We start from the raw sequence: 56101 nt of genomic DNA on the forward strand, positions 1-56101 counted from the left end.
GGCTGCGCCGGGCCCATCCGATCCCGGCGCAGCCCCTACGGCAGGGAACTCACACCGTGCGTACCGGCGTGGACTCATGGCGTGCGGTCTCGGTGGGCGGAACCGGTCTTCTGCCCGCCGGCAAGTCCTTGCCAGGTTGCGGATGCCTCGCCGGGTGAGCGGGGCACGGACTCGGCACTGTCGCCCTCTTCATCGTTCGGAGCACCGCGTGACCATCAGCCTGCACGGCTCAGCGACCGTCCTTTTCCAGGGGGACAGCATCACCGACGCGGGCCGCCTGTCGGACCCGGGTAACCCCCTGGGCAACGGCTACGCGCGGATGGCTGCCGAGCGCGTCCGTACCGCGCGGGGCGACAACGGCATCACCTTCCTCAACCGGGGGATCAGCGGAAACCGTGCGGCCGACCTGCGCGCCCGGTGGCGCGAGGACGCTGTCGACCTCGCGCCGGACGTGGTGTCCGTCATGATCGGCGTGAACGACACCTGGCGCCGCTACGACGCCGGTGACGTCACCTCGCTGCAGTCGTACGAGGACGACTACCGCGCCGTCCTCACGCAGATCCGGGACGCACGGGACACGCAACTGATCCTGATCGAGCCCTTCCTCGTCCCGGTGACGGACGAGCAGTGGGCGTGGCGCGAGGACCTCGATCCCCGGATCCGCACGGTCCGCCGACTGGCGGAGGAGTTCGACGCGGCGCTTCTGGCGGCGGACGGCTTGCTCAACCAGGCCGCCCGAACGGCCGGCGGGGCCGAGCACATCGCTGACGACGGCGTCCACCCGACACCGTTCGGGCACACGCTGCTCGCGGAGGCATGGACGGCGCTGGCCGGACTGTAGGGCCGCGCTCAAGGACCTTCCCCACGAGCGGATGACGAACCCGCGAGCGGGCGACGAACTCGCGGCCGGGCGTCGAGCCCGTATCGGGACCACGAAGCCCGCGGCCGGGCGTCGAGCCCGTATCCGGGCGACGATTCCTCAGGCGACGGGAATCCTGGCCCACACCGTCTTGCCCGACGCCGTGGGCCGGGACCAGCCCCAGGAACTGCTCAGCGCGTTGATGATGCGAAGCCCTCGGCCACGCTCCAGGGACTCGTCTGCCTGGCGCAACACGGGAACATCGGGGCTGGGGTCGTTCACCGCGCAGACCAGTGTGCCGTCCTGCCGAGCCAGGCCCAGCCACGCCGTGGCCCGGCCCGCGGGCCGGGCGCCGAGCGACAGCGCGTGACAGACCGCGTTGCTCACCAGCTCGCCCGCCACCAGCCCGACTTCGTCGGCACAGGACCGCAGGCCCCACCGCTCCAGTGAGTCGCGGACGAACGCCCGCGCCTGCTGGAGGCTTTCGGCATCGGCGGCCAGGCTGTGCGTCGTGAACCCGGGCGCACCGACGCCGAGATCACGCGCCCAGTCCTCGTGCGGGGATCCGCAGTTTTCGGCCAGATGAGGAGGGTGGGCCGCCGCTCCGTGACGGGGTGCGTTCTCCGCGTGCATGAGCGCTGATCACCCTCCGGTGAAGGCCGGTTCGTAGTGCCGTGGGGCCGGACGACCACTAGTATCCTCGCCGTCCGTGCTTCCGTGCAATTGCACCCGGAATTGCACCCCCGGGTGTGAGCAGGGGACATCTGTTCACCCGGTGCGGGCCCTGGCGGCGTGCCAGGAACTACTGGCGTAAAGGAATGAACCGCATGCAGCACATCGACAACGGCGTCCCGGCCGGCTCCCTCACCGGCGTGACGTGGACGAAGAGCCATCACAGCAACCCCAGCGGAAACTGCGTCGAGATGGCGCTGCTCCCCGGCGGAGACGTGGCCGTACGCAACTCCAGGCACCCCGACGGACCTGCCCTCGTGTACACCGAGAGTGAAGTGCGCGCCTTCCTCGCGGGAGTCAGGGACGGCGACTTCGACGGCATGGTCGGCTGAAAGCACCGGGCTGCCCGCACCGGTCCGCCCCCTGTCCGGGCTCCTGATGGCACACTGGCGACCAGACGCCCGCCATCAGGAGCCCGCATGCCCGGCATCGAACCGGTTCAGCCGTTACGGAAGCCGACGCTCGCCCCGGCCGCCGGATCAAGTCCCACGGCCCTGCGCCTGGTTCTGGGCGCGCAGCTCCGGCGGATGCGCGGCGAGGCCGGCATCACGCCCGATGTCGCCGCCGCCTGGATCCGCTGCTCCACCGCGAAGATCAGCCGGATGGAGACCGGCCACTCGCCGTGCAAGGAACGCGACGCCGCCGATCTGCTCAAGCTCTACGGCGTCACCGACCCCGACAGGACGGCCGAGTTCGTCGACCTGGTGCGCCGGGCCGGAGAGCGCGGCTGGTGGCGGAACTACGCGGATGTGCTGCCGGACTGGTTCGAGCCCCTCGTGGGCCTCGAAGAGGCCGCGGCGTCCATCAGGACCTACGAGGAGCACTACATGCCCGGGCTGCTCCAGACCGCCGACTACGCCTACGCGGTCGTACGCTCCGGACACCACCTGGAGCCGGAGGAGACCACTCGGCGACGGGTCGAACTACGGCTGAGAAGGCAGGAGCTGCTCCGCCGCCCGGACGCTCCCAAGCTGTGGGTGCTCCTGGACGAGGCGGTACTGCTGCGGCCGACCGGCGGCGCGCGGGTGATGCGTGATCAGCTCACCCACCTCCTGGCCATGACAGAGCTGCCCCACGTGATCGTCCAGATCGCGCCCTTCGACGTGACCGCCCACACGTCCCCGGGCAACGGCATCACGTACCTGCGGTTCGCGATGGCCGGGCTCCCCGATGTCGCCTACATCGAGCACCTGACCAACGCAACGTCCGTGAACAAGCAGGAGAGCACGGACGAGTACCGGTGGATCCTGGACTCGCTCAGCGCCCAGTCCCCGAGCCCGGTGGAGAGCAGACACCTGCTGAGACAGGCGCTCGAGCGCTACTCCTGACCGGGGCGGGGACCGGTGCGCCGATCAGATCACCACTTGCGGCCGACGCCGCCGTACTCGATCCATTCCTGGGTCGCCTGCTTCGGTGCCAGATCCGAGTCGGGCCGCCAGGTCGACACCTCCACGAGGCCGGGCTCCAGCACCTCCAGGCCCTCCAGGAAAACGCCCACGTCCTCCTGGCGGCGCACCCGGCCCCACTGGTTGCCGGTGCTCTTCGCCATGAAGTCCGTGACGAAGTCGCGGGTGACGGCGTCCTCGCTGACCAACTGGCACACCACCAGGAAGCTGCCCGGGGCGAGGTGGTCCGCGACCCTGCGCACCAGGCCCGCGGGGTCGTCCTCGTCGGGGATGCAGTGCAGTACGGACACGAACAGCGCGGCCACCGGCTCGTCGAAGTCGATCAGCCTGGCCACCTCGGGGTGTCCGAGGATGCCGTCGGTGTCACGCATGTCGGCCTGGATGACCGCGGTCCTGTCGTTCTCCTCGAGTATCGCCTTGCCGTGCGCCAGGACGATGGGGTCGTTGTCTATGTAGACGACCCGGGCGGCCGGATCCACGAGCTGGGCGACCTGATGGACGTTGTCCTGGGTCGGCAGGCCGGATCCGTGGTCGATGAACTGGCGGATCCCGTACTCGGACGCCAGGTGGTGCACGACCCGCCGCAGGAAGCGACGGTTGTTCACCGCGAGGATCTTGGTGCTCGGGACATGCTCCAGCAACTGCTCGCACGCGATGCGGTCCGCGGGGTAGTTGTCCTTGCCCCCCAGGTAGTAGTCGTACATCCGTGCGACGCTCGGCACGTTCACATCGATGTTCTTCGGAATGGAAGTGTCCCCGTTGCTCATCCAGCCCCTCGCCAGTTCCAGGAGAAGTAGTTCGTATCCGTGAGGGGTCATGCTAGGGATCTCGCCGTGGGGCTGACAGCCCTCGGGGGAGTGAGGCGGGGGCGTACGGCGGTGAACCGGCCAGACACGGTCGATGCCCGGCACTCGCACCTCGCATATTCCAAGCCCCGGACCGGCCGGACCCGGGCTGCTCCAGGTGGCAGGAAGCCAAGTCGCCCTGGTGGAAGACTATTTGTCGTACTGCCGTCGTGCACCGTCCATGGATCGGAGCCGTGCACGGGGTGTCGTTCCAATGCGGCCGGAAAACGCCGTCCCCGGGCTGACGTTCGCCACCGGATGCTACTGATACGGCCGTTTCCCGCGCGGGACGATCGCGGCTCGAGCCCGGCGGTCTATCGTGGACGCCATGTCCGCCCCTGAGCTGATCCGTATCGTTTCCCGCGACTCGCCCATGGCCCTAGCCCAGGTGGAACGCGTCCGGGCCGAACTGGCGTCCCTCCACCCCACCACCGTCACCGAGGTCGTTCCCGTCAGGACGACGGGCGACAAGTGGATGGGCGACCTCGCACAGGTGGACGGGAAAGGGGCCTTCACCAAGGAGGTCGACGCCGCTCTGCTCGCGGGCGAGGCGGACCTCGCCGTGCACTGCGTCAAGGACATTCCGGCCGACCGGCCGCTGCCCGCGGGCACGACCTTCGCGGCCTTCCTCGAACGGGACGACATCCGCGACGCACTCGTCCACCCGGGCGGGCTCACCCTCGACCAGCTCCCGGACGGCACGAGGATCGGCACCTCCTCCGTGCGCCGGGTGGCCCAACTCGCGGCCTCCCACCCACATCTGGACTGCGTACCCTTCCGGGGCAACGCCAACCGGCGCCTCGCCAAGCTCGCCGCCGGCGAGGCCGACGCACTGCTCCTGGCCGTCTCGGGCCTCCACCGCATCGGGCGCGCCGACGTGATCAGCGACGTCCTGTCACCGGAGACCATGTGCCCCCCGATCGGCGCGGGGGTCCTCGCCCTGCAGTGCCGCGAGGACGACACCGCCACGATCGACGCCGTCGGCGCCCTCAACCACCCCGACACCTACCGGGAGACGACGGCGGAGCGCATGCTCCTCCACGTCCTCCAGGGGCACTGCAACTCTCCGATCGCCGGCTTCGCGACGACCCACCGCAACGGCGATCTCTCCCTGCGCGCCTGCGTGTTCAGCCCCGACGGCAAGACCGTGCTCAACGCCCACGAATGGGCGGGCCCGCTCGACCCCGCCACCCTCGGCACCTCCGTGGCCGTGACCCTGCTCCGCCAGGGAGCGCGCGAGCTGATCGACAGCATCGCGCACTGAGGCACTCCGGAGAACCGAGACCGTCAGTTCCGTTCCCTCCGCCGTACAACCCTTCTGCCGCACCCGGGGTCGAACAGGGTGTGGCAGAAGGGACGGACTCCTTCCGGCCGTCCCCGGCAACGCCGGTGGCACGTGAGCGACCGATCGACGAACAGCCCCGCACGTGCGGCCCGGCGGAACCCCATGTCCGCCGGACCGCACTCCGGTTCAGAGTCCGAGCAGCACCGGCAGCGTCGCGGAACTCTTCGAGAACAGGGACGGCACCGCGACGAGGCCATCCGGATCGACGGCCAGGGACAGTCCCGGGAACCGCTCGAACGGCGCGGGCGGGGTCAGCGCCTCCTCCAGCCGCGTCAGAGGTGCGCCGCGGCAGAAGTGGGGGCCGTCGCCGAACGCCAGATGCCCGCGCTGCTCCTCCACCATGTTCGCCCAGGTACGCGCGGGGGTGGTCTCCTGCCCCGCCGAGAGCATGGGCAGCAGAGTGCCGACCAGCACCTGCTCGGGCCGCAGGTCGGAGCGGAGGACGGTGCCCGTCAGCTCCTGCGGCCTCGGACGCTCCTCGGCCGGAGCACCGAACAGCTCGCAGATGACCCGCATGGGCACCGGGTGCGCGAAATGCCGCCGGAGTCGACGCTGCCGTCGGCACCCGCGTGCGAAGGCAGGTCGCCCAGCAGCTACCTCACGATCTGCTGGAAACGCGGTCGTCGAGCGGCTCGCGCAGGCGCCGGTGCTCGGGGCCGTCCGCCCCGATGACTTCGGCCCGCCGGCCCATCATCAGCAGTCGCCCCGGGCGTCAGGCACCGTCCGAGAAGCCCTCTGTCGCCCCGCTCACACAGGGTCCTCGCGCGGCGGACCGGTGAGCTTGCGTGCTGCGATCTTCGAAACCTGGGCCTGCATCTGCCGCGTGACGAGCTCGGGGTCTACCACCGGTCCCGTCACCACGGCGAGATGCGCGCCGTCGGCACTACGCATGAACAGGAAACCGCCGTCGAACTCCACCATATGCTGATGCACCGCACCGCCGGCCTCGCCGAACTCCCGACCGAGACCCCGGCCGAGCGACTGAAGACTCGAACAGCTCGCCGAAAGCCGGTCGGCGGAGTCTCGGTCCATGCCCTCCGAGTTGGCCAGCAACAGACCGTCGGAACTGAAGACGATCGCCAGCCGTACACCGGGCACTGCGGCGACCTCGGAGATCATCCAACCGCGCCGCTCCGGGTTCTCCACGTGGTTCATGCTCAGATCTGTCCTTTCGGGGACTCGGGGGCGGGGGAGGGGGCGTGCGGGGGGTCGTACGAAGGTGTGTTCTGGGGGCGCGGAACCGGTCGAACAAGGATCGGCGGCGGCCACGGGCTCCGCCGAGGTGGGGGACGAGCCCTGGAAAACCTTCGAGTCGGCGATGAGCCGATGTCCGATGGACGCGAAGCGCAGGACATCAAGAGAGGTGCGGAGAGGGAAGGGCCGCGTCAACGGCGTTACGGGTATACGCGGACCCGGGCGGCCCGCCGGCATCGCCCGGGGGCATCATCGTCTTCATGGGAGGAACCACTCCAGCACCAGAGGTTGTTCGAAGATCGTATCTCCCATTCACCTAAGCGGAAGCAGATCGCCGTGTGAACCCCCTTTGCCTAATTGCCAATTGCGGGCGCACATACCACAGGTCACCACCCATGCGGGTCCGGACGAGTGATGTGGCGAAAGAGGGGGAGGTGCGGTGAAAGGGAATCTGCCGACAGCTCGCCAGGCGGAGCACTGGCTGCGGCTCGCCAGGGTGAACTGTCCCGAATTGCCTGACGGGCTCGTCGTGGTGGCTGTATCCGATGACGTGTGAGGTATGTGGCTGGGGCGGGCTGACCGCCGCGGGACGGCTGCGCCGGGAGACGGTGCGGATACAGGCGGCCGAGGCTGTTCGAGCAGGAGGTCAAGCCGACGGAGGTGGCCCGGCGCCTGCGGGCGAGTGGGAAGTCGGCTCACCAGTGGCGCCAGTTGCGGCGCGACGGAGGGTTCGAGGCGCTCGCGTCACGCGGCCCGGGTGGGTCGTGGTGCCGCCTGTCCCCGCGCTGCCTGGAGAAGCTCGCCGTGTACCTGGACCAGGGCCCGGCCGCGCACGGCTGGGTGGAGGACCAGGTGTGGACCGCGTCGCGGGTGGCCACGCTGATCGGGCGGAAGTTCCACGTTTCCTACAGCGTCTCGGGCGCCACCAGGTTGATGCACCGGCTCGGTTTCAGCCCGCAGGTCCCCGCGCAGGGTGGCAGAGCGCGACGAGCAGGCCGTCACCGCGTGGAAGGAGGTGACCTGGTTCGGAGGTAAAAAGAGTCCGGGCGGCCTGCGGGGGCTACGTCTGCTTCCGAGGACGTGGCGGGCTTCACTCGCGACCGCCCAAAGGCCGCACCTCGGGGAGGTCGAGGCCGCACGCCGGTCGTGACAGTCAGCGGGCGCCGCTCGGGGCGCCCGTCCGTGGCGGGACTGATCGCCATGCGGCCGGGCTCGCGCACCCGGCTGTGCCACCGTCCGCTCACCCACCCCGCAGGCAAGGGTCAGCGCCGCAGCATGGGTGAGCGCGACTTCATCGCCCTGGTCGACGGCGTCCACCACCTCGTCAAGGCACCGATCGTGCTGGTGCGGGACCGCCTGAACACCCACGTCTCCCACGCCATGCGCGAGTTGGCCGCCGAATGCACCTGGCTGACGGTCTTCCTCCTCCCCGCCTACTCACCCGACCTGAACCCGGTCGAATGGGTCTGGGTGCACGTCAAGCGCAGCCTCGCCAACCTTGGCGTGGTCGCCCTCGACCGGCTCGAAGTCCTCGTCCGCAACCGGCTCAAGCGCCCGCAGAACCGGCCCGACCCCCTCGCCGGCACCGGGCTGACCCTCGACACCCCAACGTCACCCTGACGAGCCGAAGTCAGTAGAGGTCTTCAGAGCGGGCGGGCAGCCTGTCGGGGGTGAAGAAGACCAGCCGGGCCAGCTTCTCGGGCTGGGAGAACTCGGGATCGGTGGTCGCGGGCAGCAGGATCTCGTGGTGGAGGGTGAAGCCCGTCCGCTGCAGGCGGGCGAGGACCTTGGCGTTGCGAGCGTCCGGCTCACCCACGATGCGGCTGTGGCCTATGAGCGCGTGCGTGAGGAGTTCGGGGAACAGCGCGCGGGTGAAGCCCGCTTCTGCGGCGCCGGGGGTGGGGCCGAGGAGCAGGTGGATGCCGACGTCCCCGGGTTCGACGGGGTAGCACGCGCTGATGCGGTCGTCGGCCGGCTCGTAGGTGTGGAACAGCGCCACCGGGGTGTCGTCACGGTAGGCCAGGTACGCCTGATGGGTGGGCAGGGCGTCAAGGTGACGGTAGATGCCCAGGACCTGGGCGCGGCTCAGTTCGCCCATGCCCCAGAAACTCGCCCGGGGCTCCGTGACCCACGCGTGGACCAGATCCACGTCCTCCACGGGATCCACCGGATGCAGACGGACCGTCCCAAAACCGTCGACTGCCCGTTCGTAGACCCAACCAGTCCGTAACACATCATCAGAAAGCATTTCTTCACATTATCGAAGGCTGGTGATTGCTGAGCAGGAATCGGCAGGAACCGAAAAGCCACCGCGTTCATCCTGCATGCCTCGGCACCTGAACTCAACGTGGTCGGAGGGCCAGTGGGTCTACCTCAAGCGCAGCCTCGCGAACCTCGCCGTGGTCCGGCTCACCGAGCTTGCTCGCAATCGCCCCGGCCCCACCCGCATCACCTTGAAGCGCCGACGTCGTAGCGCCTACCGATGGTGGCCTTGACGGGGACCAACACCAGCCAGGACCACATGGCCGCGACAGGTGAGACGAAGGCGATCGGCACCGTCACCCCGAAGACGAGAACGGTCGCGCTCAGATCCGCGACGACGTTCCGTCCGGCGCGCCCGGCGAGTGGATGGTCCGCGTGGAACTGCTCCCGGATCGACAGGAACAGAGCGAGCTGGAGTATGTCGACCACAGCGATCGTCAGTGCGTAGAAGGCCACCGCGAGAGGGCGGGAGGCGTATTCGGACAGCATCGCGGTGGGGAAGGGGACGAGGGCGATCACACCCAGCCCGGCGAGCGTGAGCCGCTCCGACAGCGCGTCCATCCGCTTGATCATGTGCAGGATCCGCCGGTGGTCCCGCCAGAAACCGGCCAGAATCGTGAAGCTCAGCGCATAGGCGCCGAGCTTCGGCAGCCAGTCGCCCACCGCCCCGCGGAAACCGTCGGTGTCCAGCCCGGTCGGCACGTGGATGTCGAGCACCAGCAGCGTCATGGCGATGGCGAAGATTCCGTCGGACAGCGCGATCAGCCGCTCGGGGCTCTTCTCTTCCGTTCTGCCTCTGCTCACACGACACAGGGTGATCGGGCGGGCGTGCCCGGGCTCTGATTGGGCCGACCGGTGGCAAGCCCCGTCACGACGGCTGAGAGCTCACCCGTGCGGACCAGCCGTCCGTCATTCGCCATGGTCGGGACCACGGCGTGCGGGCGTCGTGCTCCTGGCTGTTCCGGATACTCCGACAGGCTGCCGATCGGTCGCGGGACCCGGATCCTGGGAGTCAGTGTGCCTGCGCGGGAACATCCCCGCTACTTCCGAGGAGATTCCATGGCCCGGTTCGAGGCTACGGTCGAGATCGACCGCCCTGTCGCCGAGGTCTTCGCGTTTCTCGCGGACGGTGAGAACGACAGGAAGTTCAGCCCGCGCGTGCAGGACGTCTCCAAGTCCCCGCCCGGGCCGACGGCTGTGGGGACCGTGTTCCGCAGCACGGTGAAGGACGCCGGGATGACGACCCGGAAAGAGTTCCGGATCAGCGACCTCGTCACCCCGACACGGATCCGCTGGAACGAACTCTCCAGCAACCTCGTGACGGCCCGCGAGGGCGGCTACGACCTGGAACCGCTGGCGGCCGACCGGACCAGGGTGCGGATCTTCAACGACCTGGAGGGCCACCGCCTGGGCAAGCTCCTGGTCGGCCTCGCCGTCGCGGCCGCACGGAAGGACGCCCCCGCGTTCGGCCTGCGCATCAAGGCGGCGGTGGAAGTTTTCTGAGGGCAGAGCGCGGACAGGAGCCTCCCGGCCGCGGTTCCCGGGCCGCAACGGTTCCGTCGCGCTCGCCGTGACAGAGCGAGCGGGTCGTCAACTTGCGGCAGCCCCATCGCCCTTCAGGGCACAGTTCGTAAGAAGCGACCGGAAACCGCGGTTCGGCAGTGCGTGCAAATACCGTTGTTGGTACATCTTGCCCAACGCATATCGCTCGAACCCGGCCTGTCACACCGCACCCGGCAGGCCCGCAGATGGGGTGGACACCGCACATGAGCTACGGAGACGCGCTGCGCGACGAGGTCGCAGCCTCAGGGACGACTCCCCTGATCGGCATCTACGACATGTACTCGGCATCCGTCGCGGCCAGGCACTACGACGGCTTCTTCGTCTCGGGATTCGGGTTCTCGGCCTCCTACTACGGCCTCCCGGACATCGGGTTCATCGCCTGGCCGGACATGGTGGATTTCGTCGGCCGGCTGCGCGGGGCCTTCCCGCACCACCACCTCCTCGTCGACATCGACGACGGGTACGCCGATCCGGAAGTCGCCTGCCACGTCGTGCGGCGGCTGGAGCGGATCGGGGCGTCCGGCGTCATCCTGGAGGACCAGAAACGCCCCCGCAGATGCGGCCACGCGGACGGCAAGCAGCTGCTGCCGCTCGCCGAGTACCTGGACAAACTGAACCTCGTCCTGGACAGCCGGAGCGACCTGCTCGTGATCGCGCGCACGGACGCCACCGAGGAGGCCGACATCCTGCGCAGGGCGAAGGCCCTGGCGGCGACCGACGCGGATGTCGTGCTCGTCGACGGCGTACGCAGCGTCGAGTGGATCCGACGGGTCAGGGAAGCCGTCGGCGACAAACCACTGCTGTTCAACCAGATCGCCGGCGGGAAGTCGCCCCGGCTGTCCCTCGCCGAACTGGACGTACTCGGTGTGGACATGGCCATCTACAGCACGCCCTGCCTCTTCGCCGCCCACCAGGCGATGGACACCGCCCTCGCCGACCTCAAGTCCGCCGACGGCCGCCTGCCGGCCACGGACGAGGAGGGTGCTGTCGGCGTCAGCCAGGCCACGGAACTGCTGGCGAAGAACATCAGCCGTCACCACCGCCCCGCAGCCGAGGGCGTCCTCCTGGGGGCGGGGGCGATCAGACCTCGCCGAGGTCCGAGCTGAGCCAGCGCTGCGGCCGCATATGGATGACGACCTGCTCGCCGTGGTCCTTCCAGGCGAAGTCGACGTAGCCGTCGACCTTCTCCGGCGGAAGGTAGCGCCCCGCGATCTCGACCAGCTGCTCGCGGGTGGCAGGCGTCGTCGCGACGACGGGGCCCTCGACGGAGACGTACCGGATGGTCGGCGTCACACGGTCGACCATCAGGCAGAACCGGCCCGCACCGGCGATCAGGGTCCCCTTGCGGGAGTCGCGCCCCGTCATGATCCAGATGTCGCCGCCCGGCTCATACTGATACCAGATCGGCACGGTGAGCGGGGCCCTGCCGGACTCCGCCGCGTCCACGGACAGCGCGGCGATGTGCGGCTCGGCCAGAAACCGCTCACGCTCTTCACGGGTCAAAGCCACGGACTGCTCCTTCGTGGGCTCGGTGTCGTGGGTACTGGTCCCGCATTATGCAGCGCGTCGGCAGCAGTCCTGCCCGACGTGTCCGGAAACCGTGCCGGAGAAGAACCCGGCGGGCGCAGGCCCGGCAGTCTTCCGCCGCCCGGACCAGGGGGCGCGGGTCATCGGCGCAGCGCGGCGGTGAAACCGCGCCCGTACGCGTGACGGGTCGTGACGTCCAGCCGGATACCGCCGGGGACACGCCGGGCGCTGACGCCGTCGTCGGCGGATACCAGCCGCAGTGCGCGGCCGTGGACGGTGACCGAGACCGTGCGCCGCTTCGTCGTCGGGTCGGACACCGCGATCGCGTACGTCCCGTCGAGGGCACGGCGGAGCAGCACCGAGGCCGGACCGTCGACGGAGAAGAACTCCGTGCGGTGCGTGCCCGGCGCGAAGGTGTTGGCGGCGACCAGACCCAGGCCGCTGTGCGCGACGGCCTGCAGGCGGACTGTGTTCGCGAGCACGGAGAGCGGGCGGCCGTGGGCGTAGGACGCCAACTGCCGCTCCGAGGCGTTCGGGACGAGGGCATGGGCCATGGCGGCCGGCCCCGCCCCGGCGGTCTGCTCGTAGGAGAGGGTGAGGACCTGCTTGGTCACCGGCGTGTCCGCGTTGGACAGGCGGACCAGGCGCCGACTCCTGGTGACGGTGTCGAGCGCGACGACCGGCGCCGGTCCCGACAGGAAGACGTACCCCACCGCGCTCCCGCGTCCGGTTTCCGCGTACCGGAGCCAGGCCGACGGACCGGTCGCGGCACCCTCCTGCCAGGACGTTCCGTCGCGGCGGGCGCCGGTGAGGGACACGGGGGACGTGGGAGCCGCGACGCGGCTGTCGACCGTGGTGGTCACCGCGCGCCCTCCCTGACCGGTCACGCCCGCCGCGAGAACGACGATCTCGTCGTCGAACATGAACCACGACCTGGTGGAACGGGCACCCTGGTAGGCGACGAAGTCGTCGGGGAGCCGGCCCGCCTGCCACGCGGTGTAGCCGGCGTCGTCGGACTGGACGAAACCGGCCACGCCGTAGGCGCCGAGCCGGGCTCCGCCGGAGAACGCGTTGCCGCCCCGGGGAAAGTACACATAGGTGTTCTGCGCGTCGGAGGACGAGGTGAAGCCGCGCCCCGGGTTGTCGTACCAGAGGGCGCCGTAGAGCTCCGGGACGGTGCGGCGCGTCTCCACGGGCGCGGTGACGCCCGCCAGGCGGTACGGGGAGACGGCGGTGAAGTAGTCGACGCCGAACGACTGCCGCTGGTCCTCCCCGGACAGGTAGAGGTAGTGCGCGCCGTCACCCTGGAACCACGGCATCAGGTTCTCGCCGCTCATGTACTCGTACTTGCTGATCCGCTCCGAGCTGCGGGCCAGGGCGAAGGCGTAGCCGGGCCGCCGGTGGACCGTTCTGTCCATCGCGTTGAACGCCGAGTGGCACGCGGCGGGGGCGAGATCCCTCGCGGGAACGGGAGAGTTCAGGATGTCGGTGTACCGCACGACGCTGACGGGGGAGACGAACGAGGCCGCGTCAGGGGCAGCCTTCGAGGTCTGGCTGACATGTTTGACATAGCCCTCCAGCGCCGTGGTGTCGCTGCCGGTGGTGTACGCGGTGAGGTCGACGACGGCCTCCACGACGGCGGCGACGTCCGCGTACCCCGTGCCGGTGCGCGAGACCGCGCGGCCCTTGACGATCTCCATCATCCAGCCCTCGAAGATCAGCGGGGCGAAGCCGTCGGCCACCCAGCCCAGCACCACCCGGACGAGGCTTTCGCTGGGCACGTAGCCGGTGCCGTCGAGGATCTTCAGGGTCTGGACGACACGGGTCAGCAGGCCCTTGCCGTAGGAGCCGGTGTAGGCGACGCAGGCGTGCTGGACGAACGAACCGTCCGCGTAGAACCCGTCGGTGACGCCGTGCCGCAGGGCATAGGGGTCGATCGTCGCCAGGACGGTCAGCTGGTCGGCGACGGCCTTCCGGACGCGGGCGTCGTCGCCGAGAACGGCACCCTGGAGTATCCGGTTCGTCGTGATGTCGGCGAGATTGGCGCCGGTGTGGAAACGCGAGTCGAGATCCACGTCACCGTCCTCGCCGTTGCGGAGGTACGCGTCCATGGACTCCACATAGGCCGCCGCCAGGGTGGGGCGGTACGCCGCGAGCACGTCCCCCAGGAGTACGAACGTCCTGGTCACATAGGCGGGGATGCCGATCTCCCAGTGGAACCAGTTTCCGTAGTAGCCCTGCGCCGGGTCGCCGAAGTACATGTCGTGGAGACGGACGAGGCCGTCGGCGACCCGGCGTCGGACCCTCTCGTTTTCGTACAGTGGATCACCCGTTCCCGGGAGGCGGGTGGCGAGGGCGATCTCGTACAGATACTGGAACGACGTGCCCAGATTGACATCGCTGGTGCCGAGCGGGAGACCCTCGAACAGCTCACCCTGCCCGGCGCTGTCCATCGCGGCGAGCCGGGCGTGCGCCGTCGTCAGCACGGAGGCGATCCGGGGGCCGGTCTCCGGCCGGGCATTGCTCTCGATGGTGCCCGCGAACATGGCGACGGTGTTACGGAGCAGGGTGGCGTGGTCCGGGACCACCCTCCGGCCGTCCCGGCCGGCCGCGCGGACCCGCAAGGCCTGGGCGGCGGTCAGCAGTGCCGCCGCCGGGATCACGGAGAGCACGGAACGACGTGAGAGCCCCATCTGAACGCTCCAAAGTCCGGCCCGGAAAGCGTTTGCTCCCAGCCAAGCAACGGGGTCCCACCGGTGTCAACGGGCCGGACGCGGGTTCGCCGGAGGAACGGCGCCGGTGGCCGAGGGCGCACATGGAGGCGCACGCTGGGGGCATGGCCGGAAACCCGCCGATCGTCGTGCACCGGATCTCCGCCTCCGGAGGCAGGCGCGTCACCGTGCGCGGGCGCATCATGGGGCTCGCGCAGTCGGACGACGAAGTCCTGGAGCTCGTCGGCCGCGCCGGGCTCGACGGAACCGCGGACCTCCTGGCCGATCCGACCATGGTGGAGTGGGCCGGCGGGCGTCCTCACCAGTACCGGCGGGCCGAACTCCTGCCGTGACGAAGGCCCGTCCGGCAGGTGACCCGTCCCGGCCGGAGCCGGGGACCGGGCCTTCCGCGGGACGAGGGACCGGCCGTTGTCAGTGCCCTCCGTTACGGTCGACCCCATGACTTCAGCGACGACTCCAGCAACGACGCCGGCCGACGGCCACCACGTCATCCAGGTCCGTGGTGCGCGTGAGAACAACCTCGCCGACGTGTCGCTGGACATCCCGAAGCGCAGGCTCACGGTGTTCACCGGCGTTTCCGGATCAGGGAAGTCCTCGCTCGTCTTCGGCACCATCGCGGCCGAGTCCCAGCGGCTGATCAACGAGACGTACACCGCGTTCGTCCAGTCGTTCATGCCGAGCCTGGGCCGGCCCGACGTGGACGCGCTGCACAATCTGAGCGCCGCGATCGTCGTGGACCAGGAGCGGATGGGCGCCAACTCCCGCTCCACCGTAGGCACCGCCACCGACGCGTACACCATGCTGCGGATCGTCTTCTCACGCCTCGGCACACCGCACATCGGCACGTCCGGAGCCTTCAGCTTCAACCTCCCGGAAGGCATGTGCCCGCGGTGCGAAGGCGCCGGCCAGGTGTCGGACATCGACCTCGACCAGCTGGTCGACCGCGAGAAGTCGCTGAACGAGGGCGCCATCACCGTCCCCAACTTCGCGGTGGACTCCTGGTACTGGCAGATCATGGCCCGTTCCGGCTTCTACGACCCGGACAAGAAGCTCAAGGACTTCACCGACCGCGAGTGGGACGATTTCCTCCACAAGCCGCAGGTCAAGGTGAAGGTGGACAGCAACAACTTCACCTACGAAGGGCTCGTCCTGAAGGTCCAGCGGACCATGCTCACCAAGGACCGCGACGCCATGCAGTCCCACATCCGGGCCTTCGTCGACCGGGCCGTGATCTTCCGTGAGTGTCCCGACTGCGAGGGGGCCCGGCTCACCGCCGCAGCGCTGTCCTCGAAGATAGACGGGGTGAACATCGCGGAGTGCTCCGCGATGCAGATCAGCGACCTCGCCACGTTCGTGCGCCGGATCGACGACCCCGGCGTGGCACCCCTGCTGGCCGGGCTGCGGGACCTGCTGGACTCGCTCGTGGAGATCGGCCTCGGCTACCTCAGCCTGGACCGGCCCGCCGGCACACTCTCCGGCGGCGAGGCGCAACGCGTGAAGATGGTGCGCCACCTCGGTTCCAGCCTGACGGACGTCACGTACGTCTTCGACGAGCCGACCATCGGGCTCCACCCCCACGACATCCAGCGGATGAACGACCTGTTGTTGCTGCTGCGCGACAAGGGGAACACCGTGCTCGTCGTCGAGCACAAGCCCGAAGTCATCGCCATCGCGGACCACGTCGTCGACCTCGGCCCGGGCGCGGGCACGGACGGCGGCCGGATCTGCTTCAGCGGTGATGTGCCCGGACTGCGCGCCTCCGGCACTCTGACCGGGCGGCATCTCGAACACCGGGCACAGCTGCGGGAGAAGGTGCGTGAGCCGCGTGGTCACCTGTCGATCAAGGGCGCCGACCTGCACAACCTCAAGGACGTCAGCGTCGAGATCCCGCTCGGGGTCCTGACCGTGGTGACGGGCGTCGCCGGGTCGGGCAAGAGCTCCCTCATCCACGGCAGCCTGCCCGCACGCGACGGTGTCGTCGTCGCCGACCAGACACCCATCCGCGGCTCCCGGCGCTCCAACCCGGCGACGTACACCGGCCTGCTCAATCCCATCCGTACGGCCTTCGCCAAGGCCAACGGCGTCAAGGCGGCACTCTTCAGCGCCAACTCGGAGGGCGCCTGCCCCAAATGCAACGGCCTCGGTCTCGTCTACACCGACCTCGCCATGATGGCTGGCGTGGCATCCGTGTGCGAGGAGTGCGGCGGGAAGCGTTTCACACCCGAGGTACTCACCTACACCCTGAACGGCAAGAACATCAGCGAGGTGCTGGGGATGTCGGTGGCCGAGGCCCACGACTTCTTCCGCTCCGGCCAGGCACACACCATCCTCGGACGACTGCATGACGTCGGCCTCGGCTACCTCCGGCTCGGGCAGCCCCTCAACACCCTCTCCGGCGGCGAGCGGCAGCGCCTCAAGCTCGCCATCCACATGGCGGAGAAGGCCGCGACCTACGTGCTCGACGAGCCGACCACGGGTCTGCACATGGCCGATGTGGACCAGCTCCTCGCCCTCGTCGACCGGTTGGTGGACGCCGGCAACACCGTGATCGTCATCGAGCACCACCAGGCCGTGATGGCCCACGCGGACTGGCTCGTCGACCTCGGTCCGGGGGCCGGACACGACGGCGGCCGCGTGGTCTTCGAGGGGACGCCCGCGGACCTGGTCGCCGGAGGGGACACCCTGACCGCACGCCATCTGCGGGAGTACGTCGGGGTCTGAGACGGGCGGGAGGGCGAGAGGGCGGCCGGGGTGCGGGAATGTCGGAGGAATCGATGGGACGGACACGTGAACGTTCGTGATGCCGCTCGCCGACCGCCCGGCATTCCCACCCTCCGCGACCGCTGCCGGGCGACGGCGACTGCGGAGGCGATTCTCGAGCCGGCCCCCCGTACCCCCGCCACGGCTTCGACGCGCAACGGTCCGGGACACAGGAACCGGCCCGGACGGACAACGGGGGAGGGGACCAGCGTTCCGACGGATTCTCGACGGGGGACGGCACGTATGTCCGCGGATCCGGCCGAACATCTCCCACGACCACCGGCATGATCGTGGACGGGTCCCGGGACAGCAACGCGGCCGTCGGGCACCCGCGGCACACCTCGCGGACCACGGCCGACGCTCCCCGGTCCCATGAGCGCTAACCGCGCCGACCGGCTCCGCCGGCTCGCCGCCGCCCTGCCCGCGCGGATCGAGGCCGAGTACTCCGCCTCCACCCACGGCTGGACGTTCGTGTGGACCGACGGGCCGACAGTCACGTTCGTTCGGCGAGCAGCCCAGGAAGCGGAACCGGACCTCGCCGAAGGGCTCCGGTACGTGCGCCGGTACGCGGAGGAGACCGTCGCGCTCGGAGCCGTCCGGCTGACGGTCGCCACCTCCGCCGCGGAGGCCCACCACCGCCCCGTGACCAGTCCCGCAGCCGTCGAGGAGTTCTGGCGGGATGTCAGCCTGCCGATCCCCTCGACGGACCGTGAGCGCCGACTGGTGTACGCGGTGATCTACGAGGTCCGCGACGGCCACCACCGCAACAGGGCGGAAACCCACGACATCTGCGACATGATCGGCAGGTACGGCCTGGCGCCGCTCCTACGGCGGGCGGGTGGCGAACTGACCCCCATCGAGACCTTGACCGACCACTACGCTTCGACGCACGCCCACCCGGCCTGGCGGTACAGACTCGCCCCGATGACGGCGGCGGCGGCCTTCGACGCGGTCCGCGACGACCCGCAGGCGAGCCAGGAACTCATCGCCGCGGCACTCACCCTGCTCCCCGAACTGCCCGGCACCTCAGCAGCCGAACTGCGAGCACGCCTCCTCGGCTGACGCGCACCGCGTCCTGTGTACGGGGGCGGTCCATCGCCCCCGTACACGCTCCGGCACGAGGTCTGGCCGTGCGGTCGGCCGCAGCGGCGTACGGGCGGGACCGACACAAAGGGCCGGGCTCAGCCGCCCGCCTGGCTGCTGTCGCGGAAGCCGCCCCACCCGTGCCAACGGTCGATCTCGATCCAGGCGCTCACCCGGTCACGGTCACGCTGGGAGTACGGCTGCCCGAGGTAGTGCCGGGACAACCTGTCGATGTCGGCCAGACCGGTGTCGTCGCGCAGTTCGACGATGCGCCCGATGAGGGTCACATGGGTGTACCAGTCAGCCTCGTCGATCACGGTCAGGGTGACCCGTGGGTCGTTGCGCACATGGTCGAGTCGTCTGCGGCCCTCGTCCATGTTGACCAGCACCCGGCCGTCGTCCCAGAGGTACCAGGTCGCCGTGGACACCGGCTGTCCGTCGGCACGCAACGTGGCGATGACAGCCGGATTCGGCTTCCTCAGCATGGCGACCGCGGCGTCGGGGAGCGGCGGCTCGGACATGTTCTCTCCTCTTCGTCGGACCGCCCTGACCCACCCGCGGCGGTGTACCGCACGGCGTGATCAGGAACGCGCGCTCCTACGCTGCCACACATCGGGAGCGACATCCCGCACCGCCTCCCGTCGGCACGCGTCGACGACCCGCAAGGCATCTCATCAGAGCCATGCAGGGTGTGCGCCCCTGCCCGTCCAGCGGCGCACGGGCACGGGCAGGGGATCAGCCCGCGCTCGCCTTGCGCGCGGTCACCAGCGCGAAGCTGAGGAACTCCCCGCCGTCCGCGGTGAGCATGTCGATCACGGGCTGGTTCGCAGCCCGGCCGTCCGGCCGGAACTCGGCGCCCGCCCGTGCCCACAGCAGCCAGTCCCGCCAGGCATCCGGCTGCAGCCGCGCGGACGTGACCGTCACGAGCTCGGTGATCTCCCACTGGAAGCGCCACCATTCGGCCGTGTGCCAGGCGATCGCCTCCCATCCGACCACGTCCTTCACATGACGTGGGATCGCGCCCAGCTCACGGACCTCACGCGTCATCGCGGGCGTCGCCATGCCCAACTGGCCGCCCGGACGCAGGAACCCGGCGAGGTAGGGCAGATAGCCGTCCGCCGTACCGAAGTACTCGAAGGCGTCGACACTCACGACGGCGTCGAAGCTCTCCTGATCGAAAGGCAGCACATGCGCCTCCGCGTGTACGGCCTCCACCCGGTCGCCGACACCGGCCGCGGCGAAGACGGCCGCAGCCTCGTCCGCGCCGATCCACCAGTCCGCGGCCACCACCTGGACGCCGTACTCGCGCGCCAGGAACACCGACGTCGCACCCTTGCCGGAACCGAGATCGAGAACCCGCATACCCGGGCGCAGATCAAGGTCCTCGGCAAGGTTCTCCAGCAGCCACAAGGGGTGCGGCCCCATGTCCAGCCCGAGCAGCCAGGCAGGGTCGTAGCGGGACGAGCGCGGATAGCGGTCCGGGCGCAGCAGATCATCGAAGACGGTCACGAGCCGCAACCCAAGCGGATCACGGACGTTCGGACAACCGGATATCGCCGGGCGCGTGAGTTCCCTTCCCTACGGAGTGGGGGAGCCCCGCAGAAACGCGGCGAGCCCCTCCAACAGCCGCTCGACGTCGCTCCCGTCGGAGTACGGCGACAGCCCCACACGCAGTCCGCCGGCATCACCCAGCCCGAGGTGGCGTGAGGCCTCGATCGCGTAGAAGGACCCCGCCGGCGCGTGCACCCCCAGTCCCGCCAGGCAGCGGTAGGCGTCCGCCGCGTCCAGCCCGTCGAAGGTCAGGAGCAGCGTGGGCGTGCGGTCGGCCGCCCGCGAGTGGACCGTGACGCCGGGCATCGACGCGAGTGCCTGCTCCAGGGGAGCGCTCACCGCTGTCTCGTGTTCCTCGATCGCGGCGAGCGAGGACCGCAGGCGTGCGCGCCGGCCGCCTGAGGAACCGCCCGCGAGACCGGCGAGAAAGTCGACGGCGGCACGGGTGGCGGCCAGGGACTCGTAAGGCAGCGTACCCAGTTCGAAGCGCTCGGGGACCGTGTCCGAGGACGGCAGCAGCTTGTCGGGGCGCAGCCCCTCCAGCAGGTCCGGCGCGGCGGCCAGGACACCGTGGTGAGGGCCGAAGAACTTGTAGGGCGAACAGACGAAGAAGTCGGCACCGAGCTCGGCCACGTCCACGAAGCTGTGCGCGGTGTAGTGCACACCGTCGACGTACAGCAGCGCACCCGCTCCGTGGACGAGACGGGAGATCGCGGCGATGTCGGGGCGCGTACCGATCAGGTTGGACGCCGCCGTCACCGCGACCAGCCGGGTCCGCCCGTTCAGCAGGTCACCTATGGCGGAGGGCGGCAGCTCACCCGTCAGCGGGTCGAAGTCGGCCCACCGGATCACGGCACCGGCCGACCGGGCGGCCTGCAGCCAGGGGCGGATGTTGGAATCGTGGTCCAGCCGGCTGACGACGACCTCGTCACCGGGTTCCCACGACTTCGCCAGCACGCGGGCGACGTCGTACGTGAGCTGCGTCGCGCTGCGCCCGTGCACGATGCCCGACGGGTCCGCACCCAACAGATCCGCCATGGCCTGCCGGAATCCTCCGACGATCGCCTCGGCGTTGACCTCGCCGGGCAGACCCGTCCCACGGATCGACAGGGGCCGGCTCAACGCGTCGGCGAAGGCCTCGATCACGGGGGTCGGAGTCTGCGTCCCCCCGGGACCGTCGAAGTGCGCGGTACCGGCTCGCAGGGCGGGAAACAGGGCGCGCAGGGCACCGACGTCATACGTCACGGAGGCTCCTCACAATGGAGAGCCGGTTCCGTGCCGGAGCGTTCGCGGAACACACACGGCCGGCCCGGCCCTTGGGACGACAAGAACGAGTCGCGGTTCGGGACGATCATCGCAGGGCGCCTCGACGCCCGGTGAGCGCGCTCCCCTCGAAGGCGACACCCCCGCCGCGAACCGGCCGGCCCCCAGCCACCCGCTCTTCCACCCGGACGACCCCGTACGGCGGCGGCATGCCGGGCACGCCGAACCGGTCCCGGCGGCGCCCGGGGGTTAGCGTCGGCCCATGGACGGTGATCGCCAAGGCTGGCGCCAGTGTTTCCTCAGCGGTGCGGTGTTCCTGGTGTGCATGGCAGGCACCACGCTGCCCACACCTCTGTACGGCCTCTACCAGGAGAAGTTCGGATTCTCCGAGCTGACGGTGACCGTCGTGTACGCCGTCTACGCCTTCGGGGTCATCGGCGTGCTCCTCCTGATGGGCAACGTCTCGGACGCCGTCGGCAGGCGGCCCGTGCTGCTGTGGGGCCTGGGATCCGCCGCCGCGAGTGCCGTCTGCTTCCTGTGCGCCACCGGCCTGCCCTGGCTGTTCGCGGGGCGGCTGCTGTCGGGCCTTTCCGCCGGCCTGTTCACGGGGGCCGCGACGGCGTACGTGATGGAGTCGGCGCCGCGCGGCGGCACCTCCAGGGCCACGTTCGTGGCGACGGCCGCCAACATGGGCGGGCTCGGCTGCGGGCCGCTGCTCGCCGGGCTGCTCGCGCAGTACGCGCCCTGGCCTCTGTACCTGCCCTTCCTCGTGCACCTCGCGCTGCTGGGCGCCTCGGCCACCGTCCTCCTGGGCCTCGCGGAGACGGTGAAGGAGCGGCGTCCGCTGCGTACCGTACGGCCCCGGCGGCCCGGGGTGCCCGCACAGGTACGCGCGGTGTTCGGGCCCGCGGCGATCGCCTCGTTCGTGGGCTTCGCGCTGTTCGGCGTCTTCACCTCGGTCAGCCCCGCGTTCCTCGCCGCGTTCCTGGACGTGGACAACCACGCTGTGAGCGGGGCTGTCGTCGCGCTGGCGTTCTTCGCCTCGACCGCCGGACAACTGCTGGCCGGCCGGATCGGCGTCGGCCGGTCGTTGCTCTGGGGCTGCGCCGGGCTGTTCGGCGGGCTTGCGCTGCTCGCGGGTGCGCTGTGGTGGGACCTGCTCCTGCTGGTGGCGCTGAGCGCGTTCGTCGGCGGGAGCGGGCAGGGGCTGGCGTTTCGCGGGGCACTGTCGGCGGTTGCCGGGGCGAGCCCGGCGGACCGGCGGGCCTCCGTGATCTCGACGCTGTTCGTGGTGGCCTACGCGGGAATCTCGGTGCCGGTGATCGGTGTCGGGGTGCTGTCCGGACCGATCGGTCTGAAGGACGCGGGACTGGTCTTCATCGCCTGCATGGCTGTGCTGGTCCTGACCGCGGCGGTCTACCTGTTCCGGCGGCCGGTACGGGAGCCGGTACGGGAGCCGGGGTGAACGGCCGGTACGACAGGGAGCCCGGTGCGGCCGTGAACATGCTGAGCGGATCCTCAGCCGCGGGAGCCGGGTCGGCGCGCGGGCCGGCATTCACCCCACGCAGGCTTTGAGGGTCCGCTGCCCGCATTGCAACCTCGGGTGGACCAGGCCCACTTCGATCGGCACGGGCTTCCCGGCCTTCCCGTCCACCACGGTCTGACAGCTGTGGCCGGAGACGCCGGACATGGGGACGAGGACAGCCTTCGGGATGTCGCTGCGGCGCACGAGGCCGGGCTCGCTGTAATGGTCGTAGACCTGGTTGGCGACACCGTCGCGAGTGAGGATGCCGCTGCGGGGTTCGGCGCTCCACTGGACCCGCTGTCCGTGGGCGTTTGACGCCGGTCCCACGATGACGTCCCACTCGTCCTCCAGGACCTCGAACGTGCTCACGCACACGGCCTCGGCGCCTTCCTTCAACACGAGGTCGGAAGGACACCGGGCGGTGGTCTCCCCGGCGGTGTTGGCCATGTCGATCGTCTTCCCGCGCAAGCCGGAGGCAACGACCTCGGGGAAGTCGTCCCCGGGCTCCCCCCACGGCATCGGCAGGTCGGACGGCTGCCGGACCGGATGGGCGACGGCCTGGGGCAGTTCCGGAAAGGAGTAGCCCTGCGGGCGGACGTCCGAATCCGACCCGCAGGCCGTGAAAACCAGGCCCAGACCGCCTGTCGCCGCGATGATCTTCTTCGTACGCATGCCTGAACCCTGGTCGGCCGCCACCGCCCGTTCGGCCGTCCTGCGGCGGCCTCCGGGGCCCGGCCACAGCTTCCGGCGAGTGCCTGCCCCTGGTCCACGAGCCGAGGGCATGCCCGGCCGCCTGTGCGCCGCCCGGGGTGCGTACCCGCCGCCGGTCCTGACAACGGGCACCCGTTCCTTCGTTCAGCGTGCCGACAGCTCACTGGGGGCCTCCTGGACGACCCAGCCGTTGCCGTCCGGATCACTGAACGACATGAACGAGTTCCACGCCTCGCCCTTGCCGTCCTCCCAGCCGTTCGCTCCCACGTGGCGCACCGGGGAGACCTCCGCACCGCGGCCGACGAGTTCCTCCCTCGCCGCCTCGATGTCCGTGACACAGACCTGCAGGCCCTGGAGCGTCCCGGGGGCCATCTCCTTCATCCCCGGTGCCGCGGGCATTCCCTGCAGCATCGCGATAGAACACCGCGAGCCCGGCGGGGTCATCTGGATGATCCGCATTCCGGGGGCGATCTCGTCATCGAGGTCCAGGGTGAAACCGGCCTTCTCGGCGTAGAACGCCTTCGCCCGGTCCATGTCGGTCACCGGGACCGGGATGACTTCGAGTGTCCAGTTCATGGAGATTCTCCTCGGAGGGGTCCGCACGGCCCGGCCGGGCAGGCCGTCCCGGACGAAGCCACGTGCGTACCGGAGCCACCGCGAGTACGGAAGCGGCTCCACCGTTACCCACGAGGCCCCGCCACGCCCGCCGAAACGCCAGTGCGTCCCCGTACTTCGACCATTCACCCGGGTCCCGGTCGGGTGCGGCGCGGCGGAGGGGCCGGCCCCACGTCGCGACGGGTGCAGGCGCCCCGCGGTCACACCGGCAGTCGGTAGGGTGGCCGCCGTGATGGTGGGCACCGAGGAGACGCGGCTGGTGCTGCTGCGTGGCAACAGCGCTTCGGGGAAGTCGAGTGTCGCGGTCGGCCTCCGTGAGAGGTTCGGCCGAGGCATTGCCCTGGTCGGGCAGGACAACCTCCGCCGGACCGTCCTGCGCGAGCGCGACCGTCCGGGAGCGTCGAACATCGGCCTGATCGACCTGACGGCCCGCTACGCACTGGACACGGGCTATCACGTGGTCGTCGAAGGCATCCTCTACGCCGACCACTACGGCGACATGCTCGCCCGGCTGCGCGCCGACCACCGAGGCCGGACCCACGCCTACTACCTGCAGGTGCCGTTCGAGGAGACACTCGCCCGCCACGCCACCAAGCCGCAGGCGAACGAGTACGGCAGGGAGGAGATGAGCGCCTGGTACCGCGAGCGCGATCTGCTCCCCGGCAGCTTCGAGAGCGTGATCGGGCCGGACAGCACGCTCGGCGAAACGATCGACCACATCATGCTCGACACAGGCCTGGCGGGCCTGCCTCCGTCGGAGGACTGACCGCCTCGGCCTCTGTGTGCACGACTTCGCGCCTCCCGTCGACGGGCGGCCCCGGCGACATGCACGGCGTCCTGCGCGGCAGGGCCCGGGGGAACGCCCCCGTCCCTGGCGCATGACCGAACCCGACGTGGCACCGGCCCCGCCGGGAGCACCTAGCTGTGCACGGCCGGCTGCAGTTCCGCATACGTCCCGCCCCTGGAGAGGAGCTCCGTATGCGTACCCGCCTCCGTGATCCTGCCGCCCTCCATCACGACGATGCGGTCGGCGCCCTGGATCGTGGAGAGGCGATGTGCCACCACGAAAACGGTACGTCCCTGCACGAGACGGCCCAGCGCTTCCTGAACGAGTGCCTCGGAACGGTTGTCCAGCGCCGATGTCGCCTCGTCGAGAACCAGGATGCGCGGGTCGCGGATCAGGGCGCGGGCGATGGCCAGACGCTGCTTCTGGCCGCCGGACAGGCGCGCCCCCCGCTCGCCGACCACCGAGTCCAGGCCGTCGGGCAGCCCCTCCACGAATTCGAGCGCGTTCGCATCCCGCAGGGCACGTCGCAGCCTCTCCTCGTCGATGTCGTTGAGGCCGTAGGTCACGTTGTCGCGGATGCTGCCCTCGAACAGAATCGATTCCTGCGGCACCACGGACAGGAACCGGCGGTAGCTCCGCAGGTCGAGCGTCGCCATGTCCACGCCGTCGAGGAGAATGCTGCCCGTCGTCGGCCGGATGAAGCCGATCAGCAGGTTCAGCACCGTCGACTTGCCCGCGCCGGACGCGCCGACCAGGGCGATCGTCTCGCCGGGACGCGCGGTGAGGGTGAACGCGTCGACAGCCGGGGCCGCTTCGTCGTACGCGAATCCGACCTGCTGGAAGTCGATGAGGCCGGTCACCCGCTCGACCGGGGCCTTGCCCTCGTTGCTCTCCAGGTCAGGAGCCTGGAGCACCTCGCCGACGGAGCGCACCGACTCCAGCCCCTTGCTGATGACGGGAGCCAGCCCGAGCAGTGTCGTCACCGAGCTGGTCAGCACGGTGAAGAAGGTGCTGAGCATGACGACGTCGCCGGGGGTCACCGGCAGCAGTCCGTGGTAGGCGACGAGGCCCGAGCCCGTCAGGCAGAGGACCCCGAGCACGTTGAGCATCACCCAGGCCGCGGAGTTGAAGCGGCCGTTCATGACATCGAGCCGCAGGCCTGCCGCGAAGACCTGGCGCAGGGAGCCGTCGACGCGGCCCAGCGCGGCGCGTTCCAGGCCGTGGGCACGGGTGATGGGGATGAGGGTGGTCATCTCGCCCACGTGCGAGGAGAAGTTCTCCATCTCGCGCCGGAAGTGCTCGTTGTGGGTGCGCAGCCGATGCCGCAGGCGCATCACCAGGAACCCGGCCGCGGGGACGACTATCAGGAACACCGGCAGGAACTCGGGAGTACGGAATCCGATGACGACGAGGCCACCCGTCAGGGTCACCAGCGCACCCAGTCCCATGTCGGAGCTCTGCTGCACCATCTGTTCCACCGACTCCACGTCCCGGACGACCTTGGTCTGCAGGACACTGGAATTGACGCGAGCGTGGTAGCCGATGGACAGGTGCTGCAGCCGACGGCACAGGGCCGAGCGTAGTGCCGTGCCCATGCGGCGGATGCTGCCGCCCAGCAGGCGTACGTACCACTGGTGCAGCGGATAGTTGATCACGAGGATGAAGAGCAGGATGCCGGTCGCCTGCCACAACTCGGCCTGCGGGCCGTGCTGGATGACGACGTCCAGCACCGTCGCCGTGATCAGGGGCATCAGCCAGATGGGGCTGTGCTTCACGACGAAGATGCAGGCGGCGAGCAACAGCGCGCCACGGTCGGGGCGGAAGAGGTGACCGAGGGTGCGCACCGGGTGCTCGCCGCGGTAGCAGTGGTCCAGGTGATTGGGGACGGGATGCTTCATGGCACCATCTCACCGTATCCTCGACAGGCGGGAAAGCGCTTTCTCGATCGACTGCTCTGTGGTACCGCGGCGGCATTGGCGGGGCGTGCCGACGGGGCGTGGCGTCGGTTTTGCCGCGCAGTTCGGCGTCCGTCCGGCCCGGTGGATGTCGCGCGCCTTCGGGAACACGCGCGACGTGCGGAACCGGGCGGACCGGCGGCGCCCTGTCGAAGGCCCGTCCCTCGGCCCGCGAGCTCGCCGAGGAGTTCCCACGTGCGGCGCCGTTCGGCCTCACCGGCGTTCCCGGCCAGCCGTACACGAGCCCGCCGGAAAGGGAACGGATCCACGGCTCCGGTCCCGGCAGGCCCCCGGGACCTGGGGCCACCGCTGACCGCAGGCCGCGCGTATCCGCCCCGGCAGGACTCGGCACCTGGGGGACCAGGCACACTGCAGGTGTAGCAATCTCGCGACCAAGAGGATCACGCATGATCACGTTGAAGAAGGAAGACGGTCCCGCCGACCTCGGTGGGGTGACCCACCTGTCCATCGGGGTGTCCTGGGACCCGACCGTGGGGAGCAGCGGAGGGCTGCTGGGCAAGCTGCGGCAGAAGGCCGGCACCGACCTCGACCTGATCGCTGTCGCGATGCAGGGCGCGGAGCCCGTACGGCTGGCCGGACTCGACTCCCTGGACCCGCTGGGCAACGGTTCCCTGCTGCACAGCGGGGACAACCAGACCGGGCGCGGAGACGGCGACGACGAGACGGTGACGGTCGAGTTCGCCCGCGTACCGTCCAACATCACCGCCATCGTGTTCATCGCTGCCGCGTACAAGAAGCGGAGCAACTTCCAGAGCGCGCGGAACATCAGCTTCAAGGTCTACGACGCGACCGGGGGCACCACCCAGCAGGTCGCCGACATCTGGCCGAGCCTGCTGACCGACGACAACGGCTGCGCCGTGGCCAAGGCGATCCGGGACGGTGCGGGCTGGAAGCTCCAGGTGATCAACGAGACGGGCAAGATCAAGCAGGGCGACGAGCGTGACCTGATGCGCTTCGCCGTGAGCAAGTAGCGAACGCTCCGGCGCTGCCGCGAGGCCTGGACGGCCGGGTCGAGTTCTCCCGGCCGGATACGAAGAACAGCCAGGCGCGCGGCGCAGCCGGATTCCGGCGGTGCGCCACGCCGCTCCGAAGACCGTGGCCGCTGTCGCCCTTTGGGCCTGGCCGGGGCCCGATTGCGCGGCGCGCACTGCGCGGACAGGGAGCGGACAGGACCGCTGTCACGGACGGCTCATGGCGTCCGACGGGCTCAGAGCCTTTCGGGCCCCGGAGCGAACGGGGACGACCAGCAGACGCCGCCCTCGCGAGCGGCTGCTGGTCGTTCACCGAAGGGCGAGCGGCGCCGAGTTCCGGTGGCAGGCTGGGGCGCCGCGACGGCGTGGGGCTGAACTGGAGGAAGCGATCCTGCGGTCGGTGGCGGAGACGCCGAGTGAGTCCGGCGTCGTCGGCCTCACCATGGACGAAGTGGCCCGGCGGGCGGGCACGAACAAGATCGCGATCCATCGCCGTTGGCCGAATCGCGTCGCGCTCGGCGTCGCCGCCTACCGTCGGCTGGCCGCCGTCGAGACCACGGTGTCGGACACCGGTCGCTGCGCGAGGACGCGCCGGAGCTGCTGCGACGGGCGAACAGCACCTGGTCGTCGCCGTACGGGGAGATCCTGCGCGGCCTGATCGCGGCGGCGGGCAGCGCGCAGGACTGCTGGCCGAACTGGGCGATCCCGCGCCCGGCGGCGTGGCTGACGGTGCTCGGCCGGGCGGTGGCCCGGGGCGAGGCCGCGCCTGAGGCACCGCACCCGAGGGTCGCGTCCGCGCCGGTGGCACTGCTGCGGAACGAGTGCATGACGCGGGGCGTTCCGGTCGTGCCGGACGCCGCTCTCGTCGAGGTCGTCAACGAGGTCTTCCTGCCTCTGGTGCGCGGTCGTGGCTGTAGCTGTAGCTGTGGCGGAAGCGCGTCGGTCCTTACGCGGGTCTGCTCGGCAGCCATCGTCCGGCCGGGGGTGCTGGGCGTAAGGGGTGGCCGGCATCGATGAACGATGGCTCTGCCGGTATCAATGAACGTTGGTTATAGAATCGTGTCGTGAGCAGTGAGGATGCCGCCCTGGAGGCGTTGGTCGTACTGGGTGATCCGGTGCGGCGTGGACTGTATCGGCATGTCAGCGGGACACGGGGCGAAGTGGGGAGGGACGCGGCGGCCGAAGCGGCCGGGATCTCTCGTTCGCTCGCGGCGTTCCACCTGGACAAGCTGGTCGAGGCGGGGCTGCTCGAAGTGTGCTTCCGGCGGCTCTCGGGACGCAGCGGTCCGGGGGCCGGGCGGCCCGCGAAGATGTACCGGCGGGCTGAGGGCGAGCGTGCGGTGTCCGTGCCGCCCCGTTCCTACGACACGGCGAGCCGCCTGCTCGCCGAGGTGGTGGAGCGCGCCGGGCTCGACGCGGAGCTGCAGGCGGCGGCAAGGGCTGCCGGTGAGGCCGAGGGTGGCGAATCGAACGGCGAGGCCGATCCGGTCGAGGTGCTGCGATCGCGCGGCTACGAGCCGTTCTGGGACGGCGAGACTCTGCGGCTGAACAACTGCCCGTTCCATGTGCTGGCGGATCAGTTCCCCGCTCTGGTCTGCGGGATGAACCTCGCAGGCGTCGAGGGTCTGCTCGCCGGGCTGCCGGAGGGGCAAGGGTGGCGCGCGGCGATGGATCCGCTTCCGCAGGGGTGTTGTGTCGCTCTCCGGGCGGCCGGGGAAGTCTAAAAACAACTTTCATTGACTTTAGAAGGTTCACCCGGGCATGCTGGCCCCGTGAACGACTTCCACCTTGCCCAGGTCAACGTCGGGCGGATCCTCGCCCCGCTCGACAGTCCCCAACTCGCCGACTTCGTCGCGCAACTCCCGGAGATCAACGCCGTCGCCGATCAGGCTCCCGGCTTCGTCTGGCGCATGGTCGACGAGGGCGGAGCCGATTCGACCAACCTGCGCCCCGAGCATGACGACGACATGCTCCTGATCAACTGCTCGGTCTGGGAATCGGTCGAAGCGCTGCGGGACTACACCTACCGCAGCGAGCACCTCAGGGTGCTCTCGCGCCGCCGGGAGTGGTTCGAGCGACTTGCCGACTTCCACCACGCGCTGTGGTGGGTCCCTTCCGGGCACCGCCCGAGCGTCGCCGAGGCGATGGACCGCATCGCCCTGATCCGCGAGACCGGCGAAGGGCCCGGGGCATTCACCTTCCGGGCACCACACCCAGCGCCGACAGGCTCGCCGGCGGCGTGACGGGCGATCAGTTCGCAGAAGCCACGCGCTGAAGCCCCAGCCTGGGTCTCCTCGGCCGACTGGCGCCGGCCATCCATCGTCGTCCACGGTGGCCCAGGCGCCGGAGTGCGCGTCACTGTTCTTCTACGTGCGCAGCCCGGCGCTGAGCATCGAGGCCGAACCGAATTCGCGGGAAGGTCGTGAGGTGGTCGCGCTGACCAACCGCAACTACCCCTGCGGGTCCCCGTACTTGGCGGTGGCGAACTGGTCGGCGGGCCGGCCGGCCTCCGGTCGGTGGAACTGCCGCACCAGCCCCTGTCCCCGGTGTCCCGGTACGCCGAGTTCTTCCGCGTGGACGCGAGACGCGGGTCCCGGACCGGCGCGCTGCGTGTGGAACGCAGGCTGCCCGAGATGAGTTCCCCATCGTGGACGAGACGATCCGCCACCTCGCCGTCGACTATCTGGCGAGTCACCACACCGATCCGCAACACCGGAGCCAAGCCCTCTCCCGCTCGTGCGACAGGAGCTTTTGAGTTGATCGTCGGGTCGGCGAAATCGCTTGGTCCGGTGGTGGCCATGGACGGAGACTCGTCCCATGGCTGATATGGGATCGTTCCGGGAAGCGGTATCCGCGTGGGCGGCCGGTGGCCCCGGTGACCCCGCGCGTGAGCTGGCCACGCGGTTGTCGGTCCGTACTGCGGTCCTGCTCGAAGGGCCGAGTGACGCCGCAGCGGTCGGCGCTCTGGCCGCGAGCCGCGGCCGGGACCTGGCGGCCGAGGGGGTCTGTGTCCTGCCGATGGGCGGGGCGATGAGCATCGGGCGCTTTGCCGGTCTCCTCGGCTCACCCGGCCTGGGCCTCCGCCTCACAGGGCTGTGCGACGAAGCGGAACGTCACTACTACGCCCGCGGCCTGGAGCGGGCGGGCGCTGCGGAGCAGGAGTTCTTCGTCTGCGCGGCGGACCTGGAGGATGAACTCATTCGTGCGCTGGGCGTGGGACGGGTGGAGGAACTGGTTCGGGGAGAAGGGGATCTGCGTGCGCTGCGGACCTTCATGGGTCAGCCGGCGCAGCGCGGCAGGACTGCGCAGCAGCAGTTGCGGCGTTTCCTGGGGACGAAGAAGGGTCGGAAGATCCACTACGGGCGTGTCCTCGTGGAGGCCCTCGATCCTGACGGCGTGCCTGCTCCGCTGGACAACCTGCTGGCGAGCCTCTGACCGCTGGTGTGCGGCGGCAAGCGGCGCCCCTTTTTTGTTTTTTTACCAGCCGGTTTTGATGGTGTGGGTGATGTGTTTGAGGTGGGTGGGGGTGAGCCACCAGCCGACGGGGATGGAGATGTGTTGGTGGGTGAGGGTGTCGAGTTGGGGGAGGGGGGTGGTGTAGGGGTGGGTGGTGGTGTAGTGGTCGTTGCGGTGGTGGATTTCGCTGGTGGTGATGCCGTTTTTGTTGAGGTGGTGGGTGAAGGCGGTGCGGTTTTCGACTTTGAGGGTGTAGTAGAGGAAGGAGGGGTTGCGGTCGGGTTTGCGTTGGGTGAGTTGGAGTCCGGGGGTGTGGGCGAGTTCGGTGTCGTAGTAGGCGGCGTTTTCGCGGTGTTTTTCGAGGTTGGTGTCGGCGAGGGTGAGGTTGGCGAGGCCGATGGTGGCGTTGATGTCGTTCATGTTGGCTTTGTAGCCGTATTCGGGGATGTCGTTTTTGAAGCGGTTGGGTCCGGTGTCGCGGTCGATGCCGTACCAGCGGAGGCGGCGGGCGCGTTCGAGGAGGTCGTCGTCGGGCAGGACGATCAGGCCGCCGTCGCCGGTGGTGAGGTGTTTGACGGCTTGGAAGCTGTAGACGGCGATGTTGCCGTGGCCGCCGAGGGGGGTGTTTTTGTAGGTGGCGCCCCAGGCGTCGGCGCAGTCTTCGATGACGCGGGGGCGGTTGCCGTGGTCGTGTTCGGCTTGGTCGAGGATGCGGTTGAGGTGGTCGAGGTCGACGGGGTAGCCGCCCCAGTGGACGAGGACGATCGCGCGGGTGGTGGGGGTGATTTTGCGGGCGAGGTCGTTGAGGTCGAGGTTGAGGGTGTCGGGGTCGGTGTCGACCCAGCGGATGCGCATGTGGTTGGCGAGGATGGGCCAGTTCGTGGCGGTGCAGGTCAGGGCGGTGGCGAGGACTTCGCCGTCGTGTGGGGTTTCGGTCGCGACGAGGTGGAGGGCGAGGTGGAGTCCGGCGGTGGCGCTGCTGACGGTCAGGACGCGGGGGTTGTCCAGGCGTTGGGCGAGGGCGTGTTCGAGTTCGTCGACTTTGGTGCCCTGGCCGATGTAGCCGCTGTCCAGGACTTTGCCGACGAGTGCGGATGCCTGGTCGGACATGGCTACTTTGAAGAGGGGGATCATGTGGGTGGTTCCCTCGGTGGGTGGGGGCGCTCCGGTGGGTGGAGTGCCGGTGGCGGGGGTGCTGGTGGTGGTCGGGGGGTAAAGGGGGCCGGTGTGTCCGGGCACCTCTGCCGGCACCGCACGGGTGTTGGTCCGCACGGCACCGGTAGGTAGCCGCCTGCCGAAGTGGTGCCGGCCGGTCCCGCACTGCCACTGCGCGGGACCGTGCTGGCGCTCGGACTGCCACCGGCCGGGACCGCCGCCGGCCGGGACTGCCACCGGTACGGGACTGCCACCGGTACGGGGCTGCCGCCGGTACGGGGCTGCCGCCGGCCGGGACTGCACCGGCATGGGACCGTTTTGGCACTTGGACTGCGTCGGCCGGGACCGCCACTGTGCGGGACCGTGCTGGCGCTCGGACTGCCACCGGCCGGGACCGTTACTGCGCGGGACCGTGCTGGCACTCGGACCGCCATCGGCGCCCGGACCGTGCCGGCACTTGGACCGTCACTGGCACTTGGACCGCCATCGGCGCGCCCGGACCCTGCCGGCGCCCGGACCCTGCCGGCGCCCGGACCCTGCCGGCGCCCGGGCCGTGCTGGGGCTCGGGTCGCATCGGTGTGGGCTCCGGTGGGTCGTGCGTGCGGTGTTTTCACTGGTCCTGGTGCCGTCCGGGGCTGCGGGGTCCTGTTGTGCCGGTCCCGCACCGGCGGGGTGATGTGCCCGTGCCGGTCCTGCGAACCCGGTGTTGGTCCTGCGTGCCGGTGCCGGTGCCGGTGCCGGTGCCGGTGCCGGTGTGGTGCTGGGTTTGCGGGCCCGGTGTGGTGATGGTGGTGGGTTTACTTGTAGGCGCCGTCGGTGGTCACGAACCGGTTGCGTACGAGCCAGGTTCCGTCGGTGCGGACGAGTTCGTCGTCGCAGAGGGTGTGGTGGCGGAAGTGGACGTCTCCGTCGAGGAGGGTCCGGTTGGGGACGACGTAGACCATGACGTAGCTCTGGGCGCGGACGGTGTTGTCGTCGAGTTGTTCGACGGTGAGCTGTCCGACCCAGTGGCGCAGGATGAGTCCTTCGTGCATGACGCTCTGGTGTTCGATCGCGGTGGTCAGGACATCGCGGCCGACCAGGGGGTCGGGCATGTCGGCGGCCTGGAACACCCCGTCGGGGGTGAAGGTACGGGCCCACTGCGCGCCGTCGCCGCGGTCGAGGATCTTGAGCTGGAGTGCGTAGAACTGCTGGATCTCCAGGTACAGGTCGTGGGGGACGAGCTTGGTGGTGAGGTCGTGTGAGTTCATCGCTGTCTCCTGCGGGGCCGGGTCGGTCTCTTGGCGGTGCCCGTCACCGGGTGGTGGCGGTTACTTCGTTGTGCCCGTCACCGGGTGGTGGCGGTCCCTGGGTCGTGCCCGTCACCGGGTGGTGGCTGCCGGCCGGTCGTGCTGGTCACCGGGTGGTGGGTGGCTGCTTGGCTGTGCCGGTCATGTGGTGGTGGCGGTCACGCGGTGGTGGTGGTCACGTGGTCGTGGTGGCGGTTACGCGGTCGTGGTGGTGGTGGTTACGCGGTCATGTGGTGGTGGTGGTCACGTGGTTGTGGTGGTGAGGTGGTTGAGGATCGTGTCGGCTGCGCGGGGTGCGCCACCGGCTTTCTGCATGTATCGGCGCATGTCATCTACGTTGGTCTGGATGACGGGGTCGGACGCGACGTCCAGGACGGCTTCGCGTAGGGACTGCGCGGTGACTTGTGCCGGGGTCAGGACACGTCCGAGGTTCAGCTCGCCGGTCCGCGCGGCGATCATCTCCTCGTCACCGTTGTGCGGGACGGACACGAGGGGAACTCCCGCGTACAGGGCGTTCATGGTGCTGCCGGCGCCGCCGTGGCAGACGAACGCTCCGGCGTGTTCGAGGACGGCCTGGAGGGTGAGCCAGGGGTGGATCTCGGCGTTGGGGGGGAGTTCGCCGACGGCTTCGAGGTCGACGCCGGGGCCGGCGGCGATGACGACGTGCCAGGGCAGTCCTTCGAAGGCTTTGGCGCACATCGCGAAGAACTCGGGCTGGGTGTTGAAGGTGGTGCCCAGGGAGATCAGGACGACGGGGTTGTCGTTGGCGGGCCGCCAGGTGCCCTGGAGGTCGCTTTCGCGCAGGGGGATCCCGACGAAGGTGTACTGGTCCTCGGGGAAGGTGTCGGCGTCGGTCTGGAACTCGCGTGGCATGAAGGAGATGTTGCGGGGTGCGTCGGACATGAGGTCGTCCAGGGGGACGTCGTGCAGTCCGTGGGAGTCGGCGAACGCGCGGAGTTCGCGGGTGAGGTCGCCGAACAGTCCCTGGGCCGCGTCCTTCGCTTCGGTGAAGTACTGGTGGGAGGCCAGGACGGGGTAGAGCTGGATGCCGGGGATCCCGAGTTTGCGGGACATGACACGGCCCAGGAACTGCATGGAGATGTCGTAGACGAGGCAGTCGGGGAGGTCGTCGCCGAAGTGGGCTTCCAGTGAGGGTGCGGTGGCGGCCGCTTCCCGGACCGCGCCGAGCAGGACGCGGGCCAGCCAGTCCTGTGCGCCGGTGGGTGCGATCGTGCGGGGGTCCAGGGTGGTGGTGTAGGGGATGATGTCGGCGCCGGTGGCGGCGATGCGTTCGGCGACGGCGTCCGCGGCGAGGTAGCTGACCTTGTGTCCGCGGCGCACGAGTTCTTCGACGACGCCCAGGGTCGGGGTGACGTGACCGGCCGCGGGGATGTTCAGGAAGGCGATGTGCCTGCTCATGGGTGTGTTCCTGTTCCTGTTCCTGGTGTCGGTGTCTTGGCCGGTGGGTGACGCCGCGTCACCCGTGCGCCCGGGCCGGTGTCCGGGTGCGCAGGTCGTCGTAGCGGGGCAGGACGCCCAGGGCTTCGGTCTGGGCGAGTGTCGGTGCGTTCCTGTCCTTGTCGGACAGGATGATGTCGGTGACGGGGGGCCAGGGCAGGGCGAGCTGGGGGTCCAGGGGGTTGATCGAGATCGCGGTGCCCGGGGTGTAGGTGTTGTCGCACAGGTAGGTGACGACGGCGGTGTCGCTGACGGCGGCGAAGCCGTGGCCGAGGCCTTCGGCGATGTACAGGGCGTGGCGCCGGCGGTCGTCCAGCTCGACGGCCAGGGACCGGCCGTAGGTGGGTGAGCCGACGCGGACGTCGACGACGACGTCGATGACCGTGCCGCTCACGCAGGTGACGTACTTCGCTTCGCCGGGCGGGGCCGCGGTGAGGTGGATCCCGCGGATCGTGCCGCGCCGGGAGACGGAGCAGTTGACCTGTGCCACGTTCATGGGGCGGCCGGTCAGGGCGGCCAGGCGGTGGGCGGCGAACAGTTCCAGGAACGCGCCGCGGGTATCTTCGTGGACCTGTGGCCTGACGAGGTGGACGCCCTCGATGCCGAGCTCTTCGATCTCCATCAGGGTCTCCTTCTCACCGGGTGGCGCCGGCGCCGACCGGGACCGGCTGCCAGGCGTCTTCGGCCGTGGCTCCCGGCCGGGTCTGCCCGGCGGGGGCGGGCTGCCGGCTCTGCCCGGCGGGGGTGGCGTCCGGGGTGGGGTCGGGGAGGGTGTCCGGGGCGGGGGCGGGGGTGTGCTGTGTGGTGGGGCGGGTGTGGCGGGTCTCTTCGGCGGGGTGGGGCTGCTGGACTTCTTCGGCGGCGGCGTCCAGGAGCCCGGTGAGGTAGGTTCCGTAGCCGCTGGGCATGAGCGGCCGGGCGAGTTCACGCAGCCGGTCGTCGCCGATGAGCCCGTTGCGCCAGGCCGCTTCCTCGACGCAGCCGATCTTCAGTCCCTGGCGTTCCTCGATGACCCGGACGAATTCCGAGGCCTGCACCATCGAGGCGAACGTCCCGGTGTCCAGCCACGCGGTGCCGCGGTCCAGGACGGTCACGGCGAGTTCACCTCGGCGCAGGTAGGCCTGGTTGACCTCGGTGATCTCCAGCTCGCCGCGTGCGCTGGGCCGCAGGGACCCGGCGATCTCGACGACACGGTTGTCGTAGAAGTAGAGCCCGGGCACCACGTACCTCGATTTGGGGTGTGCGGGTTTCTCCTCGATGGACAGGACGCGTCCCTCGCGGTCGAAGTCCAGGACACCGAACGCGCTCGGGTTGGCCACCGGGTAGGCGAAGATGTGCCCGCCCTGGGGGTGGGAGTGCGCCTTCAGCTGGTCCCCGAGGCCGACGCCGTGGAAGATGTTGTCGCCGAGGATGAGCGCGACCGGTTCGTCCCCGATGAAGTCCGCCCCGATCAGGAACGCCTGGGCGATGCCTCCGGGGCTGGGCTGCGTCGCGTACTGGATCTGCAGGCCCAGCTGCGACCCGTCGCCCAGCAGCCGCTCGAAGGAGTGGCGCTCGGAGGGCATGGTGATGACGAGGATGTCCCGCACGCCCGCCAGCACCAGGGTGGACAGAGGGTAGTAGATCATCGGCTTGTCGAACACAGGCATGAGCTGTTTCGACATGACTTGGGTGACCGGCCACAGCCGGGAGCCGGTCCCGCCGGCCAAGATGATGCCTCGCATGTTCCGGAGGCTAAGGACGCCGCCTATAGCGCCGATCGAGGCCGGGTGGGCGCCACCCACCCCACCCCACACCTCGCCCGGTGGCGGAAGCCGGCACCCTCCCCGCCCCGCCCTGTTCCTTCACGGCACCCCGTCCCTGCGCCCCGCCCCGTTTCCCGTGCGGCGCGGACCGCCGCGTTCCCGCCCCGCCCCGCGGCGCGGACCGTACCGTTCCCGCCCCGCCGCGCCCCGCGGCGCAGGCCCGGCCCGCCGCCCGTTCCCGTATCCGCCTGCACCCCGTTCCCGTACCGGCGTCGCGCAGGCGGCCTTTGCCGGTTCCCCTATCCGCGTTACGCAGGCGGCTCCCGGTTGGTGTATCCGCGTGTGGCGCAGGCGGCTCCCGCTCCGTTCTGTACCTGGCCGTGACACACGGCGCCTGTTCCCGCCCGGCACGGGGTACCCGTCCTCGTTCCCGCCCGGCAGCTGCCGCCGTCCCCGTCCCGCTCCCGTACCTGCCGCCATACGAGCGCGTCCTGGACCCTGCGTCCTGCCTCTGTCCTGGCTGTGCGCGTACGGCGGTGCCTTTTCGTTCTGCAGTCCGCTGGTGCGGCGCACGCGCAGGCGCTGTCACCGTCGCAGAGGTGTGTTCCCGGGAGCCTGACCGGCATGACCGCTACAGCGGCGCACGGGCGCCACCCCGGGGCATGGGCGAACCCGCGTACCGGGCTGCACCGGCACCGGCACCGGTGCCGGCACCGGCACCGGCGCTGGGTGTGGGTGTGGGGGTGGAGGCGGGGTGTGGGCAGGCGGGCCTGGGAGGTGGGGGTCCGGGACCGGGGGGAGGGGCGGTGGGCAGGGTGCCGGCGGTGCCGCGGTCCGGTTGTTGCCGCCCCTTCGGTGACCGCCCGGTTCGTGCCCGCATGGTTCGTCCGCTGTGAGCCGGCCGGAAGTCCGCTGCTCAGGCGGGCGGCCGGAGCACGGCGACAGCCTCGCAGGGCACGGCGGTGGGGCTGTTGTTCCTGCGGCCTGCCTCTGGAGGACGCGGGGGGCGTACGGGAGGGCCTGGCACTGTCACGTCACCGGGTACGCCGTTCCGGGGCGGGATCATCACGGCCTTCCCAGGCGGGCCCCGTCTGGAAGGTGTGCTCCTTCGCGGTCGCGGTCGCCGTCTGGCGGCTGGGCGGGCGTAGGGTGCGGGCGCCGCCAGGGGGGTGCCCGCCGGGTGGCGGGGAGCAGGTCCGGTGTGTGTTCACGACGACTTGCGGTGCACGTCCGGTCGCGGCTGCCGCCTGGTGAACGCGCTGCGCGGCGCCCGGGCTGACGGTTTCGTGCGGCGCGGATTCTCCGCCGGCCGGCGTGGGCCGCCAGGGAGGTTGTTGCTTCCGTGTTCCGGCCGGGCCGTACGGGCGGCCCGCGGGCCCGGTGACGGTTCCTCGGAGGCTGTCGGGTGAGGCCCTGATCGTCTTTTCCCGGCTGTCGCCGCAGAGCAGCCTGTCCGTACGCGGCCGGGCGGCGGTCCGAGCCCGAAGCGGCAGACAGGTTCTGCGCCTTCACGGTGCGGGTCTGCGTGTCGGCGCACCGTACTCGGGGCGGCCCGCCATGACCCGTACCTGCGAACCCCTCTGGGGAGCCTGTCCGTCCGCACGAACCGCCCGCACGAACCGTCCGCCCGTACTGTCCGCGTTCCGTCTCCTGGCCCCGCCGCCGACCGCAGCCATACTCTCCTGCGGGGGGGTGTCCGTCCCGCCCGTCCGTGTGTCCGGTTCCTGGCCGCAGCCGCAACTGCCCCCGGCCCGTTCCCTGGTCCGGTGCCGGGTCAGTCCCCGGGGCGGACCGCTGACGCTTCGGGGCCGTTGTCCGCCCGTCTCTGTGCTGCGGGCCCGGCCGGTGACAGGGAGAAGCCCGCCCGGCGGACCGGGCGGGCTTCTCGCCGCGTGCGACCTGTATGCCAAGACGTGCCGGACCTGCCGGCCTGGCGGACTCTGTGGCCAGGGCGGACCCACCAGCCGGACCGTCCAGCGGGCCCGGTCGGACCTGCCGGTTCCGGTCGGACCTGCCGGTTCCGGGCCGGCCCGTCCGGTCTGCCGGGTTCGTGGGTCCCTGCCGGTCAGCGGGTCTGGCGGGGGACCGCTGCCGCGGCTGCGAGGCTGAGGGTGAGCAGGACCCCGGTCGCGAGGAACGCGACTCCGTAACCGGACACGAACGCGTGCGCGTCGGGGGGACCGTCCCCGGCGACGTCCGCGGTCCGGGTCTGTGCCAGGGCGACCATGATCGCGAGGCCGGCCGCGCCGCCCAGCGACTGCGAGGTGTTCAGCACGCCCGAGGCCAGGCCGTGCTTGTCCTGCGGGACCCCCGCCGTCGCGGCGCCCGCGACCGAGGTGACCACGATGCCCAGGCCCAGGCCGAACAGGAGGGTCGGGCCCAGCAGATCGGCGAGGTAGGAGGCGTTCTCGTCGGCGGCCGACTGCCACACCAGCCCGGCGATCATCGGCAGGAGACCGACCAGCATCATCGGCCGGGGACCGGTCCGCGGTGCCACACCCGAGGACGCGGCCGCGCCGATGAACGCGAACACCGTCAGCGGCAGGAACGCCAGCCCGGTGCGGATGGCACTGTAGTGGAGGACCGTCTGGTAGAGCAGGGTCAGGAAGTAGAACATCGTGGGCAGGGCCGCCCCGAAGGCCAGCATCGTGAGGTTGGCCGCCCACACCGACCGGTTACGGAACAGACTCAGTTCCATCAGCGGCTGCTCGGCCAGTTTCGCCTGGTCCAGCACGAACACCGCGAGCAGGACCACACCGGCCGTCAGCGAGGTGACGATACGCGCCGATCCCCACCCGTAGTGCTGTCCCTCGGCGAGCCCGTAGACGAGCGCGGCGATCCCCAGGGTGACCGACAAGGACCCCAGCACGTCCAGCTTGGCCTTCTTGCGCAGAGCGCCCCCGGGGGCGGTGGTCACCGACATGAGTGCCATGCCCGCGATCAGCAGGCCCAGCGGCAGGTTCACGAGGAACACCCACCGCCACGACATCCACTCCACGATCGCCCCACCGCTCAGGACACCGATCGCCCCGCCGCTCCCGGACGCCGCACCCCACAGGGCGAACGCCTTGGCACGCTCGACGGGCTCGGTGAACGTGGAGCTCAGCACGGCCAGCGTCGCGGACGCGATGATCGCACCGCCGAAGCCCTGCCCGGCACGGCCCAGGACCAGCATCGCCGCGTTCGGCGCGATACCGCCGACGAAGCTGAACACCGTGAACACGCCCGTCCCCACCAGGAGCAGACGCCGTCCGCCGAACAGGTCGACCATCCGCCCGGAGAACAGCAGGAACCCCGCGAACGGGATCAGATACCCGTTGTACACCCAGGTCAGGCTGCCCGGTGTGAAGTCCAGGGCGTTCTGGATCGAGGGGATCGCGACGTTCACGATCGAGGCGTCGAGGATCACGATCAGCTGCCCCAGGCAGCACACCGCCAGGACGAGTCCGGCCCGGCGCGCCCTGACCGGGGGAGCCAGTGTCATCTGATCGGTCATCGCAGGGAACTCCTTGTTCGGATGGGGGAACGGACCGGGACGGTGACCCGGACCGGAACGGGACGCATGTGCGGGTGCGGGGGCTGCCCGGTGTCAGTCATCACAGACCTGGCCGGTCACGCTGCCCGTGCGGGCGCAGCGGAGCACGGCGACCGGGGCCCCGGGAAGTGGCGGACGTACCGCCTCCGGCGACCGCGGAGCCGTCCTTCCCCGGCCGGTTCCCGGCCCAGCGCGCCGGCCGCACTTCCCTGCCGGTCACCGGTAATTTCCGGTCGGCCATATCTATCACCCTTGTTCATCTCTGTAAGGCCGGGCCCGAAACGGCCCAAGGACCGCACCGGACAACCCGCAGACAACACACCGGGTGAACCCCGCGGAACACCCCGGGACAGCACCCTTTCTGACTGTGCGAAGAAAATCTTCCGCGCGACGGAAAACCCTCCCGGCACAAACCCGCAATACCGGCGGACCCGCAATACCCGCAATACCGGCGGACCCGCAATACCCGCACTACCGGCGGACCCGCAATACCTGTGATGCCCGTGGGCCCGGAATGCCAGGCCCGCCCAGGGGGCAGTCCGGCGCCGGGGCGCCGAAGTGTCGTGGGATTCCTACCCGTTCCACCAGGACGTGTTTTCCCTGTACCACTCGACCGTGGCCTTGAGGCCCGTCTCGAACGACTGCCGCGGGGCGAATCCCAGCTCGTCGCGTATCTTGCTCATGTCCAGGGAGTACCGCTGGTCGTGGCCGAGCCGGTCGGCGACCCGCTCGACCCTGTCCCACCCCGCCCCGCAGCTCTCCAGCAGACGCCCGGTCAGCTCCCGGTTCGTCAGCTCCGTGCCGCCGCCGACGTTGTAGACATGACCGGGCCGGCCGCCCCGCAGGACCAGCTGAACGGCCAGGCAGTGGTCCGCGACATGAAGCCATTCACGGACATTGCCGCCCTCCCCGTACAACGGGACCCGCCGCCCTCGCAGAAGGTTCGTCACGAACAGCGGGATGACCTTCTCCGGATTCTGATAAGGGCCGTAATTGTTCGAGCACCGGGTGATCACGACATCCAGGCCATGGGTACGGTGCGCGGACAGCACCAGCAGATCGGAACCCGCCTTCGACGCCGCGTACGGCGAATTCGGTGCCAGCGGCTGTGCCTCGGTCCACGACCCGTCCGGGATCGAACCGTAGACCTCGTCCGTCGACACGTGCACGAACCGCCCGGTCCCGTGCCGGCGTGCCGCGTCCAGCAGGACCTGTGTGCCCAGCACGTTCGTCGTCACGAACGGGCGCGCGTCGTCGATGGACCGGTCGACGTGCGACTCGGCCGCGAAGTGCACGATCACGTCGTGCCCGGGCAGGACCTGCCCGACCAGCTCCGCGTCACAGATGTCACCGTGGACGAACCGGAAACCGGGATGCTCCGCGACCGGCGCGAGATTGTCCATGTTGCTGCCGTGGCCGAGCCTGTCCAGGACAGTCACCCGGGCGCCGTCCGACCCGGGAAGCTCACCCGACAGCAGCGCCCTGACGTACTGGGACCCGATAAATCCTGCACCGCCGGTAACGAAGATCCGCATGCCGGCGACCCTAAAGCCCCCTCCTCGACACCGGCTTGAGCCCCCCGCACACGGGCACGGCCCGGCCCCCAGGCCCGGTCCCACAGCCCACCACCGGTCCCACCCGCCCCCGCGCCCATCTGGCACCGGCCACCCCGGCGGCCCCGACCCGCCCCGGTTCCCGTTCCGGCCCGAACCCGGCACAACCTTCCGCACTGTTCGAGGGTCACACCAAGTAGGAGCAAACCGCTCTCAGGGACACAAGGGGGAAATATGAGGATCACACGTACTATCGCCAGTGCCGGTGCGGTCGCCGCGCTGGCCGTGGGTGCCACGGCCGCGCTCAGCACGACCGCCTCCGCCGCACCCAACGTCACCCCGCAGGGCGTCTGCGGCAGCGCCTACAAGACCGTGAACTCGGTGCCCGTCGGCTCGCTCGGCACCGTCTACCTGACGTACAACTCCTCCAACGGCAAGAACTGTGTCGCCACGATCCGCACCAACCCGGGCACGGCCAAGAGCATGTCCGTGTACATCTACGTCCCCGACACCGACACGTGGGCAGACGACTACGGCAACTACACCTCCTACGCCGGGCCGGCGTACGCCTACGGCAAGGGCCACTGCGTGAGCTGGGGCGGCAACATCGCCAACGTGTACGTGTCCGTGGAGAACACCAACTGCGCCGCCCTGAAGGAACGCCGGGTCACCGAGATCCGCTGACCCGGCCCCTGCACCCGGCCGGTCACGTCCTTCCCGCGCCGCCGCCCACCCCACAGTCACGCCGCGGATCCTGCCGCCGGCACCTGCGGGGCAGGCACGCCGAGCCGCAGGCGGCACGGGAACCCGCAGCACGCCCGGCCCGCCGGCCCCCGTCCCCGGGAGCGCCATCCCGGGAACGGGGGCCGGTGGCCCCGGGGCTGGGGGCATCTCACCGGGTACGCGACGCGGCCCGCCCCCACCCCCGGAAGCCCAGCCGCCAAGCCGCCGCACCCGCCCTGCCCGACCGCAGCCGCGCAGGGCGCTGCTGACACCACCACGACAACACCCCCCGGACAGATGGCAGTTCCCCACCCTGCCTTCGTCACCCCGTCACCCCGTCACCCCGCTCCTGGTCACCCCGCACCCTGGGGTCAACGACCGACCGGTCGGCTCGTACGGCCGGTCGGGCGTCCCGCGGTGCCGCACTGGTCGGGGCGGCTACCCCCGGGGGCCGTGCAGCGGCGTATGACCCTTCCTCGCGGGCCGGGAAGGCCGCTCAGCGCGCGGCGGCATCAGCGAGGATCGCCCGCAGCCGTGCCCGGCACTCGGCGACGAAGGAGGGGAAGGTGTTCCAGTAGTAGGAGATACCGCTGACGCCCACCGCGATCGCCCAGGCGCGGGCACGGGCCCAGGTCACATCGTCCAGGCTCAACGTGTCCCAGTAGGCCTGGCGTGCCCGTGGCGGCAGGTCCCAGACCGTGGAGTGCTCGGCGTCGGGAAAGCCGACCGAGAGTCCTCCGAAGTCGATGACCGCGTGCAGTTCGCCTTCCCGGACCAGGAGGTTGGTCGGCTTGAGGTCGCCGTGGAGCCACACATGAGGTCCGCAGGGCTCGGGCAGCGCGAGCGCGGATCGCCACAACTGTTCCAGAGCGTCGATGCCGAGCTCACAACCCACAGTGTTTCGGCAGTCGTCGAAACACCCGCTGATCCACTGGTCGCACGGCCCCAGACCGCCTCCGCGATACCAGCTGAGGCCGTCCGCGCGAGCCGCTCCCATGAGGCCGACCCCGTGGAGCTCCCTCACGACCGCCGCGAGATCCGCTCCGAAAACGGCCCAGTCCCGGACGGTGTCCGGGCCGGCCTCGCCGCCCTCGATCCAGCGGTAGACCGACCAGACCAGAGGGAAGACGCCGGTGGGCACCCCGGCATGGACGACCTCGGGAATCGGACAGGCAAGGAAGGGCGCCAGACGAGGAAGCCATTCCTGCTCCTTCTGCACGGACTGTCCCTTGCCGGCGGTCCGGGGAAGTCGCACGAGCAGGTCACCGCCCAGCCGATACATGGTGTTGTCCGTGCCCGCCCCCGCGGGCGACAACGGCAGGGCGGCCCACTGCGGGCACTGGGCCCTCAGCAGCGACCGGACCAGCGTCTCGTCGACCGGGATCTCGTTCTGGTGAAGTATCACACCGGGAATCTCAGCGCACGAGCGAACGGGAAGCCAGTGACTTTCCTTCACGAGCACGAGCACGAGCACGAGGACGAGCACGAGGACGAAGACGAAGACGAGGCAGGCACGCCGTGCCCAGGGCGCGCCGACCGGGGGACCGGGCAGAGCACCGGGCGCTGTCAGCGCGTCTGCGATTCAGGGGCGCGCAGCCTCAACGACACTGCGGCAGACGACACTGCGGCAGACGGCAGACGGCAGACGGCAGACGGCAGACGGCAGACGGCAGACGGGAGGCGACGGGACACGCGTGGGACCGCACACCCCGACGCCACACACGTGAGAGTGATGCCCCATCACGTTCCCGGCTCCTCCCGCCGTTCCTGTCGGTGACCGCCGGGTGCGGACGACACCCCACCGAGAACTGCTCACCGAGCAGACCCCGTCACCTGCGGCATGGTCCGCGCCTGCCCCGCCACTTCGCGCACCACCTCGCCGGACGCGCCGCACCCACCACCCCCCGGCGGTGCGGCGCCGGACGCCCCCCCGCCACCCCGGACGGTGCGCCAGGTGACCGGCCGGCTCACCCGCCGTCCCGCCGTGCGCCGTGGTGGCGCAGATCGTCGGCGAACACCCCGGCCAGCTCGCGCCACTGGGCCCGTGGCAATCCGGCGCCACCCTCCTGGGCGGTGAGGACCTGCAGGGCGACGTGATCGGCTCCGGCCTCGTGGTACTCCCGTGTCCGGGCCCTCACACGCTCGGCGTCGCCCAGGGCGAACAGGTCGTCCAGGAGACGGACACTGCCACCGCCCTCGAAGTCGCTGCCGGTGAACCCCAGACGCATCAGGTTGCCGGTGTAGTTGGGCAGCCGCAGATACATGCCCAGCATGTTCCGCGCGGTGGTGCGGGCCCGGTCGAGGTCGGTGTCCAGGACGACCGACAGCTCAGGGGCCAGCAGCACGCCGGGGCCGAGGGCCTCGCGTGCCTGCGCCGTGTGCTCGGCGGTGACGAGATAGGGATGTGCGCCCGCGGACCGGCCGGCGGCGAGTTCCAGCATCCTGGGGCCGAGCGCCGCAAGGACCCGGCGTCCGGGGCCCACAGGCGGGGCGGCGGCGTCGAGAGCGTCGAGGTAGGCGACCATCGCACTGTACGGCTTGGCGTACTGCGGGACCATCGGGCCGTGGCTGACACCCAGGCCCAGGACGAACCGCTCGCGGGCGCCCGCGTCGAGCGCCCCGATCTGCTGCGCGACCTCCTGGGCGGTGTGGTCCCAGATGCTCAGGATCCCGGTGGCCACGCTCACCGTGCGGGTCGCGGCGAGAACAGCCGCGGCGTCACCGGGCGAGGGACTGCCCCCGAGCCAGAGGGTGCCGTACCCCAGCTCCTCGAGCTCGGCGGCCGCCTCCGCGACCGCCTCCCCGCCCGTGCCGTCCGCCCGTGACCCGTGCAGAGCACTGCTCCAGATCCCGACCCGTCCGAATGCCTCATGCGCCTGAGTAGTCATGCTGTGATCAACACAGTCCCCCGCCCGCTGTTCCCGCCGGGGCGGGGATTCATCTGTACGGGGGTACGGCGCCCCGCCCCCGCCTACCCCGCTCCGGGCGGTGCCGGTCCTCTCCTCCCGCCCGTGTCCTCTGCGTCCCGAGCCGCCCCGGCACGCCCTCGCCCCGTCCGTACTGTCGGTGGCAGCTGACAGGCTGGAACGTATGGACAGTGACGACGAACAGCTCCTGCGCGGCCGCGTGTACGGCCAGGACCCCGCCGCCCCCGGCCAGGGACCGAGGCCGGGGCAGACCTATGCCGAACTGGTCGGCGGGCCGCTGGACGGCCTGCTGCTCGACATCACCGGCTGGCCGAGGGTGGACATCGCCTCCGGTGCCGCGCTGATGACCGAGCTCGGGCAGTTCGGCACCGGAGGGCGCGCACTGTACGACCCGCGCCCCGGCGACCCGGGACGCTGGGACTGGTCCGGCGACGCCCCCTGACCCCCGCCCCCCGTTCTTTTTGCCACCACCCCGCAAGCGGACCGCCACACCCCCCGGAGCCGGCGCCCCACGCCAGGACTCCTCCCGGCCCGCACCCCCGGGGACGGGAGCACCCTGCACCGGCCTCGGCCTCGGCCGCTGCCCCGGGCCCGGGGCAGGCCCCTGGGCAAGTGCGCGCTCCGGGCGGGGTGCGCCCCTTCGGGACGCAGTGCGCCGGCCTGTCGCCCGCCGCCCACAGAACGGCCCCGGCCGGCGGCCGGGGGACCGCCTGCAACCGAGGAACCCACCGGCCCCAGCCTCCGACTTCCGGCTCCCGCCGGACCGGTTCAGGACCCGGCAGGGCTCTTGCCGCCCAGCGCCCAGGCCTCGACATCGCGGTAACGGATCGGCCCACTGCTCCGGCCGGCGTTGCTGGCGACCAGGTGCAGACGTTCGGCAGACCACCGGCTGCCCCTGAACCCCGCGATCCTCCCGGCGATCTCCGCCGCCGAGGCCCGGTCGCCCCGACGGGCACGGGCCAGGGTCAGATGGGGGCGAAGAGGCCGTTCCTCGAACGCGACACCGCAGTCCCTGACCGCGCTGCGCACATCGGCCGCGAGCAGGTGCAGTGCGTCGAGGTCTCCGTCGACCCCGGTCCACAGCACCCGGTCCTCGAAGTCCCCGCCGCCGCGCAGCGCCAGACACAGAGGCCGGCGGCCGGCCGCGAGACCGGCGAGCGGCCCGCGCAGGAGCGGAACGGTCCCGGCCGGCAGCTCCCCGAGGAACGCCAGGGTGATGTGCCAGTCCTCGATGCGGTTCCACCGCATGTCAGGGTGCGTGCCGTAGGCGGGGCGCAGCTCCCGGGCGAGTTCCTCCTTCGCGTGGTCGGGCGGGGCGAGGGCGATGAACACACGGACGGTCGCGGGCGGGGCGGGTTGTTCGTTCACACCAGCCTTCGTACCGCATCCGGTGACAGGGGCGACGGCCGGGCTGCCCGGAAGGGAGAACACCCGAACACCCGCCGGGCACCGCGCAGGCCCGGGCCCCCTTGGGCCGTAGGGCCGGTTCACCGCCCCTGCCCGGACAGCCCCTGCCCCGCCCTCACACCTCCTGCCGCGCCCCTGCCCGTACGGACCGGCCGGCCGCCGCCGCGACGCAGGGCGACGCTCTGCCCGCCGCCCGCCAAGGGCACGTCCCCCCGGCGGCACAGACCGTCACCCGGACCCGTCACCCGGACCCGACGCTGGGGCCCGAACCCCGGACCCGACGCTGGGGCCCGACAACTGAACCCCGAACCCCGGCCCTCGCACCCGTGCCCGCGCTGCTCACCGGGCGGGGCCCGCCACGCGCAGCCACTCCACGGCTTCGCGTACGACTTCCTGCGGCCGGGCCGCCCACCTGAAGTGGTCGCTCCGCGCGAGACCCAGACGCTCGGCGGGAATCCTGCACTCGGTCACGCGGGCCGAGCGGAGCTCGGCGACAAGGTGCGAGGCACAGGCACCGGGAACGTACCGGTCCCCCGGAAAGGTGATGAAGAGCGCCGGCACACAGGACCGTGCCAGGGCCGCCTCGTAGTCGACGCCGCTCCCCAGGACCCGGTAACGGCCCGTCAGCCCTTCATGCCCCCAGTCCCGCACGAGCCGCCTCGCCTCCCGCCCCGCGAACGGGAACCAGCCCGGCAGATACCCCCACAGCAGAGTCGTCGCGAGGATCAGCCGCAGCCCCAGGAACCGGCCGGCCGCGCCGATACCGGCACCTCGCGGAACCACGACGAACCACTCGCCGCGGTGTCGGACCGTGTGGCTCACCCGGTCCGACACCGCGGCGAACAGCAGCCCGAGCTGTCCGCCCAGGCTGTGCCCGGCCAGGACGATCCGGTCGGTCCCGAACTCCTCGCAGACCGAGTCGACGACGCCGGGGAGCTCGGTCTCCAGGAGGTCGGCGTAACCGAAGGGGAGACCTTGCGGGAGGCCCGGACCGAACTGCGCCCGGTCCCGCGGTGGTCGGCGAGGACCGCGTGACACCCGCTGAGGACCAGGGTGCGGGCGAGCGTGCGGTAGTAGTCGCTGCGTACGCCCATCGCGGGCAGGCACAGCACGACCGGGGCGCCGGGCGATACGGTGCGGTGCACCTGGAGGCCGGTCGTGCTGCCGTCCGGGAAGGTGACCCGGAGGAGGTCCGGCGTGGGGCCGCTGTCCGTCACTGCGCCTGCTCCCTCTCGTCCGGCCGGTGACCCGTCCCTGCCGCACAAGTCCCGACGCCCGCCCGCCCGGCCCTGCCCGCCGTCGGCCGCAGGGGGACAGGGGGAGACAGGACTGACGCGTCCCGCCACCGACCCCGGCCACCCCGGCCCCTTTCGGGGCCCAGCACGGACGGTGTCCGCAACAGCCTTGCAGACACCGCCCCGCGAACAGGGGAACTGCCCGCGGGAACGGATGGTCGGCGCCGCAGCGCACCTTGCCATGCCCCAGAGGAGCACAGCAGGGCCCTGCCGTTCAGCCTGCGGTGCCTGCGGTGCCTGCGGTGCGTGCGGTGTCACGGAGTCGAGTACGTGAGCAGAGGTAGAAGAGTTCGGGATCGTTCTCGTCGAGGCCGTGGAGCAGACCGACAGGGTCCCAGCCGGCGTGTTGCAGCAGCAGCTGCATGGGGTGGTTCGAGACGTTGGCCGAGGTGAACAGTTTCGCAGTGGTGCACGCGCTCTCCGTGGCCTTGAGGAGACGTGCTCCCACTCCTCGTCGGCGGGTACCTGGGGCGACCATCAGCATGGTGACGAAGCCCTGTTCGAAGAAGTTGTACTCCAGCACGCTGTAACCCAACGGCCCGGAAGCGTCCTGAGCCATGAGGACCAGTCCGTGTTCGCACCAGCGCCGGATGCTGTCCCGTCGTGCCTGGTCGCCTGCCGCCGCGAGGGAATCGGTCTGGGCCAGAGCGGCCCAGTCCGATCTGCCCGCGCGGCCCACTCGGAGCCCACTGAGGTTCTCGGCATCGACGGGGTGCATCGTGGCAGCGTACGGGTGGTGGTTGGTGCTCTCCTACCGGATTCGGCGGGGCCTGGTTCCCCACCCCGTGGTGTGCGGGGCGGCTGTATGCCTCGCCGGGGCGAGGTCACGTCCCCCCTCGTGCCGGGTGGCGGGGCAGCGGTTTTCCCGGAGCCGAGGGGGCGGCCGAGGCCGAGCCGGGAAGGTACCGGTGCACCGGCCGCAAGCCGGCCCGCATGCGCAGGTTCCTTAAACTCCCGGCGCCCGCGGGGTGTCGGCCTGTCCGGGGCCGGTGAAGGCGCCCCGCTGCCGCAGGGGCCTTCGCCACCCGGGCCCGTCAGGAACTCCCTCGCCTCACCGGCCGGCACGGTGAAATCCGGCGGTAAGAAGCCCCCCACGCCTCAAGGCCGGTGCCGCCTGCTCGCCGGCGAAGACCCCGGCCCGGCCCTGCGCTGACTCTCACGCCCTGCACCCCTCGCCCACCCCGCCGCCTATCCTGGACACGGTGCTCCCACCGGGGGACGCGCTCACCCCGCAACAACCGTCCCCCGAAACGGGCAGGACCACGGAAAAGAAAGGGGTCAGCGGTCATGAGAACGCTGCTGAACGAGAGCGACCTCTGCCACGAGAACGCAGTGGTCTGACCGGAAGGCACCCTGAACATGACCGAGCACCATGACCGCTGGGCGGAACTCACCGGCGGACAAGCCGGAGAACAATACGCCCAGCGTTTCGCGCAGCTCGCCGCATCGGGCCACGACATCCACGGCGAGGCCACCTTCTGTACCGCATTGCTGGAACCCGCCGCCCGGGTACTCGACGCCGGCTGCGGCACCGGCCGGATCGCGATCCGGCTCGCCGGGCTGGGCCACCACTGCACCGGCGTGGACGTCGACCCCTCCATGCTCGCCGTCGCCCGCCGGGATGCCCCCACACAGGAGTGGCTCCTGGGTGACCTGGCCCACCTGGACGCCCTCGGCCTGCATCCCGGCTTCGACCTGGTGCTCGCCGCCGGAAACGTCATCCCCCTGCTGGCCCCCGGCACCGAAGCGGCCGTCGTGCGGCAGCTGGCCGCCGCACTGCGTCCCGGCGGACTGCTCGTCACCGGCATGGGACTGGACGCGGCACATCTGCCGCTGCCGGAACCCACGGTGACCCTCACGGAGTTCGACCACTGGTGCACCCGGGCCGGACTGACCTTGCGGCAGCGCTACGCCACCTGGAACGGCGACCCCTATGACGAAGGCTGCGGCTACGCCGTCAGCGTGCATCACCGCCCCGCAACGTGAGATCCCGCCCTCTCCGCCCTCTCCGCGCGGTCTCCGTCTCGTAGCGGATGCTCTTTCCCGCCAGGCGGTATCCGGGACCGAGCCGGGGCTCGGCGGCCCCTACGACCCACGGGCGGGCGGACTTGGCTGCGCCGCCCCCACCGAGGTGCGCCGGTGCGCGCCTTGCCCGGCGGCCACTTCTGCCTCGCGCCCAGGCCCGGTGAGGCCGTCGCCGCCGTCCTGCGCCGCAGGGGCCGCCCCTCGCCGGCCGGCACCGGCTCGCGCGTTCCCCTTCCGTCCTCCCTGGCTGCCCGGCCGGTGCTGTCTGCCGGGACCGGACCAGGAGCAGGTCCAGGTGGTCCAGGTGGTCCGCGCCCTGCGGGGACAGCTCACCGCGACGGTCCACCACGGCCAGGACGACCGCCCGGCGGCGGAGCTGCTGCCGGTGCTGGAGGGCACCGCAGGCCGTGTCCTGCTCGACGGCCGGCCCACCGGGGCGCAGGCCGGCCGAGCGACGATGCCCGGCGGGCCCTTCCCCCCACCTCCGACGGGCGCATCACCTGGGTGGGCACCCTGGCGGGGCGCAGGTTCCTGTGCCCCGCCACGGTGCCGGAATCCGCCCGCCGGACTCCCGCCGCCGGAGCTCCGGGACCCCAACCCCTACGGCCTGCCGGCACCCTGACACCGCCGCGCCTGGCCGAAGGGGCCCGTGCACGAGCACTCGTCCAGCGGCCGGGGGGCCTACGAGGCGCCGTCGAGCACCTCACGCAGCCGGTGCCCGAACTCATCCGGCTTCCCCGGATAGCCGAACTCCCCGTCGAGGAACCCGCCGTGATGACTGGGAAACACGCTCACCCGCCCATCGAGCAGTTCGGCGGCCGCGACGGAGGTACGCCCGGTCTGCACGTTCCTGGACTCCTCGCCCAGGGCGATCACCACCCGGGTCGCAGCGGCGGCGATCGCGTCGACGTCCGGCCGATAGCCGCTGACCGCCCATGACCGGTCGGACAGCAGCGGATCATCGCGCGAGCCGTCATCCTCGGTGGGCATCCCGAACGCGGCGGGATCGGCCTGCGGCTGTGCGAAGTACGCGTCGGTGAACTCGCCCTCCCACGAGGTCATGGCCACGAACGCGGCCATCCCGGCCCCCCACCCCCGCTTCTCGTACGCCTCCCGGACACCGGCCCGCGCCCGCACGGCCGCCGGGCCGTCCGGTGTCAGGGTGATGAGCGGCGGCTCGTGGGCGACCAGGGTGGTCACATCATCGGGATACCTCGCCACGACCGCGAGCGCGGTGACCGCGCCGCCACTGCTCGCGAACATCTCAACCGGCCCGGCCCCCAGCGCCCCGATGACGGCGTGTACGTCATCGGCCTGAATCTCCGGCGTGTGGTCGACCCGCCCGTCCTTACGGACACTGCGGCCGAGCCCGCGCGGGTCATAGGTGACAACGGTCCGCTCCGGGAAGCGCGCCGCGAGCGCGGCGAAACCAGTAGCGTCCATGGGCTGCCCGATCATGAGCAGCGGCGGGCGCCCGTCATCGGTCGGCAACGGCCCGCGAACGTCGTAGACGAGGTCCGCCCCAGCATTCTCAAGTGTGTAGGTCTCCATACCCGTGAAGACCTGCCGCGCCCCGGAAACTCATCGGCACGGACACGATCGGCTGCGTGCCGCTGGAGCCGCCCGCCGCGGCGGGCCCGCTCGCGGCCGCCGCCCTCGCCGACGCCCGGGACACCTTTCGCCAACTGACGTACGCGGCAACCGGCACGCATTCTCACGGGCCTGGAACCTTTGCCGCAAAAAGGTGGGCCCCTCTTGCGTGCCGTGAACCGGCCGGGAGTTGATGGCCGCGTGGGACCTGGTTCAACCCGTACGGAGATACACCTGAAGTCCTGGCGTTCCCGTATCGCCGTCGCTGCCGCGGTTGGCAGGGAAGCTTTCACCATCCCGCTGACCGCGGGATCGGCGTCCGCCGCCATCACCGACCCCGACGGCTCCAGTGCGATCGGCGGGTCCAGGAGTCACCGCACCTGCCAGATGGAGGGGAAGGAGCTCCTCGCCGAGGGGCGCTACAGGGAGTTCCGGTGCCGTTGGAACGACCCGTTCCGGGAGCTGCGGGCACGCTGAGTGGTCCTCACCCGATGAACGCGCTGCTCGGCAAGGAAGCGCCGTCGGCGGGCTGCGCGACCGACGACGGACCCTGACCGCCCCACAAGGCGGGGCACCGGTCGGTGCCCGAGTTCGCCGGACCGCCTGGCAGGTGCTCCGACCCTCCTCAGGCGGCACCCGCCCAGGAGTGCGAAGCCCCGCAGGCCCAGCTGTGGAAGGCGCCGTACGGTGCGCACGGAGCCGCGCCGACCGGTACGCGCCCTGTATACGCCGGGCTCGGCCGGCCGGGACCGAACACACCGAGGACTCCTGCGTGTCCACCCCTGACCGTTTCCCGGCGCCTCCCCCCGAGGGCCCGGGTGACGACGAAGTCCCCGGCTGGCGTACGAGCGCGGCCGGGGGCTTCCCCACGACCTGCTCCAGGCCGGTCGCCGGCGGCAGCGGGCCGGGACGCGCCCACAGGGACGGTCCGCAATGCCCACGACCCCGGAACCACGCAGGGTCACGGGCAGGAGGAGGGGGAGCCGTCACGCGGGACGCCCTCCGGGGGACCGGCGTCCACGGCAGCGTGATGTTCTGCCGCATAGGGTGGCCATGTGCCTGGCCGGTCCGTATGAGGGCTTCCGGCGGCGAACGGATGAGGCTGCGATGAGTGAACCGACCAAGCCCGAGATCGACGTTCCGGAGGGTGACGCTCCCACCGAGCTGACGATCCGCGACCTCGTCGTCGGGGACGGGCTCGAGGCGAAGCCGGGCAGGGTCGTCCGGGTGCACTACGTCGGGGTCACCTTCGAGTCCGGCAAGGTGTTCGACACTTCCTGGGACCGGGGCCAGACGTTCAAGTTCGCCGTGGGCGGCGGCAAGGTCATCAAGGGCTGGGACCGCGGGGTCAGAGGGATGAAGGCCGGCGGCCGGCGCGAGATCATCGTTCCCCCGCGCCTCGGCTACGGCAACCAGTCACCCTCGCCGTCGATCCCGGCGGGCTCGACACTCGTCTTCGTCGTGGACCTGCTCTCCGTCGCTCTCTGAGGCCTTCCCCAGTCGGCCGGCACCGCCCGGAACCACGGCCGGCCAACCCCTCCTGGCCGGCCGCGACACCACACCCGCGCCCCCTTCACCCGTAGCCACGGGCACGGGCACACGCCGGCAGCAACACGCATCGGGCGCCCGTGACCAACCAACGGCAGACACCCGGACCCAGCCCGGGCCACCGCCCCGGCGCCCGGGGTGCCGGGACGGTGAACCCCGCGAAACGGATCATCCGCGCGGCGGGCTCACACCCCCACTTCACGTGGCCGCCGGGCCCCCGGTCGCAGCCGCAACTCCTCGTCCGCCCCCGGCCGACACTCCCAGCCGCCCTCCCAAACCGACGATGCGGTGCGATGGAACGGGTGGCCACCGACCCCGGCAGCCCGGCCGGCTCGTAGCTCACCTCGCCGTAGCCTCCGCGCATGACTGGTGATCCGTTGCGGTGCCGCTGGGTCATCCTCGGCCATGACTGCGGGACCCGAGACGAAGCGGACCGCGCGGACCTGACGATCGGCGAGATGTGCAGCAGCTGCCGTGCGCCGGTCGCTCACAGGCCATGAACCCATGGTGCGGTGGCTGACACAGCGGGCAGGGCCGGCCCGTCCTGCTACCGCTGGTACGTCGCGGGCTGCGCCCCGTGCGGTGGGCCGTGGCGGGCGGTATGGGTACCGGGCGCCTTGTTCACCCGCATCGCGCCGGGCGGCCACCGGTTCGGTGAGGGGCCGGCGGCTGGATGCCCGGGCCGGCTGTGGGGTGGCGCCGACCGCATGGTTCCCCGGCGTGGCGTGCGGACGCGGGCCACGGCCGCACCCGTGTGGCCGTGGGACTGGAACCGGGGCTGAGCAGCGACGATCCCGAGACGGGCGCCATGAACCACCGAAGGGAACATGTGTTCTATTTACGCTAAGCTGGTTCCCGTGTCCGTTCATCTCCAGGGTTCCCTGTTCGATCAGGCCGACCACCCGCACCTGGGCCGGCTCACCGGGCTGCGCAGAACAGTCCTCGGCGACGGGGCGTGGATCGACCTGCTGCCGGGCTGGCTGAACGGCGCCGACGCGCTCTTCGCCGCGCTCGCCGCAGAGGTGCCCTGGCGGGCGGAGCGGCGGCAGATGTACGACCGGACCGTCGACGTGCCACGGCTGCTCGCCTTCTACCGAGCCGGGAACACACTGCCGAGCCCCGTTCTGGACGAGGCCCGCGACGCACTCAGCGCCCACTACGGCGACGAGCTGGGGGAACCCTTCACCACAGCAGGACTCTGCTACTACCGGGACGGCCGCGACAGCGTCGCCTGGCACGGCGACCTGACCGGACGCGGCTCCCACCAGGACACGATGGTGGCGATCCTCTCCCTGGGCGCCCCCCGCGATCTGCTCCTGCGGCCGTGCCGCGGGGGCGACACCGTGCGCAGGCCTCTGGGCCACGGCGACCTGATCGTCATGGGCGGATCGTGCCAGCGCACCTGGCAGCACGCGATCCCCAAGACCGCCCACACCCGGGGGCCGCGGATCAGTGTCCAGTACCGCCCCCACGGGGTGCGCTGACGCGAGCGCGAAGCCCCCCGGGGAAGGACGGCGATGACCTACCGGCAGACCGGATACGGCACCATCGCCGGATCTGCCGGGCCGGGGGCGGTCCCGGGCGACCAGCCGGGACTCGATGTCGCGCGGGGCCGAGACCGCGGCGTCGATCTCGCCGGAACGGTCACGGCCTCCTCGCGGAGGCGGCTGCAGACCGCACGCAGCCGCTGCGGGTTCTCCCGCGCCTTCGCGGTCTCCCGGAAGAAGACCGGTGTTGACGACTGTGCCGACCGCGCGGCCCCCTCGCGCACCGGCTGCCCGGCCACCCACCTCGCAGCAGTGACCGAAGATCCCAGCTCCGGCACCCCGGGCAGCGACCAGCGCACGGACGATGCCCCACAGCACCGCCTTCGACGCCGGACCTCCCGGCCGCCGCCCCTGCGGGCCCGCGCACCCGCCCGTCACCGAGGAGCGGCAAGACCCACGAGCCGGAGGACTTCCGGGCACCGCCCCGACCCCGTGAACGACCGGCGCGCCCGGCGCGAGTCACCGCCCCCTCCCCACCCGAAAAGGGGGAACGGACGGGCCCGGGGTGTCCACACGCAGACACGGCTCCCGCCGCCACCGCCCCTCCCCCCGCACAAAGCTCAGCAGGTCCGGAACACGTACTCCTTCTCACCCGCGGGAAGCACATCGAGATCTCGCAGCACGAGCGAGACCCTGTCACCCCAGGCGGAACAGCTCTCCTCGAAGCCCACCTCGCCCTCGCCCTCGTACTCGATGGCGAAGACACGGTCGTCGTACGCGTCCGCGTACGCGTCGCACTCGTCGAACTGGGCGCATTCCTCCGTCACCGCGAAGTCGAAGCCGATCGCGGCGCGCCGGTCGAGCAGGTCGGTGGTGTTCTTCTGCCCGATCGCCAGGCCGGCGCTGTGCGCCCGCGCGGCCAGCACCTTGGCGAAGGCGGCGTTGTCATCCTGCGTCAGCTTGCCCTTCGACCGTTCGAAGGAGTCGAGATTGTCAGGCTCCACCGCCTGGAAGCCGCTCTCCGCGCAGCCGTCGATCCAGTCCCCGACGATCTGCGCGAGCCGGGCGCGCCTGACGGCCGTCGAGGTGTCCAGAAGCACCTCGTCCCAGCCCTCGTCGATGACCAGCTCCCCCTCACCGTCCCGCAGCAGGAGGTCCGGGTGGGTGCCCTGCCACCACCCCAGTGCGCCGGGCTGGGTCT

General features: G+C 70.8%; 52 protein-coding genes and 1 pseudogene (1 of these 53 cut by a window edge). 25 read left to right on the top strand and 28 right to left on the bottom strand.

Annotated features, from left to right (window positions below):
* Positions 1 to 208 precede the first annotated feature (208 nt).
* Positions 209 to 841 carry an SGNH/GDSL hydrolase family protein gene (locus ACFWVP_RS30210; protein WP_384501156.1) on the top strand — a complete coding sequence of 211 codons (633 nt, stop codon included), beginning with the start codon at positions 209 to 211 and terminating at the stop codon, positions 839 to 841.
* A gap of 138 nt (positions 842 to 979) precedes the next feature.
* On the opposite strand, the gene ACFWVP_RS30215 is transcribed toward ACFWVP_RS30210, so the two are convergent.
* Positions 980 to 1492: an ATP-binding protein gene (locus ACFWVP_RS30215; RefSeq protein ID WP_384501157.1), complete on the bottom strand. Its 513-nt coding sequence runs from the start codon at positions 1490 to 1492 to the stop codon at positions 980 to 982.
* 194 nt (positions 1493 to 1686) lie between these two features.
* Between ACFWVP_RS30215 and ACFWVP_RS30220 the strand changes: the two genes are divergently transcribed.
* Together ACFWVP_RS30220 and ACFWVP_RS30225 are read left to right on the top strand one after the other, a co-directional pair.
* Positions 1687 to 1923 carry a DUF397 domain-containing protein gene (locus ACFWVP_RS30220; RefSeq protein WP_384501158.1) on the top strand — a complete coding sequence of 79 codons (237 nt, stop codon included), beginning with the start codon at positions 1687 to 1689 and terminating at the stop codon, positions 1921 to 1923.
* Between the two features lie 87 nt (positions 1924 to 2010).
* A complete protein-coding gene (locus tag ACFWVP_RS30225; RefSeq protein WP_384501159.1) occupies positions 2011 to 2919 on the top strand; it encodes a helix-turn-helix domain-containing protein in 909 nt (302 codons plus the stop codon).
* A 29-nt stretch (positions 2920 to 2948) separates the two neighbouring features.
* On the opposite strand, the gene ACFWVP_RS30230 is transcribed toward ACFWVP_RS30225, so the two are convergent.
* A complete protein-coding gene (locus tag ACFWVP_RS30230; RefSeq protein ID WP_384501207.1) occupies positions 2949 to 3764 on the bottom strand; it encodes an SAM-dependent methyltransferase in 816 nt (271 codons plus the stop codon).
* A 406-nt stretch (positions 3765 to 4170) separates the two neighbouring features.
* Between ACFWVP_RS30230 and hemC the strand changes: the two genes are divergently transcribed.
* The gene (hemC, locus tag ACFWVP_RS30235) at positions 4171 to 5106 is read left to right on the top strand and encodes a hydroxymethylbilane synthase (protein ID WP_384501160.1); all 936 of its coding nucleotides are present in this window, start codon (positions 4171 to 4173) and stop codon (positions 5104 to 5106) included.
* A gap of 207 nt (positions 5107 to 5313) precedes the next feature.
* Here the strand turns inward: hemC and ACFWVP_RS30240 are convergent, their stop codons facing one another.
* Both ACFWVP_RS30240 and ACFWVP_RS30245 read right to left on the bottom strand, forming a co-directional pair.
* Positions 5314 to 5703: a hypothetical protein gene (locus ACFWVP_RS30240; protein WP_384501161.1), complete on the bottom strand. Its 390-nt coding sequence runs from the start codon at positions 5701 to 5703 to the stop codon at positions 5314 to 5316.
* A gap of 231 nt (positions 5704 to 5934) precedes the next feature.
* Entirely contained in the window at positions 5935 to 6342 is a 408-nt protein-coding gene (locus ACFWVP_RS30245; RefSeq protein WP_384501162.1) for a roadblock/LC7 domain-containing protein, read from the bottom strand.
* A 909-nt stretch (positions 6343 to 7251) separates the two neighbouring features.
* Between ACFWVP_RS30245 and ACFWVP_RS30250 the strand changes: the two genes are divergently transcribed.
* Together ACFWVP_RS30250 and ACFWVP_RS30255 are read left to right on the top strand one after the other, a co-directional pair.
* Positions 7252 to 7416, top strand: a complete 165-nt coding sequence (locus ACFWVP_RS30250) for a winged helix-turn-helix domain-containing protein (RefSeq protein WP_384501208.1) — start codon at positions 7252 to 7254, stop codon at positions 7414 to 7416.
* Between the two features lie 111 nt (positions 7417 to 7527).
* On the top strand, positions 7528 to 8001 hold the full coding sequence (locus tag ACFWVP_RS30255; RefSeq protein ID WP_384501163.1) for a transposase: 474 nt from the start codon (positions 7528 to 7530) through the stop codon (positions 7999 to 8001).
* Between the two features lie 10 nt (positions 8002 to 8011).
* Here ACFWVP_RS30255 and ACFWVP_RS30260 read toward each other — a convergent pair whose 3' ends face one another.
* Positions 8012 to 8539, bottom strand: coding sequence for a GNAT family N-acetyltransferase (locus ACFWVP_RS30260; RefSeq protein WP_384501164.1), 528 nt, complete (start codon positions 8537 to 8539; stop codon positions 8012 to 8014).
* 290 nt (positions 8540 to 8829) lie between these two features.
* A complete protein-coding gene (locus ACFWVP_RS30265; RefSeq protein ID WP_384501209.1) occupies positions 8830 to 9456 on the bottom strand; it encodes a TMEM175 family protein in 627 nt (208 codons plus the stop codon).
* Positions 9457 to 9702: 246 nt separating this feature from the next.
* Between ACFWVP_RS30265 and ACFWVP_RS30270 the strand changes: the two genes are divergently transcribed.
* Both ACFWVP_RS30270 and ACFWVP_RS30275 read left to right on the top strand, forming a co-directional pair.
* Entirely contained in the window at positions 9703 to 10146 is a 444-nt protein-coding gene (locus tag ACFWVP_RS30270; protein ID WP_384501165.1) for an SRPBCC family protein, read from the top strand.
* A gap of 263 nt (positions 10147 to 10409) precedes the next feature.
* Positions 10410 to 11312, top strand: a complete 903-nt coding sequence (locus tag ACFWVP_RS30275; protein ID WP_384501166.1) for an oxaloacetate decarboxylase — start codon at positions 10410 to 10412, stop codon at positions 11310 to 11312.
* Here the strand turns inward: ACFWVP_RS30275 and ACFWVP_RS30280 are convergent.
* Together ACFWVP_RS30280 and ACFWVP_RS30285 are read right to left on the bottom strand one after the other, a co-directional pair.
* Positions 11287 to 11715 (bottom strand): pyridoxamine 5'-phosphate oxidase family protein, encoded by a 429-nt coding sequence (locus ACFWVP_RS30280; RefSeq protein ID WP_384501167.1) that lies wholly within the window; start codon positions 11713 to 11715, stop codon positions 11287 to 11289. The genes ACFWVP_RS30275 and ACFWVP_RS30280 overlap by 26 nt on opposite strands.
* Positions 11716 to 11873: 158 nt before the next feature.
* Complete coding sequence (locus ACFWVP_RS30285; protein WP_384501168.1) at positions 11874 to 14426, bottom strand: polysaccharide lyase family 8 super-sandwich domain-containing protein; 2553 nt, start codon at positions 14424 to 14426, stop codon at positions 11874 to 11876.
* 143 nt (positions 14427 to 14569) lie between these two features.
* Between ACFWVP_RS30285 and ACFWVP_RS30290 the strand changes: the two genes are divergently transcribed.
* From ACFWVP_RS30290 to ACFWVP_RS30300, 3 genes are all read left to right on the top strand, one after another.
* Positions 14570 to 14797, top strand: coding sequence for a hypothetical protein (locus ACFWVP_RS30290; protein ID WP_384501169.1), 228 nt, complete (start codon positions 14570 to 14572; stop codon positions 14795 to 14797).
* A gap of 106 nt (positions 14798 to 14903) precedes the next feature.
* Positions 14904 to 17186, top strand: a complete 2283-nt coding sequence (locus ACFWVP_RS30295) for an ATP-binding cassette domain-containing protein (protein ID WP_384501170.1) — start codon at positions 14904 to 14906, stop codon at positions 17184 to 17186.
* Positions 17187 to 17597: 411 nt separating this feature from the next.
* On the top strand, positions 17598 to 18287 hold the full coding sequence (locus ACFWVP_RS30300; protein WP_384501171.1) for a hypothetical protein: 690 nt from the start codon (positions 17598 to 17600) through the stop codon (positions 18285 to 18287).
* 119 nt (positions 18288 to 18406) lie between these two features.
* Here ACFWVP_RS30300 and ACFWVP_RS30305 read toward each other — a convergent pair whose 3' ends face one another.
* The 3 genes from ACFWVP_RS30305 to ACFWVP_RS30315 form a co-directional block, all read right to left on the bottom strand.
* A complete protein-coding gene (locus ACFWVP_RS30305) occupies positions 18407 to 18829 on the bottom strand; it encodes a PPOX class F420-dependent oxidoreductase (RefSeq protein ID WP_384501172.1) in 423 nt (140 codons plus the stop codon).
* 214 nt (positions 18830 to 19043) lie between these two features.
* Complete coding sequence (locus ACFWVP_RS30310; protein WP_384501173.1) at positions 19044 to 19817, bottom strand: SAM-dependent methyltransferase; 774 nt, start codon at positions 19815 to 19817, stop codon at positions 19044 to 19046.
* A 69-nt stretch (positions 19818 to 19886) separates the two neighbouring features.
* Positions 19887 to 21104, bottom strand: coding sequence for a cysteine desulfurase-like protein (locus tag ACFWVP_RS30315; RefSeq protein ID WP_384501174.1), 1218 nt, complete (start codon positions 21102 to 21104; stop codon positions 19887 to 19889).
* A gap of 280 nt (positions 21105 to 21384) precedes the next feature.
* Between ACFWVP_RS30315 and ACFWVP_RS30320 the strand changes: the two genes are divergently transcribed.
* Positions 21385 to 22587: an MFS transporter gene (locus ACFWVP_RS30320; RefSeq protein WP_384501175.1), complete on the top strand. Its 1203-nt coding sequence runs from the start codon at positions 21385 to 21387 to the stop codon at positions 22585 to 22587.
* 90 nt (positions 22588 to 22677) lie between these two features.
* On the opposite strand, the gene ACFWVP_RS30325 is transcribed toward ACFWVP_RS30320, so the two are convergent.
* Positions 22678 to 23319 (bottom strand): hypothetical protein, encoded by a 642-nt coding sequence (locus tag ACFWVP_RS30325; RefSeq protein ID WP_384501176.1) that lies wholly within the window; start codon positions 23317 to 23319, stop codon positions 22678 to 22680.
* Between the two features lie 183 nt (positions 23320 to 23502).
* A complete protein-coding gene (locus tag ACFWVP_RS30330; protein ID WP_384501177.1) occupies positions 23503 to 23934 on the bottom strand; it encodes a VOC family protein in 432 nt (143 codons plus the stop codon).
* 271 nt (positions 23935 to 24205) lie between these two features.
* On the opposite strand from ACFWVP_RS30330, the gene ACFWVP_RS30335 reads away from it, so the two are divergent.
* Positions 24206 to 24739, top strand: coding sequence for an AAA family ATPase (locus ACFWVP_RS30335; RefSeq protein WP_384501210.1), 534 nt, complete (start codon positions 24206 to 24208; stop codon positions 24737 to 24739).
* 152 nt (positions 24740 to 24891) lie between these two features.
* On the opposite strand, the gene ACFWVP_RS30340 is transcribed toward ACFWVP_RS30335, so the two are convergent.
* Positions 24892 to 26658: an ABC transporter ATP-binding protein gene (locus ACFWVP_RS30340; RefSeq protein WP_384501178.1), complete on the bottom strand. Its 1767-nt coding sequence runs from the start codon at positions 26656 to 26658 to the stop codon at positions 24892 to 24894.
* Between the two features lie 464 nt (positions 26659 to 27122).
* Between ACFWVP_RS30340 and ACFWVP_RS30345 the strand changes: the two genes are divergently transcribed.
* The 6 genes from ACFWVP_RS30345 (at position 27123) to ACFWVP_RS30370 (ending at position 31142) form a co-directional block, all read left to right on the top strand.
* Positions 27123 to 27707, top strand: coding sequence for a TerD family protein (locus ACFWVP_RS30345; protein ID WP_384501179.1), 585 nt, complete (start codon positions 27123 to 27125; stop codon positions 27705 to 27707).
* Between the two features lie 442 nt (positions 27708 to 28149).
* On the top strand, positions 28150 to 28365 hold the full coding sequence (locus ACFWVP_RS30350; RefSeq protein ID WP_384501211.1) for a hypothetical protein: 216 nt from the start codon (positions 28150 to 28152) through the stop codon (positions 28363 to 28365).
* Complete coding sequence (locus tag ACFWVP_RS30355; RefSeq protein ID WP_384501212.1) at positions 28308 to 28724, top strand: TetR-like C-terminal domain-containing protein; 417 nt, start codon at positions 28308 to 28310, stop codon at positions 28722 to 28724. Before ACFWVP_RS30350 ends, ACFWVP_RS30355 begins: the two co-directional genes overlap by 58 nt.
* A 47-nt stretch (positions 28725 to 28771) precedes the next feature.
* Positions 28772 to 29431 (top strand): helix-turn-helix transcriptional regulator, encoded by a 660-nt coding sequence (locus ACFWVP_RS30360; protein WP_384501180.1) that lies wholly within the window; start codon positions 28772 to 28774, stop codon positions 29429 to 29431.
* A gap of 48 nt (positions 29432 to 29479) precedes the next feature.
* Positions 29480 to 29950, top strand: coding sequence for a DUF3291 domain-containing protein (locus ACFWVP_RS30365; RefSeq protein ID WP_384501181.1), 471 nt, complete (start codon positions 29480 to 29482; stop codon positions 29948 to 29950).
* Between the two features lie 574 nt (positions 29951 to 30524).
* Entirely contained in the window at positions 30525 to 31142 is a 618-nt protein-coding gene (locus ACFWVP_RS30370; protein ID WP_384501182.1) for a TOPRIM nucleotidyl transferase/hydrolase domain-containing protein, read from the top strand.
* A gap of 42 nt (positions 31143 to 31184) precedes the next feature.
* Here the strand turns inward: ACFWVP_RS30370 and ACFWVP_RS30375 are convergent, their stop codons facing one another.
* The 7 genes and pseudogenes from ACFWVP_RS30375 to rfbB all read right to left on the bottom strand — a co-directional run bounded on the left by ACFWVP_RS30375 (position 31185) and on the right by rfbB (position 41880).
* Entirely contained in the window at positions 31185 to 32273 is a 1089-nt protein-coding gene (locus ACFWVP_RS30375) for a DegT/DnrJ/EryC1/StrS family aminotransferase (protein WP_384501183.1), read from the bottom strand.
* Between the two features lie 842 nt (positions 32274 to 33115).
* On the bottom strand, positions 33116 to 33568 hold the full coding sequence (locus ACFWVP_RS30380) for a nuclear transport factor 2 family protein (RefSeq protein ID WP_384501184.1): 453 nt from the start codon (positions 33566 to 33568) through the stop codon (positions 33116 to 33118).
* 282 nt (positions 33569 to 33850) lie between these two features.
* Positions 33851 to 35026, bottom strand: a complete 1176-nt coding sequence (locus tag ACFWVP_RS30385; protein ID WP_384501185.1) for a macrolide family glycosyltransferase — start codon at positions 35024 to 35026, stop codon at positions 33851 to 33853.
* 58 nt (positions 35027 to 35084) lie between these two features.
* Positions 35085 to 35687, bottom strand: a complete 603-nt coding sequence (locus ACFWVP_RS30390; protein ID WP_384501186.1) for a dTDP-4-dehydrorhamnose 3,5-epimerase family protein — start codon at positions 35685 to 35687, stop codon at positions 35085 to 35087.
* A gap of 247 nt (positions 35688 to 35934) precedes the next feature.
* Positions 35935 to 36789, bottom strand: a pseudogene (gene rfbA, locus ACFWVP_RS30395) (glucose-1-phosphate thymidylyltransferase RfbA); the annotation flags it as partial.
* Between the two features lie 2086 nt (positions 36790 to 38875).
* Positions 38876 to 40306 carry an MFS transporter gene (locus ACFWVP_RS30400; RefSeq protein WP_384501187.1) on the bottom strand — a complete coding sequence of 477 codons (1431 nt, stop codon included), beginning with the start codon at positions 40304 to 40306 and terminating at the stop codon, positions 38876 to 38878.
* A 611-nt stretch (positions 40307 to 40917) separates the two neighbouring features.
* Positions 40918 to 41880, bottom strand: coding sequence for a dTDP-glucose 4,6-dehydratase (gene rfbB, locus ACFWVP_RS30405; RefSeq protein ID WP_384501188.1), 963 nt, complete (start codon positions 41878 to 41880; stop codon positions 40918 to 40920).
* A 252-nt stretch (positions 41881 to 42132) separates the two neighbouring features.
* On the opposite strand from rfbB, the gene ACFWVP_RS30410 reads away from it, so the two are divergent.
* Positions 42133 to 42582, top strand: coding sequence for a spore-associated protein (locus tag ACFWVP_RS30410; protein WP_384501189.1), 450 nt, complete (start codon positions 42133 to 42135; stop codon positions 42580 to 42582).
* 535 nt (positions 42583 to 43117) lie between these two features.
* On the opposite strand, the gene ACFWVP_RS30415 is transcribed toward ACFWVP_RS30410, so the two are convergent.
* Positions 43118 to 44026, bottom strand: coding sequence for a phosphotransferase (locus tag ACFWVP_RS30415; protein WP_384501190.1), 909 nt, complete (start codon positions 44024 to 44026; stop codon positions 43118 to 43120).
* A 562-nt stretch (positions 44027 to 44588) separates the two neighbouring features.
* The gene (locus ACFWVP_RS30420) at positions 44589 to 45509 is read right to left on the bottom strand and encodes a TIGR03620 family F420-dependent LLM class oxidoreductase (RefSeq protein WP_384501191.1); all 921 of its coding nucleotides are present in this window, start codon (positions 45507 to 45509) and stop codon (positions 44589 to 44591) included.
* A gap of 202 nt (positions 45510 to 45711) precedes the next feature.
* On the opposite strand from ACFWVP_RS30420, the gene ACFWVP_RS30425 reads away from it, so the two are divergent.
* Positions 45712 to 45990, top strand: coding sequence for a hypothetical protein (locus ACFWVP_RS30425; RefSeq protein ID WP_384501192.1), 279 nt, complete (start codon positions 45712 to 45714; stop codon positions 45988 to 45990).
* Positions 45991 to 46316: 326 nt separating this feature from the next.
* Here ACFWVP_RS30425 and thpR read toward each other — a convergent pair whose 3' ends face one another.
* From thpR to ACFWVP_RS30440, 3 genes are all read right to left on the bottom strand, one after another.
* Entirely contained in the window at positions 46317 to 46916 is a 600-nt protein-coding gene (gene thpR, locus ACFWVP_RS30430) for an RNA 2',3'-cyclic phosphodiesterase (RefSeq protein ID WP_384501193.1), read from the bottom strand.
* A gap of 378 nt (positions 46917 to 47294) precedes the next feature.
* Positions 47295 to 47993, bottom strand: coding sequence for an alpha/beta fold hydrolase (locus tag ACFWVP_RS30435; RefSeq protein ID WP_384501194.1), 699 nt, complete (start codon positions 47991 to 47993; stop codon positions 47295 to 47297).
* Between the two features lie 471 nt (positions 47994 to 48464).
* On the bottom strand, positions 48465 to 48968 hold the full coding sequence (locus ACFWVP_RS30440) for a GNAT family N-acetyltransferase (RefSeq protein ID WP_384501195.1): 504 nt from the start codon (positions 48966 to 48968) through the stop codon (positions 48465 to 48467).
* Positions 48969 to 49609: 641 nt separating this feature from the next.
* Here ACFWVP_RS30440 and ACFWVP_RS30445 point away from each other — a divergent pair.
* Entirely contained in the window at positions 49610 to 50236 is a 627-nt protein-coding gene (locus ACFWVP_RS30445; protein WP_384501196.1) for a class I SAM-dependent methyltransferase, read from the top strand.
* 720 nt (positions 50237 to 50956) lie between these two features.
* Here the strand turns inward: ACFWVP_RS30445 and ACFWVP_RS30450 are convergent.
* Positions 50957 to 51826 carry an alpha/beta fold hydrolase gene (locus tag ACFWVP_RS30450; protein ID WP_384501197.1) on the bottom strand — a complete coding sequence of 290 codons (870 nt, stop codon included), beginning with the start codon at positions 51824 to 51826 and terminating at the stop codon, positions 50957 to 50959.
* 240 nt (positions 51827 to 52066) lie between these two features.
* Here ACFWVP_RS30450 and ACFWVP_RS30455 point away from each other — a divergent pair, with 240 nt between their 5' ends.
* The 3 genes from ACFWVP_RS30455 (at position 52067) to ACFWVP_RS30465 (ending at position 54897) form a co-directional block, all read left to right on the top strand.
* Positions 52067 to 52342 carry a hypothetical protein gene (locus tag ACFWVP_RS30455; protein WP_384501198.1) on the top strand — a complete coding sequence of 92 codons (276 nt, stop codon included), beginning with the start codon at positions 52067 to 52069 and terminating at the stop codon, positions 52340 to 52342.
* Between the two features lie 630 nt (positions 52343 to 52972).
* Entirely contained in the window at positions 52973 to 53353 is a 381-nt protein-coding gene (locus ACFWVP_RS30460) for an FKBP-type peptidyl-prolyl cis-trans isomerase (protein WP_384501199.1), read from the top strand.
* A 917-nt stretch (positions 53354 to 54270) separates the two neighbouring features.
* The gene (locus ACFWVP_RS30465) at positions 54271 to 54897 is read left to right on the top strand and encodes an alpha-ketoglutarate-dependent dioxygenase AlkB (RefSeq protein ID WP_384501200.1); all 627 of its coding nucleotides are present in this window, start codon (positions 54271 to 54273) and stop codon (positions 54895 to 54897) included.
* Positions 54898 to 55520: 623 nt separating this feature from the next.
* Here the strand turns inward: ACFWVP_RS30465 and ACFWVP_RS30470 are convergent.
* Positions 55521 to 56101: the 3' portion of an endo alpha-1,4 polygalactosaminidase gene (locus ACFWVP_RS30470; RefSeq protein WP_384501201.1), read on the bottom strand. 310 nt of this gene lie beyond the right edge of the window; 581 of the gene's 891 nt are visible here — the last part of the coding sequence; its start codon lies off the right edge, out of view; its stop codon occupies positions 55521 to 55523.

The organism is Streptomyces sp. NPDC058637 (genome assembly GCF_042717325.1).
Taxonomy (GTDB): Bacteria; Actinomycetota; Actinomycetes; order Streptomycetales; family Streptomycetaceae; genus Streptomyces.

Excerpts from the sequence above, each read along its gene's own strand:
- ACFWVP_RS30445 (WP_384501196.1), top strand. The coding sequence starts at position 49,610 with ATGACCGAGCACCATGACCGCTGGGCGGAACTCACCGGCGGACAAGCC.
- ACFWVP_RS30350 (WP_384501211.1), top strand. The coding sequence starts at position 28,150 with ATGGACGAAGTGGCCCGGCGGGCGGGCACGAACAAGATCGCGATCCAT.
- ACFWVP_RS30460 (WP_384501199.1), top strand. The coding sequence starts at position 52,973 with ATGAGTGAACCGACCAAGCCCGAGATCGACGTTCCGGAGGGTGACGCT.
- ACFWVP_RS30425 (WP_384501192.1), top strand. The coding sequence starts at position 45,712 with ATGGACAGTGACGACGAACAGCTCCTGCGCGGCCGCGTGTACGGCCAG.
- ACFWVP_RS30325 (WP_384501176.1), bottom strand. The coding sequence starts at position 23,319 with ATGCGTACGAAGAAGATCATCGCGGCGACAGGCGGTCTGGGCCTGGTT.
- ACFWVP_RS30285 (WP_384501168.1), bottom strand. The coding sequence starts at position 14,426 with ATGGGGCTCTCACGTCGTTCCGTGCTCTCCGTGATCCCGGCGGCGGCA.
- ACFWVP_RS30245 (WP_384501162.1), bottom strand. The coding sequence starts at position 6,342 with ATGAACCACGTGGAGAACCCGGAGCGGCGCGGTTGGATGATCTCCGAG.
- ACFWVP_RS30370 (WP_384501182.1), top strand. The coding sequence starts at position 30,525 with ATGGCTGATATGGGATCGTTCCGGGAAGCGGTATCCGCGTGGGCGGCC.
- hemC (WP_384501160.1), top strand. The coding sequence starts at position 4,171 with ATGTCCGCCCCTGAGCTGATCCGTATCGTTTCCCGCGACTCGCCCATG.
- ACFWVP_RS30300 (WP_384501171.1), top strand. The coding sequence starts at position 17,598 with ATGAGCGCTAACCGCGCCGACCGGCTCCGCCGGCTCGCCGCCGCCCTG.
- ACFWVP_RS30410 (WP_384501189.1), top strand. The coding sequence starts at position 42,133 with ATGAGGATCACACGTACTATCGCCAGTGCCGGTGCGGTCGCCGCGCTG.
- ACFWVP_RS30440 (WP_384501195.1), bottom strand. The coding sequence starts at position 48,968 with ATGCACCCCGTCGATGCCGAGAACCTCAGTGGGCTCCGAGTGGGCCGC.
- ACFWVP_RS30320 (WP_384501175.1), top strand. The coding sequence starts at position 21,385 with ATGGACGGTGATCGCCAAGGCTGGCGCCAGTGTTTCCTCAGCGGTGCG.
- ACFWVP_RS30225 (WP_384501159.1), top strand. The coding sequence starts at position 2,011 with ATGCCCGGCATCGAACCGGTTCAGCCGTTACGGAAGCCGACGCTCGCC.
- ACFWVP_RS30335 (WP_384501210.1), top strand. The coding sequence starts at position 24,206 with ATGGTGGGCACCGAGGAGACGCGGCTGGTGCTGCTGCGTGGCAACAGC.
- ACFWVP_RS30450 (WP_384501197.1), bottom strand. The coding sequence starts at position 51,826 with ATGGAGACCTACACACTTGAGAATGCTGGGGCGGACCTCGTCTACGAC.
- ACFWVP_RS30215 (WP_384501157.1), bottom strand. The coding sequence starts at position 1,492 with ATGCACGCGGAGAACGCACCCCGTCACGGAGCGGCGGCCCACCCTCCT.
- ACFWVP_RS30385 (WP_384501185.1), bottom strand. The coding sequence starts at position 35,026 with ATGAGCAGGCACATCGCCTTCCTGAACATCCCCGCGGCCGGTCACGTC.
- ACFWVP_RS30330 (WP_384501177.1), bottom strand. The coding sequence starts at position 23,934 with ATGAACTGGACACTCGAAGTCATCCCGGTCCCGGTGACCGACATGGAC.
- ACFWVP_RS30240 (WP_384501161.1), bottom strand. The coding sequence starts at position 5,703 with ATGCGGGTCATCTGCGAGCTGTTCGGTGCTCCGGCCGAGGAGCGTCCG.
- ACFWVP_RS30220 (WP_384501158.1), top strand. The coding sequence starts at position 1,687 with ATGCAGCACATCGACAACGGCGTCCCGGCCGGCTCCCTCACCGGCGTG.
- ACFWVP_RS30305 (WP_384501172.1), bottom strand. The coding sequence starts at position 18,829 with ATGTCCGAGCCGCCGCTCCCCGACGCCGCGGTCGCCATGCTGAGGAAG.
- ACFWVP_RS30380 (WP_384501184.1), bottom strand. The coding sequence starts at position 33,568 with ATGAACTCACACGACCTCACCACCAAGCTCGTCCCCCACGACCTGTAC.
- ACFWVP_RS30340 (WP_384501178.1), bottom strand. The coding sequence starts at position 26,658 with ATGAAGCATCCCGTCCCCAATCACCTGGACCACTGCTACCGCGGCGAG.
- ACFWVP_RS30345 (WP_384501179.1), top strand. The coding sequence starts at position 27,123 with ATGATCACGTTGAAGAAGGAAGACGGTCCCGCCGACCTCGGTGGGGTG.
- ACFWVP_RS30400 (WP_384501187.1), bottom strand. The coding sequence starts at position 40,306 with ATGACCGATCAGATGACACTGGCTCCCCCGGTCAGGGCGCGCCGGGCC.
- rfbB (WP_384501188.1), bottom strand. The coding sequence starts at position 41,880 with ATGCGGATCTTCGTTACCGGCGGTGCAGGATTTATCGGGTCCCAGTAC.
- ACFWVP_RS30290 (WP_384501169.1), top strand. The coding sequence starts at position 14,570 with ATGGCCGGAAACCCGCCGATCGTCGTGCACCGGATCTCCGCCTCCGGA.
- ACFWVP_RS30275 (WP_384501166.1), top strand. The coding sequence starts at position 10,410 with ATGAGCTACGGAGACGCGCTGCGCGACGAGGTCGCAGCCTCAGGGACG.
- ACFWVP_RS30230 (WP_384501207.1), bottom strand. The coding sequence starts at position 3,764 with ATGAGCAACGGGGACACTTCCATTCCGAAGAACATCGATGTGAACGTG.
- ACFWVP_RS30390 (WP_384501186.1), bottom strand. The coding sequence starts at position 35,687 with ATGGAGATCGAAGAGCTCGGCATCGAGGGCGTCCACCTCGTCAGGCCA.
- ACFWVP_RS30270 (WP_384501165.1), top strand. The coding sequence starts at position 9,703 with ATGGCCCGGTTCGAGGCTACGGTCGAGATCGACCGCCCTGTCGCCGAG.
- ACFWVP_RS30375 (WP_384501183.1), bottom strand. The coding sequence starts at position 32,273 with ATGTCCGACCAGGCATCCGCACTCGTCGGCAAAGTCCTGGACAGCGGC.
- ACFWVP_RS30420 (WP_384501191.1), bottom strand. The coding sequence starts at position 45,509 with ATGACTACTCAGGCGCATGAGGCATTCGGACGGGTCGGGATCTGGAGC.
- ACFWVP_RS30295 (WP_384501170.1), top strand. The coding sequence starts at position 14,904 with ATGACTTCAGCGACGACTCCAGCAACGACGCCGGCCGACGGCCACCAC.